Source organism: Salipiger sp. PrR003, assembly GCF_010500785.1.
Classification (GTDB): domain Bacteria; phylum Pseudomonadota; class Alphaproteobacteria; order Rhodobacterales; family Rhodobacteraceae; genus Salipiger; species Salipiger pacificus_A.
Genome location: NZ_JAAGOV010000040.1, coordinates 1 through 53,542 on the forward strand (window position 1 = coordinate 1; position 53,542 = coordinate 53,542).

A 53,542-nucleotide genomic window follows, 5' to 3' on the forward strand; every position below is an offset into this window, starting at 1 on the left:
GCTGCGATCAAGCAGGTTTTCTACCGCCCTCGAAAGCAGCGATACATCCTTTACGCAGCATCGGTCAAAGTGGGCTCAAACCGGTCATTCGCCGCACCCCGCGCGAACGGCCGCAGTCAGCTTAGCGTAGGATTCCACACTCTCCCGCAAACGACCCCTTATGAGTAGTCAGAAAGATAACCGGCAGGCCAATCTGACGCGCGGCATCCGCGTCGAGATCGCCAGCCTCGTCTACAACATCATCGAGGTCGTCGTATCCGTCACCGTGGGACTTCTGACCGGCAGCGCGGCACTGGTAAGCTGGGGTCTCGACAGCACGGTCGAAGCCACCTCAGCCGCGACGCTGATCTGGCGCTTGAAGGGGGAGAAGGACGGTGCCGGCAAGCGCACGGTCCTGCACCGCAAGAAGGTCGCGCTCTACGTGGTTGCCTGTGCCTTCTGGATCGTCGTCGCGGCGATCCTCTACGAGGCGGTCTCCGCCTTCATTTCGCAGAAGGCGCCGGGCTTCAACTGGTGGGGTATCGCGATTCTGGGTGCTTCGCTCGTGGTCAACCCGTTCCTCGCCTGGGGCAAGTATCGCTATGGCAAACGGCTCGATGCGCCCGCCCTGAAGTACGATGCCAAGGACACCATGATCTGCCAGTATCAGACAATCGTGGTGTTGGCCGGGATCGGTCTGACGCAATGGATGGGCTGGTGGTGGGCCGACCCGGTCGCGGCGCTTCTGATCGTGCCCTACGTTGCGTGGGAAGCGTTTGAGGCCACCAAGGATGCGCGGTCGGTCGAGCCGGAGGAGGCCGACGCTACTGCCGACGCCTGACGTTGCGCATGATGAACCGGGATTTAGGCATGGGCGGCAGTTCTTCGGTTTCCAGATCCAGATCCTGATCTGGCACTTCGTAGTCGATGGCGTTCACGAAGAAACTGCAAAACGCCTTCATCTGGCTGATCGCGATCCACTCGCCCGGACAACGGTGGTTCCTGTGGTGATCACCACCGCCCTGCGGAATGAAGTCGTAGGGGGTGACCTCCCGATCGTGAAACCGCTCGGGCCGGAACTCTTGCGGCGCGTCCCACGAGCGAGCGTCGGTATTTGTGCCGTAGAGGTCGAGCAGACCCCTGTACCCTTTGGAAAAGCGATATCCGCGCCACTCGAAATCACTCTTCACCCGTGCCGCGACCGCGGGAAAGAACGGATACAGACGGCGGACCTCTTGCACGAAAGGTTCGAGCTGTCCCTCGTCGTCCTTCAGCTTTTGCCGCCACTCGGGATGCCGATGCAGGGCATGCGCCGCCTGGGCGATGAACGCAGAGACGGCGACGATCGGGCGTACTACGTTCAGAAGCTCCACGGCGGCAACCTTGGAGGTCAGCAGCTCCCCATTCAGATCGCGCCACGTCGCGACGACATGGGCGGCGCTTTCCTGTCCTGTCTGAAGGCTTCCGTCGCGCAGCCGTTCAATAATCCCGGCTGTCCAACGCTCTGCGCGATGCCGCGCCAGACGCGCACCCCAGTGCTTCCAGCCGACCGCCCCGGCGTCTTGGAAGAGCGCCGTCATCTGCGCCGTCCGCGTCTCGACCTCCGCTTCGGGAAGCGGCCCGACCAGGCGCAGGCAGCTCTGGTGAGGATTTCGCGCACTTCGTCGTAGAGAACGACCTTCTCCGCCGCTTGCCAGTCCCGTGCGTAGCGGTCCAACAGGTCCCGCGTCGTGTTTTCGAGAGCTTCGATCCGCTCCGACGCCATGAGTGACATAAACATCCGCTTCCGATGACGGTGGGCCTCGCCATCGAGCCCCTGGATGCCCTTTTCGCCGAGCAGGGTTCTCTGGATACGCTTCGGCATCGAGCCTGCGCGCACGAGCCCATCCTCGGAATAGAAGACCTCCGCAGCTGCGGCACCAGTCATGCAGATCGTCTTTTGAAAGAGGATGCGGGTCTCGAACAGGTCGCCCTCAAGATCGCGGCATGTGTCCGGAATGAACTCATATGGGTTGCGCAGCAGGGCAAGCGTGCTGTCGATGCCCTTTGCGGATGGAATGCTGGACATCGATTATTTCCCCGTAACGTTTTCTTCTCGGTGGTTACGTTCGGGCTTGTTCTGCGCCGAGCGGAAGCTGTCCCAGAACAGCAGGGCCGCACCGCAGAAAATCGCCACATCCGCAAGATTGAAGGACGGCCAGTGGTATGTTCCGTAATGGAAATCCAGAAAATCCGGGACGGCCTGATAACGCAGCCGGTCGAGGACATTGCCGAGCGCGCCGCCGATGATCAGACCGAGAGCGGCAGCCGTCAGCCTGTCCGGCGCGCGCCACAACCAGATCAGCAGCCATGCCACGATCACGCCAGCAAGCGCGATGAGACCCCACCAAGGCACGATCCCGCCCAGCATACCGAAGCTGACTCCATCGTTCAGAACCCGCACGAGATTGAGAAAGGGTAGAACCTCGACGCCGCGCTCAAGCGCCGGTGTGTTCAGCGCAAGCGCCTTGGTACCCTGATCGAGGCCGAACGCCGCGATCGCGCAGAGCCCGCCCAGAACGCGGCTGTTCATGCCGCTGCCTTCAGATCGGCCCGCGCATCGCGGATGATTGCCCAAGACGAGTGCAGGAACAGTCCGGCGATGCCGAAGGCGACGATGAGGTCCGGCCAGGCGCTGCCCAGCCACGCCACGAGACCGGCGGCAACGACAACCGCCGCATTGCCGATGGCGTCGTTGCGCGAGAATAGCCAGACGGCCCGCATGTTCGCGTCGCCCTTGCGGAACCGCAGCAGCGGCAGAACGGAGATGACGTTGACGACAAGGGCGATCATGCCAAGCAGGCCCATTAGACCTGCATCCGGCGTCGTCCGTTCGAAGACTCGCACGATGGTCGTGCCGAGGACGCCAAGGCCGAGCAGGCCGAGGAAGATGCCTTGGATCAAGGCCGACCGTGCCCGCCAGGCGAGGCTCCAGCCGATGGCCAGCAGGCCAAGGAAGGTGATCGCGCCGTCGCCGATGAAATCGAGCGCATCGGCCTTCACGGCCTGCGATCCGGAAATGAAACCGCCGATCATTTCGAGGACCCCGTATCCCACGTTCAGGATCACGACGATCCAGAGGGCACGGCGGTAGGCCGGGTCCTGATGGGCGGGATTCGGCGGAATGTCTTCATCGCCCTCGATCCGGTCGAAGCCATAGCCTGTCACCGCGACTGCCTTTTCGATGTCCGGCAGGCGCACTTCGGGTGCAGTCAGTGTCATGATGTGCGTCGCGGCCGACACTTTCACATCGCCGGGCGCGACCCCGGCTGCCTGTGCCGCCCGCTCGATCTGCGCGGCATCCTTGGCGCAATCCATACCGGAAACCCGGTAACGGACGGGCGGGACATCTGCCGTCGATCCGGCATTTTCGGTGTTGGCCATGGTCGCGCTATTCCTGCTAGGATGAATCGAAGAACAACATATCAGCGAGGAGTGATATGGCGCAATTGGTCGATGACCGCAAGAGCGCAACCATCGAGCGACGGGCGAAGCTGTTCCGCGGCTTCGCGGACCCGAGCCGCCTGGCCATCCTCGGTGCACTTTGCAACGAGCCATTGGCCGTTCACGAGCTCGTCGAGCGAACCGAACTATCGCAACCCAACGTCTCCAACCATCTGAGGTGCCTGCTGGACTGCGGGCTTGTCGCCAGCGACCGCGAAGGGCGCTTCATCCGTTACCGTATCAGCAACCCGCGCATCACGGTCCTTCTGAACGATGTGGACGCACTTCTCGACGTGGTCGCAAAGGGTGTTGAGGCGTGTGACAATTATCGTGAGGCGTGAGTCAGAACGGACGGCCGGTCGACTCGGCGCAGATCGGTTGAAAAGATGTTGTCCGTGTGCAGGGTCCGACCGGAATCCTGCTGAGGTTCGACAAGCTGGCTTCGGAAGAGACACCATTCATGTATCACTGCCACATCCTCGAACACGAGGATGCGGGCATGATGGGGCAGTTTACGGTCACATAACAGGACCCCACCCGCTCGACACCGGGCGTCGTCAAGAGCTTACGTCTTCTTGCGGCGTTCTATCAGGTGCCGGTGTCGCCTTGTTGAAACGCATTACGGAGTATGTCTAGACCCGAACGGAGAACACCTCGCTAAGCTGCGGGTCCGCCGAAGCGGCCGTCCAGTCGCTCGGCAGCATTCGTCAAAAAGGGCTCGAAGCAGTCATCTGACCGCTTCGCTATAGGATGCGGGACCCTTGTCCGACACTCAACTTCAATCGGGTATCTTCTGTCAGGTGGCGAACGCTAGTGCCTCCGATGGAAGTCCACAATCGTTGTTTCAAGCTTCCGCCGCGAGGCCTCGAGGTCGTCTAGACTGCGGATGCGGATCGTCGCTTTGCTGAGCGTCACCATCATCAGCGTACCCAACCCGCTCGCGATTAAAGCGATGACTGCCCGCATCACGGGTGAGAGCAGGTGCACGAAGCCAAATGCAAACAAGATGCTGAGCACCAAGAGGGCAATCCCGATCCAACACCAAGCGACCGCTCGGGCTGCGTGTCTCCGGCGCTGGCGGTGCTGTGCGAGCCAAGTCTGAAAATCATCCATCATGCCCGCCCCTGTAACGCGGCAAGGACGGGACCGCAAACGTCACAAGGCAAACATCCCGATTGCTTCGAAGACCTCGTCCCGCGTGCGTTGAGTGACTTCCCGGGCGCGCGCCGTGCCCTCCCGAATGACATCCCGAACAAAATCAGGATCCTTCTCCAGCTCAGCTCGGCGTTCTCTGACCGGTCCAAGGAGGTCCTCAAGGATGCCCAAGAGCCGCTTCTTCAACATCCCGTCCCCCAGCCCGCCACGGCGGTAGTGGGCCTTCAAGTCATCGATGGTCGCCTTGTCCGGATCAAAGGCATCCAGGAAGGTAAAAACGACGTTGCCCTCCACCTTGCCCGGGTCCGAGACTTGTAGATGGTTTTCGTCTGTGTACATCGCATTCACCGCAGCCTTCAGCTCCCGGCGTGAAGCCGACAGAGGAATGGAGTTGCCACCTGACTTCGACATCTTGGCACGACCGTCGATACCAGGCATCCGGCCCGCTGAAGGGATGATAGCTTTGGCAACTGGCAGCACCTCGCGTCCGGCCGCGGCATTAATCTTGCGGGCGAGCTCGTTCGTCTGCTCCAGGATCGGAGCCTGGTCTTCACCAACAGGAACGACCTCTGCTTTGAAGGCGGTGATGTCGGCAGCTTGGGCAGCCGGGTAGCAGGCAAAGCCTGCGGGGATACTCCGGCCGAACCCTCTCGAGCGGATCTCATCCTTGATCGTCGGGTTACGCTCGAGGCGGGCAAGGCTCACGAAATTCAGATAGAGCATCGACAGCTCGCCCAGCGCCGGGAGGTGTGACTGCAGGCAGATGGAGGTCTTCTCGGGGTCGATGCCGACAGCGAGATAGTCGATGGCCACCTGCAGAACGCTGCGGCGCACCTTGCGAATGTCGTGGGCGTTGTCTGTCAAAGCCTGCATGTCCGCAAGCAGCAGGAACTGATTGTGGGTCTCCTGAAAGCTCAGACGGTTCCTGAGGGATCCCGCATAGTGCCCGAGATGCAATGGTCCGGTCGTCCGGTCGCCGGTGAGAATGGTTTTCTTGGTCATTTGGTGCCCTTTCTTGGCTTGGAGGGACACCGCACGGAAAGACTCTGAAAACACGAAAGCCGCCAATGCGGCGGCCCAGTTTTGGATGCATGAATTATCTGGCCGCCTGTATCAGGAAGCCAGCCACCAGAAGTTCGAAGGGGTCATCATGCGTTTCATGAGTGGGTATCTATTCTTATTTATGCACGAAATCAACACCCAACTCACGGATAAGCCGCGGGCGTACCTTCGGTCTCAGCATCTTGGTTCTCGCCGTCCTCATAAAGAGCGACTTCTTCTGAATAGGATGCCGCGCACGTCTCCCCAGTCTCAAAAGAACCAAGCACTTTTGCCAGAGATGCGAGTACCACGTCAGACGGCGGCCGCATGGCCTCAGGTAGCTCCTGCAACACCTCGTCCAGCACCTGTGCACTCACGCCAGCGATCTCGCAACCGTAGTCGCCGCCATCTCGTCCTGGGTTTTCTTCTTTCCAAGCTGCGAAATCCCTGCGTTCGAAGATTGCGGCCGCGGCGACTCCGGCGATCGGAACCGCAGTCACGAGGCGCCGCAGACGGGCTCTAGCTTTTGTCCTCGTCACTGCGCTCATCACCGCCTTCTTGCGCTTCACAGCCTCCTTGGCTCTGGTTTCTGAGACCGCTCTTGAAACCGCGAGCTTCTGATCGGCGGCTGCCTTGGCTTTCGTTCTGGCCACTGCTGCCGAGACGGCCTTGGCTTGCGCTGCCGCAGCTCCGGCGACTTGCGCTGACAGCTGGCCGACCTCCAGGCCAAGCTGGAGCGTTTTCATCGCCAGGCCCGCAGTGGCCGCCAGGAGTGCCCCGCACAGCACGAGCAGGGCGGTGGTGTTCCTCAGGAACTTCAAAATCGAACGCATTGACAACTCAAAGTCTAAAAATCAATGGCTGAAGGGTAGCCTCTGAACCCCCGGACTACCAAACAAAATCCGCCTATGGGAGACTGTGAGCGCTGACAGACCAGGCCGCTTGACCTCGATCAATGTCCGACGGCAGAGGCCCGCTTATCTCCACATGGCGGCGCTGCGCCGCGGCGTGACATGGTCGCGTGTGATTCTAAAGTAGCGGTCCGCAGGTACGAAGGACGTGCCTGCAAAAAGGGAGGTGATTTGATGTCTGTGAGTTTTGATACGGTTCGGTCTTTGCGGAAGTTGGTACGCCTCAAGCTTGGAGCAACTGAACTTGAGAGAGCATATCTGAATGCCCCGCAGACGGCGCTGGGCGACCGCTCGCCGCAGGAAATACTGGAACGCCGCGACTTCTACGAAATCATGCGACTGAGCGTTATGGTGTCCTCAATGAGCCCGCCAAATCACTCCGATACGCAGGCTGCCTGAGCCCTAACCACCTAGCATGGCGAGGCCGAGCAGAGGCAACAACGCCGCTACCCAAGCGATCCCATCGAGCCCGGCGAGGAACCCCTCCTCATCCTGCTCTTCCTCATCAGGTTCATCTTCATCGTCGTCCTCCGGATCCGGGTCTGTTACCGGTAGATCCGGGACGTCGCTTCCGTCTTGCTCTCCACTGTCGATCGCGTCCATCGCGGCCTGCATGGCCTCGGTCGGCGTGAAGTCGGTGATCTTCACCTGCATGATCTCGTAGAGGTCCAGTTCGGCCGAGATGAAACCGTCGCCAAAGACCTCCCCGGGATCGAGCGTGCGCAGAACGGCTATCGACGACTGATCCCCGGGGTTCTCACCCTCAGCTACGCCGAGCACCTGAGCTTCCAGTCCTCCGACATCCTGAAAAAGACCCGAGACGTCTACCTCCTGGCTGATTGCGTTGGAGCTGTTGGAAGCGAAGTAGAAGACCGCTTCACCCTCGCCGTAGAAGCCGTGCACATCGAGATCCGGGAACGACGCGTTGTCTGCCATGCTTCCGCCCCCCTTGAGGTCGAGGACGCTCTTGCCGGGCAGGTTCTCGGCCATCATGGAGAACATGGTCCCGGTCGGGGTAAGTCCCTCGTAGTCGAACCCCTGGCTCATGGTGTTCTTAGTCCATTGCAGCAGAGGCCAGACCTGGGCAGCATCCACCTCGTGGTCAGCGAACTCCTCCAGGATGTTGAGCAGCTCGTGGCCGTTTTTCAGGCCGTAGTCGTCATCGTCGAAGTTGCTGCTGACCCCGGACTGGTTCCATTCGCTGACGTGGATTTCCTTTTCCGAGAACCGGTCGTCCTGCATCCAGGTGTTCTCGATCGTGTCCAGCATGAAGCTGCGCTGCCAAGCCACCTCCTCGCCCTTCGAGTAGACATGGGCATTGATGGCATCCAGCGCTTCGAACTCCTCCGCGGTGTCGAAATAGGACATGATGATCTCGTTGTTGACCTCCGTCCAGTTGGGGAGCCGGTCTAAGTCCAGGTCGTAGCGCTCATTGAGAAGCTCGAGTGTCTCCTCTGGCGTGAGGTCAGAGAACTCGTCTCCCAGGCTCGAGTAGTTGAAGTTCGTTCCCATCTGCACGATGACGTCACTCTCAGCCGCCTCTGGATGATCTGCCTCCATGAGTTTGAGTTCGTCATCTATGATCTTGGCCATCTCACTTGCCACCCGGCCGTACTCCGCCGCGGACATTCGTCCGGAGCCCCAGTACTCGTTGCCGATCTCAAACCCTGAAATGTTGACGTCACCCCACGTCCCGGAGACCGCATCGTTTACGAACTGCCGCAGTCCGACCTCGTCGATCGCGGCGAAGCGGTCACCGTTTTCATCCATCTCGTCCGAGAGCTGATCGCGGGTGTTGAGAACCAGGACCGCGTTGAGCCCCTCCTCTTCCGCGAACTCCATGAACTCTGAAATCGGGATGAAGTCGCGTTCCTCGCCGCTGTCGCGATCGGCCACCAGGTCCAAATCAGGGTTTGCGAAGTCGAAGTAGGTCTCCGTAACCGATCCACCGGGGTATCTCAGGGTGTGGACGCCAAGGTCTTCGACCAGCTCATCGTAGTTGACGGCCTCATCGAGCGTGTCCCTATGGGCGAGGATATTGCCGCCAAAGAGGTCTTCTGAGACCACCTTGCCAGATCCGGCGACGTTCAATGCGGGCATGTGAAACCTGTCGATCTATTCATCAACAGGGTGCCTGATCTCGGTTAAACAGGGATTTCCTGAGAGGAAGGGTTCGACGCCACGCAAAAAGAAAGGCCGCCCGAAGGCGACCTCTTGGATTATGCTGTGCGTATCCCGCTGAGTTCAGCCGCCGCTGAAGCCAGGTGAGAATTGCATTGCCTCCCCACCATCAATGCCGGCCGACGTTTGCATGATCTTGATGACCCCCGGGATGGCGACCATGCACGCTCCCAAGCCAACCCGCCAGAGGCCTTCACTGTACTTGACCTGCTGACCTTGAGTGTCCGAAGCCGCCTTGAGACGTGCGAGCCCCATGCCCACGAAGAAGAGCCCGCCCGCGAAACTGATTGCAAGTGCGGCTTCACCGACGCTCCTCGCCTGTGTGGAGAATCCATCGAACATAGCCCCAACCGAACCCTCGGGGGACCCTTCCTGCGCCGCCGCCTGCCCTGCGTAGAAAGAAGCCATTGCGCCAGTCATCAGCGCCAGCGGGGCATCCTTGATCTTCGAAATCATGCTCTTCATTGCTCAATCTCCTGTATCAAATCTGGCGTCCTGCCAGCGAGCTATGCCCCCAAAATTTGATGCGCTTACTTAAATGGCTTTAATGAATAGACGTTTTCGCGCTTTTTCATCCTCGTTAGGATTTCGAGGGTAATCCTTACACGACCCAAGTGTACGGACGCGCCATGATTGCAAGAACAAATCTCCCAGCTCTCCTCGCCACCGGCCTCGCCATGTCCACAACTGCTGCCTTTGCGGAGCCGGCACCCAAAGGCGCCTACGTCTTCACGGTGACCCAGGCCGTGATGGAGCGCTGCGTGGGAGATGCCGACATCGTCTATGGCTTGCTGAATTCGGCCATTGAAAGGCATACAGCGCTGGCGCGTCGTGACATCCACCGCATCGTCAATACCTGCTCCCTCCGCCACCGGTTGGCTCGCCGCGCTGGGCTTTCCTTCGTGTCCCTCGAGGCGCTCGAGCGAGACCACTGCGACTCTGAAAACTGCCGGTCCCAAAATGAGAAGCCACTCGCCACCGAAACCTATGTCGTCTCCGCTGCCTTCACGGCTGACTACGCGGACCTCCTGCAGAAGAGGCTCTCCGAGAGCTGCTCGAGCTCCCCGGATGTCGGATGCGTGTCTGATGCCCTCTCTGCCACCGGCGCCGTGGTCGCGACGATGCTCCCAGACTGGCTCGAGACCGACAGTGACGGCCGTGTGGTGAGCATCGAACAGGTGGATGTCGCCCGCTACGGCACGGTACCCGAGATGCCGGATAAGGATGACGGGACTACGAGCCCCGCTGATCTGGTGAACCTGGACTCTGAAATCTCGACCATCTTGAGCCTCAAGGATCTGCTGGCGGCTGAGAACCCGGACGGGCAGCCCGATGGGAACTTGCTGATGTCGGCCTCGGAAATCCTGAAAACTGAAGGCTATGAGATCAGTGATGCAGGGCTGAAGATTTCAGAGAGTATCGAGGGTGTCGAAGTGTCTGGGGTGAACGGTCTCCTGCGCTTTTCAATACCGGCAGATCACGACACCTGCGTGAGCCTTCTGTCGAGCGCCGACAAGCTGAACGCCGAAGAGATCACCATCGGCAAGGACCTGTGGAAACAGGGCTTGGCTCCAGACGATGTCTGCCCTGCCACCGAAACCAATGTGAGGATCGTATTTTGATGCCGCTCAAGACGTTCGACCTGTCCCTGCTCGTGCAGGTGCCTTCCGTTCTCGAATGCCCAGAGGAAAGCCGAAGAGACGCCGCTCGGTTCGACATCCTCGATCGTATCTTTGAAGCCGTGGGCAGCTCCTCGTTCGTAACCATCTCCATGAAGGACCGCTTCAGGATCGAGGTTGAGATGGAAGCGATTTCAGAGAGTCTGGCAATCCGCACAGTACTCGTAGAGGTCTTCCACGCCCTGCCCGGCGCCAACCTCTACGAGATCACGTCGAAGCCGGTCACTGAGCCCCTGTACGAAAGGCGGTAGTTCCCGAGAAATTTTTAAAATTTTGGGGGGGGCTCAATGTTGTCATGGCCCGCACCTCATGATGAATAGGAGGCGATCCCTCCAATCGCACAGCCGCTGGCAGGAATTTTATCCTTGATAAGCCATTCAAAAAGGATAAAGTGGTATTGAACAAAACAGAGTGAGTACCTCATGTCGACCAACCCCGAAGCCACCGCGCCCGCACCCGTCGAGACCGGCACCGCGAACTTCACCGCCGCCAAGATCATCTATGCCCTCTATTTCGTCGGCTTCTTCTTCCCGATCACCGCGCTGGGCGGCGTGATCTATGCGTTCATCGCCAAGGGCGATAGCCCCGAACTCGACACGCACATGTCCTTCGCCATTCGCACCTTCATGTGGGGCCTGCTCATCACGTTCATCGGCGCCATCCTGGCCTTCTTCCTGATCGGCTGGTTCGTGCTGCTCGGCTGGGCCATCTGGACGATCGCGCGCTGCGTCAGCGGCCTGAAACTGGCCATGGACGGCAAACCGATCACCGAGGTCGGCTCGATGGGCTTTGTCGCCCGCTGATCGCCACCCCACTGTCGAACATAGAGCCCGGCGCCCAGCGCTGGGCTTTTTCGTATGGGCATCGGCGGATTTTCGTGCATGCGCCTCACGAGCGCGACCGAAAGTGCCACAGGCGGCTGAGTGTGCTAAGCTGACCATGAGCGCGGCAAGATCAGTCAGGTTGAGCTCAGCGGGAGAGGAGGGCCCGACGAGAGACCTGCCGATTTCACTCGATACTCCTTGCTTCAAGACGCCGCGCTCACCCTTGCGGCGTTCTTCAGGCCTTCCGCCGGCGTTTACCCCTTCGAAGCTTCGTACGGCTAGGTTTCACCCCGAAAGGAAGAAACCGATGCCTCTGCGCCATGTCACACGACGGATTCTGATTTCTGGAGTTACAGCAGCCGTAGTTGCCTTGTCGGCGACATCCTCGGCCGCTGCGCCCAAGAGCTTGGCTTGGATTTCGGTCGACGCCAAGACGGGCGCGATCCTGGCACAGCATGATGCCCGGCAACCAAGACACCCTGCGTCCCTGACAAAGATGATGACCATCTACATGGCCCTGGACGCCATTGAGAGAGGTCGCTGGACGATGGACACCCCGTTGAAGGTCTCGGCAAATGCCGCGGCCAAGCCGGCTTCCAAGCTCTATGTGAAAGCTGGCTCCACGATCAGCGTTCGGGACGCCATCCATGCAATGGCGATCAAGTCTGCCAATGACGTAGCCACCGTCGTCGCCGAGAATTTTTCAGGATCGGAGGAAGCCTTCGGAGAGACGATGACGCAGGCTGCCCACCAGCTCGGTATGCGGGATACCACCTTCGTCAATGCATCTGGCCTCCACGATGAGCGTCAGGTCACCACGGCCTATGACATGTACCGGCTTGGACTTGCCCTGCAGGACCGCTTCCCCGAGGAGTACAAGATCTTCGGCAAGAGCGGCTTCAACTACCGCGGTCACTGGATCGGAGGGCACAATCCCTTTCTCGGCATGTGGCAGGGAGTGGATGGCATCAAGACCGGCTACACCAATGCATCAGGCTTCAATCTCGTGACCAACCTCGAGAAGTCCGGCCGTCACATCATCGCGGTGGTAGTCGGGGCCTCCACCTCGAGCCAGCGCAACGACAAGATGGCCAGTCTGATGACCAGGACCTTTCCGCAGGCCACCAGCGGCGTGCGCACCATGGCCGAGCTCGATCGCAAAGTCTGGGTGGAACCGATCCGGGTGGGTTGGACAACTGATATGAGGCCACAGGCCCGCCAACTGGAGCCGCGAGGAAACGACATCACTCCTCCCGAGAAGCCGATGCTGTTTGCACAGCTTCCCGAGAACTTCTTCGCCAAGGATCCCGCAGTTCTCCAGCGAATGATCAACGATATTGCCAGCCTGCAGGGCAACGAGGTCCCCGCCACCGACGACATCCCGCAACGCCCCTCGAGCGCGACCTCTCTTGCAAGCGCCCGCCTTCAAAAGACCCCGACGCTCTCCACAAAAGGGCACTCTGAAAATTGGGACCTCTTCTCCTCCGGGGTCAATGAAGCGCCCGCTAACAATAGCCTGACGGTACATGCAGGCCGCAACCGCGTTGCCGACTGCCTCCAGCAGCAGGACTGCTATATGGCCGGCGCCGAGATCGACGGGTCAGGCAACATCAGGGTCGGCAGCCCCTCCATCTACAGCGCCATGATGACCTCCAGCAGTGAGTGAGGTGACACCTCAAGGCGAACCATCGGAAACCTTCCTTGCACTTCCCTGACCATTTCGAGTGGAACAGAAGGGGATGAATTTTCGATGGCGAAGCAATTTGACAAGCTGACCAAGCGCCTTCTGCTCAAGAAGCCGAACGAGCAGAAGGTATTCGATGACAGGCTCTTGGCGGAGGGAAGTCACATGCCCGAAGACAAGGGTCACTTCGTTGAATTGGGCAGCCTGCTCTATGCCATGACCGGCATCGAGGTCTCGGAAGACGCCGCCAAGAAACACAGTATGGAGCGGTCTGTAGCCTTTCTCGGCTCATCTGGAAAAACGTACATCCTCCAGGGCAACCATATCATCGACGAAGTCACCTTCACCAAAAACGGAGAGGTTGCCCTCAAGCGCGATGACACCATAGCGCCGAACCGGGATGCGTTTCACACGAACATCGATGGCTTCGTCACAACCAGCAATATCAGGGCAGCGACAGGCACATTGAGGAAGATCAGACATGAGAATGTGGTGATCGCCTGCGAAGCCACTCACCGCTTGTCGTCCATGCTTCACGCATCAGCCACGGAGGTGCGCCAGGCGACCGAGGATCGGCCTGTTGAGGCCCCATTGGTTTCGATGACGCTACACTCCGGCCAGGAGAAGGCTCTCATCATCGAGAACCCAGGCTCTCCGGCTCCCTACATGTTCAGCAACGGTCCAACGCTGAAGCCGCTCATCGTCGATGCTATTCAAAGCATAAAGAAGTCCCCGATCTTCCAGGCTCTGGTTGGCGGCGTTTCGTTGGCGGCAATCACGATCGGTTCGCTTGCCATGACCGGCTCTTCCCTCCTGGACTACAATCCGTCGGTCGAGGGGCCCCCGATCACGCAAGTCATGTACGACGAGGATACCGGTCACATCGACATCGCTCAAATTCAGGGAAACGAGGTGACCGTGCTCCGCAACCTGAACGGGGGCCGCAGCTTTGAGGAGATGCAAGGCTCCATCAACGACGAGTTCTTCGCAAGCATCGCCTCCAATGCAGCGGCCAACTCCACTGAGTTCACTGGAGCCCACGTCGAGAAAGCCATGCTCGACACCGAAGAGTTGCGTCACAACTGGTCTCAGAAGTTCGGCGAAAGCGCCACCGTCATGATGAAGATGTTCCGGAATGACGACGTCGTAACCATTGAAAGCGACGGCGCCACCATCAAGACCGCTTTCAATCATGTCAATCAGGACTCGTCGCTGACTGGCGAGCCCACGAGCTACATGGCGTCAGCATATATTGGCGACTATGGCGCCAGTGAGAGGTCGATGGATGTCTTCCTGGATACCTATGACGCACGTGATCGCCAATTTAAGGAGATAGTCTTTGATTTTTCCGAATCCATCGCCCCAGCCATCTCGGCAGCCGGCGCTCCGAGCGCGATCACTTCCAATGTGACCTCTGTCAGCAATGATCTGGTCGACCAAGAAGTTCAGGAGCTGAATGCATCTCAGGCAGATCGAAGTCCCCACACATTTTCAGTGGAGGAAGGCTATGACGAGATCGCGAAGCTTCTGGGCCCGGACTTGAGCGTAGAGTACGGCGCCGAATTGGAGACCAGTCAAGGCATGGAGCTGGCGCAGCAATTTGCAGCCATGAGCTTCGATGACGACACGGATGGCAAGATGGTCACGATGGGCGGCGAGCAGCTGGAAGTCGCTATGGATCAGACCACGCAGATAGTCGAGATGAAGGGCGACCGCGTTGCAATCGACCCTAGCAGCATGAGCATCCATCCTGACAACCGAGTTGCTATCCAATTCGATGAGAGCATGGTGACCGACAACAGCAGCACGCCGGGCATGTCCAGGTGAGCTGACCTGCAGGGAGCCCGCGTGCTCCCTGCCGCCTCAGTCTTTGGTGTCTGGTATGGCGCCGGCCGCGATTGCGGCTTCCTGAACTCGTTCCCGGATTTCTTTCCCAGCCTTGAAGAACGGCACGGCCTTGGCCTCCACTACCACAGGTTCGCCCGAACGCGGATTCCTCCCCTCTCGAGCCTCTCGCTGTTTGACCGAGAAGGAGCCGAAGCCCCGGAGTTCCACACGGCCACCTCGGACCATGGTTTCGATGATTTCCTCGAAGATCGTATCAACAACCCGCTCGGCGTCCCTGTGGTAAAGGTGAGGGTTTTCATCTGCAATCTTTGCAATGAGCTCTGACTTGATCATCTGGCCTCACCCGGGATTTCGTTTGACGTACAAGGTACTGCGAGAAAGGCCCTGAGTCCAAGGCGATTTTAGGGCGCGGCGATACGGCGCGGATGAGTGCCAGTTGTCGGGCTTTGAGCCGACCGTGTCAGCTCAGCCTGCCAGATCGTCGTAGGAGTGCACCGAGAGGTAGGCGGCTGGCACCTCTTCGGTGAGCCAGACGCCGTTCTCGGCTCTGAAAAATTCAAACCCGATGTCGGACATCTTTTCAGAGTCGATCCTGAGTACCACAGCTTTCCCGTGACGTCTTCCTACCTGCAGCGCGGTTTCGACATCGACATTCAAGTGAACGTAGTTGCGCCGCCGCTTTTCGAGGCCACGCGCGAAAATCCCGTTCAGGTTCTCTGTTGCCGTGCCATGCAGGAGAACTCGTGGCGGCCGCACAGGTGTCAGGCCAAGGTCAACCGGGAACGAGTGTCCTTGAGCTGCGCGGATCTTGATGCCTTGCCTGGTAAAGCGGGACTTCTGGTCAGACTCGATGATCTCTGCAAGCTCACGCCGGGTGAACGGCACGCCCACACCTCGAAAACCATTCAGAAGATCACTTTCCAGCGCCCAGCCCCCGGGGTCGAGCTCGACCCGGATCAACTGCGGTTCATGGCGAAGCACTCGAGCCAACATGCGCGATTTCCGTGCTAAGTCTGTCATTTCTCAGTCCATCTATCCTACTGCGTTACTCGCCAACTTCCTGCAAGGAGTCAATCCTATCCATGCTATCCTTATTACTTGCGCCGGAATTCTACATATGTCATGAATAGAGTTAACAAGCGGAGTACCCAATGCACCCCAAGTCACCTGTCGCATCGATTACAGTGGATGGCGACGCCATCTGCCACGCCCGCAAGGACATCATTCAGATGTGCACCAACTTCGAGATCACCTCGCTGTTAAGCGCGGCGAAAAACGAAGAATACGATGGCCTCCTCCACTTGGTGGAAGATCATGGCTCCCTTGGCCTGAGCCGCTGGGACAACGTCAAGCTCGCAGAGCACTGGGCAGACATTCGAGACGAGTATTACCTGCTGCTCGACGCCGGAAAGCTGGTTTTCGATCACCAAGACCCTGAAGTGGTTCCCGCGAGCCCCTGGCCCGAACACATTCTGAAAATTCAGGGCCTCAACGATGCCGAGATCGAGATCGATCGCAATGGCCTCATCGAGCGGCTAGCCATCACCGCCGTCGCCGAAGCGATCAACTCTTGGGATGACCACGAGGACACGGACTTCATCAGCTACACCAAGCTCGAGGGCTGCACCGGCTTCAACAACATGTCCGATGAGGAGCTCATCGCCGAGTGGGATGACTGCCGAAACTCCTTCTATCTGAAGGCCAGTACCGGGAACCTGAAATCAGACATTCCCAACACCGATCCTGAAAAGGACGCCATCCAGGTTTTTCCATGGCTGCCTTTGGCGGGCCAGCCGTGAGTGAACGCAACGCCCATGGCGACATTGAGCCGGATGATCTCTTCGGCGGGATGACGGTAGGCGAGTTCAACATGCTCGCCTCCAAATTCTTCGAGCGCTCCTTGAAGATTGGCCTCGAACGCTTGGACGCCCCACTCGAACCCACCGACTACTGCCCGGGCTGCGGAGAGAGGGCGCCCCTACGTCCGGACCTCTGCACCGAATGCCTGGCCGTGAATACCTGAAGGAGACGAGATGCCCCGCAAGAAGCCCAACCCCCGCGCCCGCAAGGAACGACTGCGCCTCAAGGAGAAAGCTGCCAACAAAGGCAAGCGTTCCCACCAGCGGCGCCCAAGCCCGGCCTTCGCTGCCGAACAGTCGATGTCTCCCGGCCTCGCGATGGCCGCACTTGGCATCTCCGCGCTGAGCTCGATGGAACGATCCACCTAAGGCAGCACCGGCTGGTCCCTTAGACCTCCGCCCTCAGACCTCAGCACTGCGCCCAGCGCGCCCGTTACCATGGTAACGCCACGCCCAGAAAGGATGCCTCCATGGCCTGGAACGAGACGACAAACTTCCGACACGCCGGTTTTCGGGGGCTCGCCACCTTCCGCGTGTCCGGCAACCTCGGCTGCACACTTTTGGTGAAGCCCTGGTTCTTGATGGTCGGCCTCGGCTTCGAGCGATGGAAAGGCGGTGGCGGCATCTATGTGGGGCCTTTTGCCATCGGCTTCGGGCCCATCGAACAGAACGAAGAGGCCTCTTCATAAGAGGCTGAGCGAAAACTCTGGCCGCGGATCGTCGCTGATATCCCGCGACAATGGCCACTCAACTCCAGTTACAAAGGTAAGGTAAGACCATATGCCCATCGATCGGAACGTCGTTTTTTCAGCCGCTGATGCCCTGGTTGCTCGTGGCGAAACTGTCAGCGTGACAGCTGTCCGAAAAGAAATTGGTGGCGGAACCCCAAAAGGTTCTCCCAACACGGTGTGTCCGCTCTTGAGAGCGTGGCGCGAGGCGCAAGTACAGATTGAGGCCATCCCTCCAGAGATCGAGCAAGCAGCCCTGCAGGCTATCGGCTCGATCTGGCACGTGGCTCGTACTACCGCTCAGCGGCAGTACGAGGGGGAACGCATCAAGTGGTCCGAGGATCTCGAGGTCACCACGAAGGACCGCGATGATGCTTTCAATGAGATCGACCGTCTGGAGACCCAGATTTCCGAGTTGCGTGCAGCTCTGGAAAAGGCACAACCCGGGCAATCTGCTGACAACGTGATCGCAGCGTCCGACACTTCCAAGGAAGTGGAGCGTCTGAGCGCTGAAAACGAACGGCTGCGTACTTCCCTGCACTCCGCAATCAGGCGGCCCATTGGGGTCGTTCCGACCGACGCAGATGAATTTTACGACCCTCGGCACCCAGCATTGGCACGTTCTCATTCGGACACGGACGGCGCCCAGTGACCCCCGACGCCACAAATGCCAGCCCAACTATGACAATGCTGGGTGCCTTCAAAGAATTGAAGGCCCTCCGCGTCAGTCTTTTCGACGAAGGCATGGGCGAGTTCGCGACGCTGATTGGCACATTTTCCCTTGCCGAGATTGACGCCGGGCAATGGCAATGCTGTCTGCAGGCAAGCACTGGTGAGACGATCACCTGGGTAGCACCCGATGAGCGCGCTGCAGACCTCAGCGTACGGTCCTTCTACCTGTCGATCTTACGTCACGAAGGCTCGACCTTCGAAGATGGCATCGTGAAAATTCAGGATCGCGAGGGGACAGACATTTACGCGTTCCGCTATCAGATCGTGCGGATGCTGATGGTCCACTCGCTTGCCGAGCGCATCGCCGCAATCGAGCGCCGCGAAGAGGAGCCCGAGCTCATCAAGTGCATGTCTATGTCATGCGCTGAGCTTGGCGAATGCTGGAAAGAGCACGGACAGGCTGTATGGCAAAATGTCGACCACGGCGCCTACAGACATAGCTTCGTCGAGCCCATCATCCTTACACGCCCCCCAGCGCCCTCTCCGGCGCCCTGACGCAGTTCAATTCATATTTGTGGATAGATCATCACAGGTGACACCACACCAATCATTTCAAAAAAGGAAGATAGACACCATGAAAAGAGACAATATTGGCAGCGCAGTGAAGCTGAATCTTCAGGACAACAAGGCAAACGGAGGCACCGCCAAAGACGCGCCCAATAGCCTCGATCTCGATCTCGTCATCAAGGACGACGCGATCGAGGTTCACACGGAAGACGGTCGCTCGGTGTGGATCGAGCTCCAGAACGGCACGGTGCGTGTCCACAGCTACAATCAGTCGAACGACGCCCCTCTGAACCTCGAGATCCCGCTTGAGGGCGAGATCCAGATCGACCGGCACGACTACGACATCCACGCTGAACTCGCCGCAGCGCCCAAACTGTAAGACTGAACGGCCCCCACAGAACATCGAGAAGAGAGAGAACGATGGATAAGACCGCGATCGCGCGCCGGCAGATGCTTCTGTGGGGGGCCAATGAATTCAAGGCGGACGGCTCACGCTACATCCACCTTGGGATGGCACTGCAGCTCCTGGAGGACCTCCTTTTTGGCAAGCGCGGCGATGGCAAACGCGCTCGCCTCCTGTTCGATAGCCTCGTAGAGAAAGGTGCTTTTATCCACGATGACGAAGCATGGGCCCTGGGTCCGAACTACGACACCCTCCTCTCCGCGGTATCCCCGGTTCGCCGCACCCTCGCGCCTGAAGAACTCGACCACTGGGTCGGAAAGTTTTCCTTCCAGCGCATCGACTTTCGCGGTGACCTAGGCGCCTCGCCGGAGATGGCCGCGGGCCTGAGTGAACTGATGTGCCGGCAGGTCGAGGGCACGCTTTCCAAGGTTGAAGGCGTGGAACCTGGCCGCATTCGCGCTGTGGAGCGCTGGAACAATTTCGTTGAAACCGGCCTGCTCTCAAGGGAGCTCATCCCGATCGTGAGGGGCGCTGTTGAGTCAGCGTCTGCGTCCTTCAAGTTCAAAGAGCTCACCCACGACGAGCTCCCAGCAATCACCACGCATATGAATACCTGCATTGCCACCGGACAGATGGCGGGTGAGAAGCTTCACAAAATCACCACCGACTATGCCAGCTACTGGGACTTTAAGACCGGTGAGCAACTGGATGCGGACTTCGAGGGGTGGGACCTCAAATTCTACACCACCCGGTCAGAAGACAACTATGAGCGCCGGCCACTCGAGCTCTATAAGCGCTTCCCTGAGGTTGTGCACATGGAGATTGGAGCGGGATCGCCAATCTATCTTCTTTCGGCCTCCGACATCGAGACCTTCAGCAAAGCGCTCCATGCAGCACATGTCAAAGACATGGACCTTCCCGTCAGGTTCAATGCGGACGTTGGCGCGCTCGAGTGGGCGATCCAGACATATGAGCAGACAGGGGTGATGGGGATCTCGTTCGGTGACCACTTCCCGAAGCCTGTGCGCGAGAAAGCAACCGGCCGCGTCATGCTGCTCGATTATGGCGAGGTCGTCAGCGCCAAAGAGTGTCGCGAGCTGGAAGCTAAGGGCGATGAAGACCTACTCCGCGGCTACCTTCTAGCCGATGACCCCAGGTTTGAAATATTAGGTGGAGCCGGGCTCGAGCACCTCACGCTGGCCACCGAGGACCATCTTCTATCTCTGGCCTGCGCCAAGGGTGACATCACCAAGGAGGCCGCCCTAGCAATCCTGGAAGAGGCCACACAAGGTAATTACGCCAGGGCCCACCGCTTCGAGGCGCTTCCTGAACGCGTCCACCTCTACATCCCCCACGGCCGCAGCATCGAGCAGTTCGATGCCGCCTGCCAGAGAAGTGGCCTGAAAGAGGACCTCCCCTACTGCGGCCGGTCACTGATCCTCTCCCCTGAACCAATCACCTTCAGCGAGGACACCTCGTTCTCGACGTTGATGTGACCGCGCCCGAACTCGAGATTCCGTCCGCCCCCGCGCCATGACATCTCGAAGACTCTGAAAAATAGTCTCTGAAATCACCTAGCACCCAAAGAAAGGAACCCATGTCCTATATCGCCAAAGTCATCCTCAGGGATGAAAAATCTTCTGCCGGCATCCCCTCTGAAGTGGGCGCTGAGTTGCATCTCCTGGACTCCGGCCTCGAGCTCAAGCTTGACGACGGTCGACAAGTTCTGCTCGAACTCGCGCAAGGCGCCTTGTACGCGCTCATCGCCAACAAAGCTTCCGCAGAGTTCTTCACCGTGAACATCCCGCGAGAAGAAGAGATCAGCATCGACCGCAGCGGGTACGACGAGCACAAGGTGCGATCCGCCCCATGATTTTTCAGAGTCTTCTGAAGCCTCTTCGTCGGCATCACCAGACAGGCATGGTTGGTCAGCACATCCTCGTGCGGCCAACGGACCTGTGCTTCAGCGGCGCCAAGACAGCTCTTCTGGACGCCGTTGCCAGGAAGCATGATGCCGACGACCCCTGGGAGCTCATCGATCTCCGAGGCGAGCGGTATCAGTCTTCGGCGCTCAACTCTCTCAGCGCTCGCGAGAAGCGATCCCCACGCTCCTTCCACAAGCTTGTTCTGATGAGCGCCGACCTTTCGTTCCAGACTCTGTTCGATACCACGCGTGCAGCCCAGAGCGGTGTCACCATCGCAATGACGGCCCGGCGCCCAGCGCGCTACCGGTTGGCGCTGGGGATTCAATTCGAAAGCGCCACCAAGCGGTTCGAGTACCGAGCGATGCGTACCTGGTCTGGTGTCTTTCGACTGGAGAAACGACATCCCGAGGTGAGCCAGGTTCCGACACCCGCGGAGCTACGGGCGCATTATGCCAAGGGAGGACACATCCATGACATCTGAAGTGAAGATCGGGCAGCCAGAGATCCAGCGAAGGGCGTACTGCGTCGAGATTGAAGTCTCCGACATGCTGGCGATTACCAACGCCGAACACGAAAACCTTTTCGACTATCACGACCAGCTCGTCTTCAGACTCGAAGGCGATGGCACCGCCAAAGATGCCGAGGTCAAATACGTCCACGGCGTCGAGTACAACGGTCACTTCGGCTCAGCGATCTTCTACTCTGTCGACGACGAGGACGATACGCCGGAACTCCACGATCAGGTCCGTGAGATCATCCGAGACCAGATCGAGAAGGCTCGAGAGTTGACCGCCGCGCCTGCTGCCCCCTCACCTTGACGCCGGCGGACACCGAGCCCATCGTTTGGTCACCGCAAGCCGCCGCCAAGAAAGTTCACCAGTATGAAATATATCGTTCTCCCTCTCCTCTTCGCGCTTGGCGCCTGCGCTTCTACCCAGGAGAAGTGCATCGACAGGGCTGGAGAGCGCTTGAATGCCATCCAGGAACGCATAGAGACCGCGGAAGGCAACATTGCCCGCGGCTATGCGATCCACGTCTCGGAGGAGCCCAGAGCCTCTGTGGGCTTCTGTACTGGCAACGGATATGGGTATGGCCGCGGTTACCACGGCAACATTGGCATCTCGACCTGCATCGGGACGGACAACGGCCCCCGCGAGCAAGCAGTGGCGATCGACGTCAGCGAAGAGCGCTCCAAGCTTGAGCAACTCAGGGAAGCTTTCGCCCGGGAGCAGGTGTCCTACCAAAAGCAGGTCAACCAGTGCCGAGCTGCCTTCCCTGAGTAATACTCCATCCAAGCGTCGCGACAACTAGGGTCAGGACCCATTGATTTGGTTGGGTGCGCGTGATTCACCCTTCGAAAACGAGCGGTGAACATGTCTGATCTTTTCTGGTTGAGCGATGCGCAGATGGCGCGTCTGGAGCCTTACTTCCCCAAGTCGCACGGCAAGCCCAGGGTTGATGACCGGCGTGTCCTGAGCGGGATTATCTTCATCAATCGCAATGGCTTGCGGTGGCGAGATGCGCCGAGGGAATACGGCCCGCACAAGACGCTCTACAATCGCTGGAAGCGTTGGAGCGACAGGGGTGTCTTCGCCCGGATCATGGCGGGGTTGGCGGCCGAGCACGGTGAGGAGACGACCGTGATGATCGACGCAACTCATCTGAAGGCCCATCGTACGGCGTCCAGCCTGGGCGTCAAAAAGGGGGGCGTGGGCGTTTGATTGGCCGAACCAAAGGCGGCATGAATACGAAGCTGCACGCGATCTGCGATAGCCAAGGCCGACCCATCGACCTGTTCCTGACTGCCGGACCCGTCAGCGACTACATCGGGGCGCGTGCCCTGGTCAGCGGGTTGCCCAACGTGAAGTGGCTGCTCGGAGATCGTGGCTATGATGCCGATTGGTTCAGAGAAGCCTTACAGGACAAGAAGATACGTCCTTGCATCCCGGGCCGGAAGAAACGGAAGACGCCCGTCCGGTATGACAAGCGCAGATACAAACGTCGCAACCGGATCGAGATCATGTTCGGCAGGCTCAAGGACTGGAGGAGGGTTGCGACCCGTTATGACCGCTGCCCGCAAACCTTCTTCTCAGCAATCGCACTCGCTGCGACCGTAATCTTCTGGCTTTGAGAGAGAACGAGTCCTGACCCTAGGCGTTGACTACGCCGGTGCGCCTTCCATTCTCTGAGGTATCCGGATTGCTTGAGGAGATTGATCACATTCCGTCGAAATGCAGAGTTGTCTTTACCGTGTCCATTGCGATGTTTGCCCTCATGGCTGCGGGTTGTGTAGGCAATGCGAAACCACCCGCGCTTTCGGGTGTGTCCTGGGTGGCCACGCAGGTCGACGGCAAGGCTCTAAAAGTAGATCAGCCCCCGACGATCCAGTTTCAGGATGACGGCCGCTTCTCGATGTTCGCCGGCTGCAACACCCATAACGGCCAGGCCGAGATCACCGACACCATGTTCATGCTCGATGGCCCCATGGCCAGCACCCGGAAACTATGCTTCGAGGATTGGCGTACGCAACTGGAACAGGCCATGGTCGACGCGCTGGGCGAGGCGGAGGGCTATGTGTTGAATGGCCCCAAGCTCACGCTGACCAACGCAAGCGGCGTGCCCCTGGCCTCCTTCACCGCATCCGAATAGTGAGTCACCCCCAGCAAAAGGCACGCCCAGCGCGGACGTGCCCTCCTACGATATCGGGTTAACGTGCCTTAGGCTGCCTTAGAAGCCGGCTTCCGGGCTGCTGCCCCACGCGCGGTCTTCGTAACGGTCTCCTCGGCCTTCTCAGCAGCGCCAGCCGACACTGCGCCCATCTTCCCGCCAGCGTCCTGTGCGACTTCGAAAAGTGCCGACGCTGTGCTCTGCGCGAGCTGCATCTGCGCCTGCATGAAGCCGGTGAATGCCTCTCCATATGCCGACGGCTCACGGACCTCGGCCAGTGCTCGCATGTTGCCCAGCGTTTCCTTGGTTGAGGCGGTCAGCACATCCGCAGACTTCCCCGCGGCATCAAGGGTGACTTGACTGAGGTTGGCACTGTAATCGGCGGCCGTTGCCATCCCGCCCTTTGCGAGGTCCGGATTACAGATGTTGGGGATCGAGCTGAACATTTTTGCGAATTCGTTCTGAACCGTCATGAGGTCCTCCTATGGGGTTCCGCGTGGTCCCAACATACATGGATGCTGCACTGCAGCATTTCAACCTCCTTCTGGCTCCATTCTGCGTTGCTGCGGTAGCGTTGACCTATGGGATCGTCGAAGGCGACACAATTTTTCGACTTCTCAAGTCGTGCTCGCCACCTCAATATCGGTTCTGTCGACAGGGGGGTCAGCAATGGGTTCTCTAGAAGATTGCGTTCTATGGAGAGAACCGGAAGCCACGGTTACCAAGCCTATGGCCGATCAATTTGGCCTGCGCAAGACTTTCGCGAAACAAAGTCATTGGTGGCGGTACCTGCTGGAATGCCGGTGCTGCGGTCAACTCTATGGCTTTGAGTTCTACGAAGAAGTCGATTGGGAAGGCGGACAAGACCCGCAATACTCGACATGGGTGCCACTAAGCTCAGACGCCGAGATCGAGGCTCTGAAAGCGTCTGCTCCGGGACAGCTAGCGGAATTTGTTCCCAGGCTATGCAAGGACTGGCCGAAAGGCCAGGAGAAGCCCAAGCTCTACTGGATCAAGGGGTAGCGCAATGAAGCATCAAGACCGGGGTTGGCTCGAATGCGGAACAACTGCTCTTGTGGTCATCCTCTCTCTTAGTGCCCCCGCCTTTTGCCAATCAGGCGATGGCACGCACCTGGACGCGCCTTTCCAAGTGATCGTCAAGCCTACGATGTTCGAGGGCTACAGCGCAGGAGAGAAGATCAAGCCGGATCAAAGAGAAGCTTTCACAGCGTTGTTCTCCTCGATGATGGAGGGCGAGCCACCTCGATACTTGTCCTGTCAGTATGTAAACTCTCGGGGCGAACAAGTGGGCTGGTATGGATTCTGGAAGGATTCCCCTCCTGAGAATATCGAAGATATGCTGAAAATGGTGGAGCCGAAGCATCCACTACAGACCATCAGCCTTAGCGCTCTCTCAGCATGTCCACAGACCATGTCCGAAGCCGCGGCGATCTCCGGGAGTGAAGGGATCGTAGCTGCTCAGGTTGGGACTACCGGAGAGAAAACTCCGGCGGCACCGGATACTGAGCTTGCAGAGGAGGTGGCAAAAGGTCTCTCCCTACTCCTAGGGAAAGCGATTGAGAACGCCGTGTCACCACCTTCAATGCCCGAACAGGACGGTGCGCCGGCTTGCGGGAGGGAATTCCAGATCAGCCCTTCGCGCAGACCCTGTGGCAATCGATGGCAGCCAAGCGGGAGCTGGCCCGCTGAACTCTGGTGCTATACCGATTTCAGCTTCCAAGTTGGGGGCAATCCCGGCGCCACGTTCTGTACGAACGGCAGGGGCGACGGTTGGCAGATGACAGGCATTCTTAACAGGTGCGCTGGCGTCGAAGGTTGGTGTAATCAGTAACCTCTACTGGTCTCCGCATTTGTGTTCCCGCGTGAAGCCCGCGAACGCTTGGCCATATGCCGCCGGCTCACGCACCTTTGCCAACTCGCCGATATAGCCCAGCGTTTCCTTCGTCGAGGAAGTTATCACGTCTGTCGGCTTCGATGCCCCAGCGCAGCATCTCAGCCAACGCCGACAAACTTCCCTTTTGGACAGTATCCAGATACCATGGCTTTCCAATTAGCCGATTTTCACAAGCTGCCTCTTACGACTATTGTTCGACACAAATTTGCATTGAATCTTGGACATGACACCCCCCTCCTTCGCAGACACCTACGAGAACTTCGTGCAGAGCGATGCGTTTGCAACCTGGGCTTCAGACCCCTGCGTTGCGCGATCCTTGCTGAGCAAACTCCACGGGATGGCCTTGTACGCAGGTGACTATCTGACCCTCAATGTGTTCGAAGGCTACAGCGAGGAGGACCTCGATCAGTGGGCACAGAGTATCGGTCGCGCATTGGGGCGAGAGGGGGGCGATCCATGGAGCGGCGCCTCGTCTGATGAGGAGAAATTTCGAAACATCATCGCGGCTCTAAGATACATCGACGAATACCTCAGGTCCCAACCACAACTCCTTTCAGATGACGATCTTGAAGAATTCACCTGTTCAGACGGGGCTTATGTTGTCCCGTGTCGGAATCCCAAGGACTTCTTCAAGATCGGGCGTAGCTTCCGGCGACGAGGCATGAAATACCATCGGATCATCCCTGGAGAGATCGAGCTCCTTAAAATCCGGCTCCATATCAGTGATGACTTTTGCGACCTAACCGCGGACCGCGGGGACCGGCGCCTCGTCGGAGCGGCAATTTTTCCGAAGGTCCAACTAGAGTGCACCGATACCGTTACCACGGACGGCAAACTGCGGTTCATAGCTGATGACATCTCGAGCCCAGACCAAGATTACGGACACATCATCGACAGCCACCACTCTGAAGCCGTCAAACACAAGTGTGACACGCTAATCTGGCCGGAGCTCACAATGCCACCCAGTCAGGTCACTCGACTAAAACGCGCCCTTGCTGGCGACCCTCTGATCGGTGAACGGCCACCTGTCGTTGTTACCGGAACATGGCACGAGCAGGTCGATGGCAAGTTCAGGAACCGCGGACATGTCTTGGACGGGCGAGGCCGAGAGCAGCTTCACTTTGACAAGGTGCTCGCATACATGCAGCGGGACAATGGTCGAAGTGAAGACATCGCCTCAGCGCAAGACGTTCCGCTTCTTTGGTGCGACGGAGAGCTGATCGCTTTCTTCACATGTCTCGACTTTTGCCATGTAGAGCGCATCAAGTTCCTAACTCAATGCGACTTTTCTCTGGCGCTCGTGCCATCAATGGGCGGACTATCGACGGTCGCCTCCCACAAAGCGCAGGCCGCCCATTTGGCCAGCTTGAGGAAGACTCCGGTCGTCGTCGTACAGCAGATCTCTTTTGACGAGACGCAGCCAGACGCGCCGGGAAATGGCTACATCGTACTCGATCCGCCTCAGGCACTTTCCGCCTTCATAGATGGCGCTCGCGTCGAAAGCCAATTTACTACCTTTTACATCCCCGCCTCACCTGCTATGGAACCATAAATCGTTGTAAATCGTTGAGACGCCGCCTACCATCATTGTGACGAAAGAGGCCGGAACATGAGTGAACTTGAAGCCCTCGCCAATGGCGAAATGGATGCAACCGAGGCCCGCCCCCTTCTGGCAGAGCTCCTGTCGGCCGACGACACTCGCATGCCACGCAAGATCTACAATGCCTTGGTCCGCTTGGCGTATACGATGCTTGCTGAACGACGCTTCGGAGATGAGCTTCGATCTTGGCATCGGCTAATCAAAGACATCTCGGCAAGGCTTAGCTTGACAGCGTCTGATGGGGAGAACGCGCCCATCCACTCCGACATCTCGATTCGCCTAGAGGGCCTCGCCGACGTGGTGAAGGTCGCCGCGACTCGCGATGATGAGATTGCACAAGACGTTACGCGACTGATGACCCGAGCTCACGTGCCAGAAATCCTGACTGCACTGCAGCGAGCGCACCCCACCCCCTTGGAGAGAAGTGTTCTAGCCGGTCAACTAGAGATCAAGACGGCAAATCTTTCTCGCGTACTCGGGATGCTCAGCTCCGGAGGGCTTGTGGCGCGAAAGCCAGCTGGACGCTCAATCATTGTCTCCCTGACGTTGCTTGGCGAAAAGCTCGCCCCTAAGACAAGCGGGCCCCTCACGCCCGTCGCCGAAGCCATCCAATGCGCCGCGGTTCCGGCGCCTCTGCGCGCGGGGCCTGAACCTGTCACTATTGGCAACTTCGGCGGGAGCATGCCACCGCATGGCGCTTGGCCCGTCACGTTACCAGCGTCTCCGGCCGCCGCGGCGAGAGTCGCCAAGGTCCAATCACCAGGGGCTGAACTAAAATCTGACAACTTCGCGCCCAAGTATGAACTCCAGTCCCCTCTTTTTGCGCAGGGTAGCCCCACATTCCCCGGGCGGAGCAAGTAAATGGCTGACCAGAGTAGACCTGTTCTCAATGTCAGCGGATCCATCGCAGAAAGCCTGACGACAGCAACCCGCGTCGATCTTGCCCTGACGACGACCTTCGCTAGAAATTCAGATAATCAAGATGTGTTGCTGCCCCTGCTCGACTGTCGGCTCATAGGTAAACGCGCTCTATCGGACGCTGAACCCGCAGCGTTCTTCTCTGGTATCCTCTCCTTGGACAACGGAGCCTACATCACTGCGATGCTGGTGGACGAACTCGCGCGTTCACTCGATCACCTCGCTGCTCTGACAGAAGGCCCCGCAGTGAAGCATGAACTCGATACGGCGCAAATTCGTGAGTGGCTTCGGAATGCGACGACAAGGCTGCAACATGCGGAGAGTCTGCTGGATAGCATCGATGCCGCCAGTTCCGGCTGAACGCCACCTTCTGACGCGATCTTTCCCGAAATCTCTTTCAACACCAGTAGCGAGACCGATACCAACCGGCACTTGCGCCGACCCACCAAACAACCACATGAATGAGGCACCAAATTTCAGGATCCTCATGCCTCGTAATCGCTACTACTCTGGCCCCGTCAGCGCACACTTCGATGGGGAGAGGTTCCAATCTCCCGGTCATCATACTGACCGCTCTTTCAAGGACCTTCTGAAATGGCACCGGAGTGGGCAGCGGGCAAAGTGGCCGACGCATGTCTCAATCACGCCGGCCGTCCCTGTAGAGCGCAGCCAGGCGCCGCGGATCACGATGATCGGCCACGCTTCTGTCTTGATCCAGGTTGCCGGCCTGAACATCCTAACGGACCCTGTCTGGTCTAATCGTGCTAGCCCCTTCAGCTTCGTTGGCCCCAAACGGGTCACCGCACCCGGGATCGACTTCGAAAAGCTGCCTCCGATCGATGTCGTGCTGGTCAGCCATAACCACTATGACCACCTGGACGTCGCCACCCTGAAGCGACTGCAGGCGCGCCACAGCCCGCAGATGGTGATGCCACTGGGGACAAACGTCACCGTGGGGCGTGCGGTGCGAGGCGCCAAGATCATGACCGGGGACTGGCACGACCAATTCGAGATCGGCAACGGTGTCAGCGTCGTCCTCACGCCCGCAAACCATTGGTCCGCCCGAGGCCTTGGCGATCGCCGCATGGCCCTATGGAGCGGCTTCTGGATCAAGACCCCTCGAGAAAGCATCTGGTTTGCCGGGGACACCGGCTACGGGGACGGCGCCATTTTTCAGAGTCTTCGTGCCCGATACGGCGCGCCAGACATCGCCCTCATCCCGATCGGGGCCTACGAGCCGCGATGGTTCATGGCACCGCAGCATGTTGCTCCCGAGGAATCCGTGCAGATCTTCAACGATATCGGAGCTGGCCAGGCACTTGGCTTTCATTGGGGGACGTTCCAGCTCACCGATGAGCCCCGGGATGAGCCCTCCGAACTGCTTGCGCAAAGCCTAGAGGCTGCAGGCATTCCCCAGCACCGCTTCTGGGCATTTGGACCGGGAGAAGTCTATTTGCCGTTCTGAATCGTGGCCGTCACATGCCCACCCTCGGACGTATATCCGTCGGCTGCTGGAAGGTCTCGATTTTCAGAGTTTTCGGGTCCATCACCCCGATGTGGAACGCTTTCCATTCACCGTGGTCGTAGTTCTCTGAAATCTCATCCCAGAACTCCCCAGTGTCGAGTTCGGCATCTCCGTCGTAGGCGAACGTGTTGGCCACGTAGAGCACCATGCTATGGCGGTCGGAGAAGGCACGCATGACCTCCTCATCGTTGCTGTCCGAGGTATTGACCACATAGACCTCCGCCCGATCCTCTCGAGCGGCTGCCGCTTCAGCCTCAGTGAGCCGGGGCTGCTCAAGCAAGTCCCGAATGTCTGCCATCGTATCGGCCATGTGTGGACCGAACTGGGCCAGCTTCGGGTTATCCCAATCTCCTTGCATGCGGGCCTCAATGGCCTGAAGGATATCCTCTGCGGTGTGAACTTTGGTCATTTAAATTCTCCTGATCTTGCGAGGAGATGTGCCAACGGTGGCAAGGCGCCAGCCATGACTTCCCCCACGGAACCCATGCAAGAAATCTGAAATTTACCCCGAGGTGTCATTTTACTGAGCACTAGGAAAGCTCAAGAATATGAAGAATGACGACCACAACATCCTGTTCTACGGAGACCCGCACGGCAACTACGACCCTCTGATCACCGCCTGCCATGAAGAGCGACCCGACACGGTGCTCATTGTCGGTGACATGACCGGCCCCAAAGATGGCCCCGACCGCATCGTGCCCATTCGGGAAGCGATTGCACCGCTTCTGCGTGACGGCATCGAGGTCATCTGGACCCACGGGAACCACGACACCGACTCCGAAGAAATCTTCGATGCCACCTTCGGCAGCTACCCCGAAGGCCACCTTCACGGCGATGTCCGCACACTCGCCGGCTCAGACCTCCGCATTGGTGCGCTGGGCGGGGTCTTCCGCGGAACGATCTGGTTTCCGGAGATGAACTACGAGGATGCGGCCCGCTTCGACAGCCCGGAGCACTTCTTGTCTGAGACGACCTCCCGTTGGCGGGGGGATCTGCCGCTGCGCCATTGGAGCTCGATCTTCCCATCAGACGCCGAACGCATCCGCAAGCTGGGTGCAGACATCTTGCTGACCCATGAGGCGCCTTCAAGCATGACGAAGCACGGATTCATGGCACTCGACCAGCTTGCCGACGACATGGGGGCCCAGATGATCGTACATGGACACCACCACACCACCTTCCGCGGACAGCTGATGAACGGTCTCCATGTTTGCGGCCTGGCGAAGGCTGAGCCCTTCCGGATTAAATTGCCTCGGAAGGAGATTTGCCCGGGCGCCACACGGGACAGCGATGACACCCGGGCGACCGATCACTCTGGGGAAATGGCCGGCCTCAGCACACGAGGATACGCGCACTATGCGTCCCTATGAGCACAAGTGACGCCACACGACAGTGGGTAGACTTGCACCAAAACTGAAACGTGGCTTTCCTGTGACATGTTTGTTGGAGGGGGCCACCTTGGAATGTCTGTTCTACCTCGTCACAACTGCATGGCTCTGCGCTGCTTTTTCACCCGCATATGCCCAAGCGGTCCCGCGCTATGATGCGATTGGATATTGCGATCTTGTCGCAGAAACGGTCGGGGGCAGCTACGTCATGAAGAATGGCTGCCTCGAGCAGGAACAAACCGTCTACAACGGCCTGAAGGCGCGCTGGGCGTCCATTCCGGGGCGGGCCGGCAGCTATTGCGATGAGGTCGCCCACAGTATCGGCGGAAGCTACGTGATCCTGGAAGGGTGCATTCAACAGGAAGTCGGCGCATCCGGCAGTACGCCAAGCTTCAAATACTGACAGATTGCTCCATGATCACCTGGATGGCTGCATCTTGCACCGCATCCAGTGATTTTTCAGGCTGTTCCAGCTATCGCGATCTAGCCTGATCTCACCGATCGTATCCCAATCGGAATTCAGCTGATCCGCCCAATAGCTTGCGGACTTGTCGATGGAGCCTCCGACGTGGCCCGCGAGATGCGCTCGATTGAGTGTCTTGAGGACCGCAGGGCGCCCTCCATCAAACATGACAGGCTCCGCCAGTCTTAGGTCATCGTCACCGACCACTTTGCAGAGCATGAGTCCAACCGTTTCCGGAAGGATGTCTTTGTCGAAAGGAAGTGTCATTGAGATCCTTCTGGTTTCTATCGGTCTCTGAAGACCACAAGCGGCACGTGCAGGAAACCGGCAGTGAACAGCATGCTTGAGAGAACTGGGGCGCCGTACATCGTCTTCATGACAAACGCTGAATAGGCATATAGGAAGCCTTTGATCGCCGAGAAGAACCATGGCGGATAGTAGAAATGGCTCCCGATCCGCCGCCGCGATGTGCGGTTCCCCTTCACGACCCAATAGCAGACTAGCGACATCACGCATGCACTCAGGAGGCCATCCCGGCTCCACTCCAAGAGGTCGCTAAGGATGATTAGCGACATAGATCCAACGAACAGGGCCTCAATGATTTCGAAGATGGCAACCCGATACCGAAAGTCCATTAGGCTGCGACCTGCTCTTCAAGACAGGCATGCCGGCTATATTCGAGATAACTGACGCCACCCACGAGAAGAAAGCAGAATTCTGAGAAGAACCCGAGCGCAAACAGGTAGCCGGCGCCGACGATCACCGCGATGCCCAGCAGCGCCCTGACGTTGTGATCACCCCTGAAATAGTCTTCGCCCTCCCTCCAGCGACCGGCAACCATAAGGACGATGAACGTCGCCCATCCCGCATAGTGGATATTCAAGAGGTCGAACGTGTCCATGAAAACGTCACGCAAGACGCTGACCACCATGAACGTTGTGAAGCTGACGTCTCCCCAGTTGAGTGCGCTCCGACGTTTCTTGTCCAGTTGGGAGGCTTCCACTTTCGTCATTCGTCGTATCGTCCTTTCAAGATCAGTTGGAGGTCTCGCCGGCATTGCCGAGGGTTGCGCAGCAGAAAAGGCAGAAAGCAGCCGACATGGCGAAGAAGCCCACGACCGGATCATTCTCAGCGAACGCCCAGCCACTGACGACTGTCAGGATGACTGTTGGCGCCCAGACATTCTGCGCCATGATCTCGACGTACCTATCCCCAGCCCGAGTTCTGAGCAGCCAAACCGCAACGGCGAACGCCGCTCCGATACCACCAAATTTCGCCAGCGCCGCATAGTCGCCCGAGCTTACGTGCTGCATGAGACCTGCGGCGAGGCCGAGGAACATGCTGACTTCGTACATGCACACGGCGATCCGGCGAAACTCGTTCATGGGTGACCTCATCTATTCTTTTTAAATAATAACCAGATCAGCCAAGGAGTGTCAACATTTTATCCTTCCGGAAGAACGCTGCAGCACATGTCCTTCTAAGGTCTGTAGGGCGCGAGCGTCCGAACTAGATCATCCGCGGCATCTTCCTTTGCTTCCGGCGTCGGCGCGGCCCGTACGTGCGTGAGAAGATAGCATCCGCTGACCCCTTCGAGCCAGATAACGACCGAGTGCCCGGACAGGATCTGCGCTTTGCTGCGGGTAACCGTTTCCACTGGCGTATCCTGGCCGTCGAGCTTGACCATGACGGGTGTACCCACTGGATGCTCAGAATTCCACTCATCGCAGGTGCGCTGCATCTCCTGCTGCATCTTCTCTGCCTGGATACGCCGTGCGCGTTTGGTGATTGCCATTCGTTCAGACTCCTTTTTCGTTGCCGTCGCGAGCTAAGTAGTGGCTACCCATGCTTCTTTCGATCGATGACCACAGGAAGGTTCAGAAGAGCGCTCAGGAGGGCTGCAGAAGCGGCCAAAGGTGCCTCAAACCTGACCTGGACGTATAGAGCCCACCAAAGGGTGCAGACGAAGCGCATGATCGCGAAGCCCCTCGCCCTGTCTCCCGCGTAAAAGGAGTCACCGTCTCGTTTGGTGGTTCTCATCCATCCGACAACCAAGATGCCGACGACAAAGAGGTAGAATACCGCGTTTCCGTAGCCCTCTCCGGTCCCTTCGCCAATGCGGTGCACTGCAAGCAACGCGAAGGAGCCGACGAGCAGGATCTGCGTGCAATCCAACAGCGCTTTTCGAACTTCAAGACGCATGTCGCTCACCATCTTTCTTCCAGCTTGGAATAGTAGAGGCCACAGATCGCAAACTGCTTGACATGGCCTCAACTAACTTACTGGTTCTCCTGACCCTTTTTGAAGGTGAAGTTCGGCACATCCATGTCGAGCAGTCGATCGGTCGCGTTGGCGATCGCATCCGCATCGAGCACCACCATCGCACCTGTCACGTAGTCAAAGAAAAAGTCCGGGCAGTCGCCGCCGCTGTAGTAGACGCCGTCCAGCGCCATGGCCTTGGTCGGGACCGCGTACTCACCAGTCCACTCGCCGAGGTCGGCACTGACCTTCTTGATCTCCTCGGGCGGCGTCATGAAGGTACAGACGCTCTGGGGGTAGCTCGAAGAGGTGTAGAAGCCGAGGATTTCACCCGTGCCGCGCGAGCGCTCGTAGACATACCAGACCTTTCCCGGCTCGTCGGTGCGGCGCATGAATTCGGCCAAGTTCTTGCGCGCTTGGAAGTTGGTTGTGTGGGGAACCGGTACGGCGGCGGTGGCGCGTGCCTTCACGTCCAACTGTGCCGCAACGTTGGCCTGCTCGGCCTGCTTGGCCGCGGAGGGGATCGGCGGGGACGACATGGCCCAGGCGGTACTGCCGAAGATGGCGAGGAGGGTAAGAGCGGAGAGAAACTTTTTCATGAAATTCAGCCTTTGCAGTTTGTGAGGTTCGTGCCGGTGAAGGGAGTGCGGTCAATGCTCGGCGGCAGCCCGGCATCCTTGAAGCGCGCAGATGTGTAGGCCTGGGCGGATTTGGCATTGTACTCGTTCACCAACTGAGCCCTGGCAGCGTGCTGCGCGGTGATGGCGGTTGCCTTCTGCTGATCGTTCATCGAGGTATTTGCCTCGAGCGCGAGGATCTGGTCTTCCTTCGTTTGCACACTCTGGCAAAGGGCGAAGAACTCTTCGTAGCGTTGAATGCGCGAGGGAGCGCTCTCGATCTCGACTTCAGCGTCAGATTTTCCCCGGATCGGGGCTGTCGCGCCGCGATACCAGAGACCGAAGAGGTCGAGCCCGACAGTGAGGCCGATCACAGCCGCCAGGGCAACGATGCCGACGGCGACTTTGGCGAGGGTGGACATGACTATTCCTTTCTGAATCCTTGCAAGATCAAGGCACGAAGCCCATCTTTCCTTGCTTGAATACGGCCCCCACCAGCAAAGGTCAACATTCTATTCTTTATTTTTAAGAACAGTCCTCACATGCCCCATTCCGTCACCTAGCCAGCCGAGGCCAGTAGCGCCCACGATTGCGAGAACCATCATGCCAGCAAGCAGGGGAAGCCCCTGAAGAAGAGCGAACACAAAGATACCCGTGAAGAGAGCCGCCTCCACATATCGATACACCGCATCCACGCCGACATCAGCCTTAGGATCATCGGCAAGCACGACCTCATGGTACCAGGCCACACCGACCCAGAGAATCAACAGGGCCATAATCAGGGAAAGCGGCCATGCGCCGATGTTCACGAGGAAGATGCCAGCCATCGTCAGCGCGTGAATACCCCCTGCGTCATGCAGTGTTCTGAAAAGCTTGTACTTGTTCATGAATCGTCGTCCTCTTTGAAAATCGGCCAAGCCTTCTGGAAGGCCTCGGTATCGTCTTCCCAGTCGGTTCCCGAAGAGGTGCAGACAAGGCAGACCCCGCGGGCATGCCGATTGTGCTTCATCGTGGCAGCCTTGCGCAGCTGCTCGGCGATCGCAGGCCAATGGTTGACCTCGCCTTCCTTCTGGCATTCCTGACCAAATTGATCGCAAGCCTCTGCCGCGTCCTTGAGGTTTTTCAGAGGAATGTAGGAAAGCTCCCGGGTCATCATAAGTGCGAGCATCTCATGGCCCTGCAGGCGCCCTTCGTCGAAGAGGTCCCAGAGCTTCTCGGAACGCTTCCCACCCAGGGGATCACGGTCCCCGAGATACTTTTCAGAGAGATGGTCCCAGCAGGCCGGCCCCGACCCCCAACCATTATCGAACTCGGCCAGATGGGTCAGAGATTTTCCGTTGACGATATAGAGATCGCTCGTGCTCATTTCGGGCGGCCCCCATCCGCCGGGCGGGCGCCAATGCGGTCAATGAAGCCCGGACGCAGCTCATCCAGGTACGCGACGATATGAGCGATCTCATTCTCCTCGACACGAGCGGTAAAGGAAAGGTCTTGGCGGATCAGGCTCACGAGGTTCGCATCATCGTAGAGCGGATCAGCCTCATCACACTCGGATTCCTCCACGGCCTCCGTGAAATCCCATCCCGCAGCGAAAGAGAGTTCGATGTTCTCTTCCTCTTCCCACGCAAGCCAACTACGCAGGTCAAACTGCCCCAGAAACTCGCCTTGCTCTCCGACCAGGGATGCTAGAACCGGCAAGCCACCAATATCCTCTGGGCGCACCCAGACACTGTGCTCGTCGGCCTCGTAAAAGGCGAACTTCAGGTTGGCGATCTCTTCGGAATTCAGAGTATCTGCCAGATCGATATCCTCGGGGTCGACCTCAACCCAGCTCCGGTCCGCCTTGCGCACCACATTCGGCTTCGTGGTTGACCGAAGAATCCAGCGGTCTTCACGCTCACTGGCAACCGGCTGGCGCCCGAAGGTCTGGTGCAGCAGGCTCGGATCCGCTTCCAGGCGATCGGCCATGGCACGCAGGGCGGCGGAGGCCTTCTCAGCAGTGAAGCCAACACCGCCCTCGTCCATCATGCCTTCGATCGGCAGCAGCATGGGATAGTGAAGTTTGAAGCTCATTTGGTGGTCCTTGAATTGAGAATGGGGCGATCAGCTTTCAGAGTGCGCATCCATCCCCCGCTTGAGGATGGATGCTTCTGCCAGATCAGGTGGCTCTGTCCGCCCTGACGACCTTGGTCTCGATTTCGCTGATGGCCTTGGGAAAGCCCTTGGCCTTGTAGACGAACGAGAAGTCGAGCACGTCACGTTTACCTACATTGTTCGGCTCGCTCACAATGCCCCGTTCTACGAGCGCCTCCATGATCTTGCCAGCGTACTCGCGCGAGCACTTCAGCCTCAGCTGCAGAAACGAGGTGGACGCCCTGTTGTGAAGTGCCACGATCTCGGCCGCTGCTTCGATATCATGCAGCATGGGCTCAGTCGGCTTCGCACTCGCGACCTGAGGGAGACTCAGCGTCACGTCACTGGTCCCGTCTCCGTTGTCCACGACAGTCTGCACCACCTCCTGAGTGGCGGCAGCTTCAGTTTTGACGACTTCATGCGCCCAGCCCTGCTTGTAGTCGCAGAAGGGGCAGATCCAGCCGTTCACAGTCGGGATGAGGGCACCGAGATCACCGTAGGCACTGCCGTGCTTTCCATCGCCGCGGTTGGCGCATGTGTAGGGGTGATACTTCCCGTCCATCTGGCGTTTTCCGAGCTTCACCACATCCTCCGGAGAGAAAACCTGAACCGGAGCGGTTTCGGGCGATTGGGCCGAAGGAAAGATGGCCTCCATGTCATCGAACATCGGACCCAGAACGTTCTTCATCATCCGCGTGCGGTTGCGCACAGAGAGCTGCGACCAGGGCACGACGTCACCATCGTCGTCGATTTCCTCGTCCCAATCTTCGGCGGCAATCTCAGAGGCCGCATCTGCGACGATACGCATTGCAACGGCGAGCGGAGCAGACTTGCCTTCCCGAAGAAGCGTGGTCTCGTCCACCGCCTTGATGACGCCAGCCAGCAGGTTCGAGCAAGCCGCGCGGTAGTCCTTTTCGGTGCCTTCTTCAGCAGCACCCGTGATATTTCCCAGGTGCATGTGCCCGGCCTCGACAAGCATCTCTCCCAGGCCCTCGATCAAATCATCTGCCGGCCCCAGAAGCTCAGACCACCTCTCAGCCTCCGCACGCGCGTCAGACAGTTCCGCTTGCAGTTGCCGGATGATCGCGTGGCCCTCATCCAGGGCGCCAAGTACCGTGCCCGTGGTCAACCCAGGTGAGGACTTGCCGTGAGGCGCGATCGAGGGCTCATCGTCCCACGCGGCATGAAAGCGGAAAACTTGAACGTCAAACGAGTCGACGCGATCCTTGATGTCGAGAGGCATGAAGCTATCCTTTTGCTTGCCTGAATGATGACATGAAAAAGAATAGCATTCAACAGGATAATTCTTTAGTGAATGGTCGCCACTCGATCATCCAACCGCCGGAAGCGATCGGCGAAGGTTTCTTTCCTTTTATCCTCCAGCAGCGGCACCGCAGTCGGCAATTCTTCAGGTTCCACCTTCGGCTGAGCAGGTGCCTGCGCGCGTGCGGGAACCCACACGAAAAGCATTGCGAAAACGGCACACCAACCGCCCAGCGCGAACAAGGCGACATGGCCGATGAACTCGTCCGGTCTGCCTAGGTAGACGCCCAAAGTGAAAGGCATCAGGAGACCGCCGAAACCCAGCGTTTTGACAACCCGCGCCCAGCGCTCGAATTCGAACAGCATCTTCATGGCGACGGCACTCCCGGGACGTAGTCACAGAAGTAGTCGCACCGGGAACCTTCATCGGCTGGGCGATGATTGGCCTCTTTGGCCAGATAGAGGAGTTTGCCGTCCTCGACAGGGTCCTCGCAATCCAACGGAGCCTCGTAGATCGCCAAGTCCTCTACCCATGTAGGCCACTCTGGATCGCATTCGGCCTCGGCTTTTGCGATCAGCTCCCGCATCTCAATCAGCGCAGCGCTCAAGCTGGCTTTCGGGCGCACTTGGTCCCCGTCGTCAATGTAAATTGCCATTGGAAATCCTACTCTCTGAAAATTAGGCGGCTTGTGCAAAATCAGGAACCTTTTCGAGCCACTCCGAGAGCTCTTTGCCCTCCATGACCCGCTCGGCCTCCAGGCGGTCTGTCATATCCAGAAGAAGCTCTTCATTGTCTTCAAGCACCATCTGAGCGAGCTTTTCGGCCGAGTTGAGACGCTTGGCCACCAGACCTCTGTTCTTTTCAGAGTTCAGCCACTCGTGATCCGGGCCATTCGTCCAGATCATACTGCTCCCCCCGAGTCCCAGCCTGGCCTCGATACTCACAGCGATCTTGGTTGCCCGCGCGAGGTCTGATTTTGCGGAGCCCCCCGCGCCACCCGTGCGAGTTCCGGTAACCAGTTTTTCTGCTTCCCGACCCGCTAGAAGGACGGCCATTTCGTCTTCATAGTCCTCGACCAGCCCCTCCAGAGGCGGCCCCTCGATATAGGCAGCACCACCCCCGCTCTGCCGAGTCACTAGACGTTCCGCATCTCCGCGCCCGAGGGCCTTGGCGACAATGGCATGACCGACCTCATGGGCCGAAACCCGTCGTAGGATATCCTGACGTCTTGAGCGGTGCGGCGACAGCTCTTTGCGCACGTCTTCCCAATTCAGGTCGCGCCCTGAATGGCGAGCTTCCGACCTTGCCTTTCGGACTGCACCATTGATCCGCGCGGGCGTCTCCCCCAGCGCATAGGTCACCAGCGGCTCCACGTCGAAATCGGTTGGAAGGCAGTTTTTTAGGATTTGTCGGCAAGCGGCCGACCCTGGCAGCATGACCTCCACCTTGTGATCAAGACGACCTTCGCGCAAAATCGCGGGATCGATGCTCTGAATGTTGTTGCACGCGCCCACGATCAGGACGCCCTCCAGGTCGTCACCATTCAGGTGTTGCAGGAAGGCGTTGATGACGGCCGTCCAATAGGACTTGTGGCGCTCTTCGCTCTCTCGTGAGGTAAAGCTGTCCATCTCGTCGATGAAGATGATGGAGGGAGCTGACGACTTCGCCTTGGCGAAGGTCTCGTTCATGGCACTCAGCGTGTCTCCAAGATGACCATGTTTCTGCCACGCCGAGTACCCCGCCTCGATCAGGGTGGCTTGCGGCACTGACCCGGCAAGGGCCCGCGCCATCCATGTTTTCCCGGTGCCCGGCTCACCATGGAGCAAGATCGACCGCACCATGTCACTCCAAGCAAGATCGCCATCGATGTAGGCCTGAAAATCCGCTGCCAAGCGACGAAGTTCGACCTCCGCCTTCCCCTGACCCTGAATGTCCTCGAGGGTGATCGAGTGCTTCGGCGATCGCTTCTTCACAGCCTTTTTCAAGGCATCGACGCAGCGATCCATATCCCTCTCCCGGAAGATGCTGAGCACGTCCGCAATCGTGACGCGCGCAATATCCTGATCTGGCAATGAGGACACGCTCGCGAGAGCCTCTGGATACTCGACCTCGTAGAAGTGAGCGGCCAGGACTGCGAAGATGTGGCGATCAAGGTCTCCCAAGTCATAGGCGGCCTCCGCGTCAGCGCCGAAGGATTCCACCAGAAAAGAGCTATCTGGGACAATGACGATGAGAGGCCAGTCACGGCTCTTCGCCCATGTCTTTCGAACATTGGCCGCGAGTTCCTCCATCACATAAGCGCGTGAATTGATCTGCTCCTTCACCCGTTCAAGAACCGGTGCGACAAGAAAGTTGCCGTCCTCTGGAGTTTTATGTTTCTTGGTGAGGTGATCGAGCGCATCGGCGAGGGAGTACACCTTGCAGCCAAGCAGGTCATAGATACCCTCCCTCAGTGCTTGGACGGCATACTCCTGCAAGATCCCGGGGCATCCCGTTACCCAACTCAGGGCGCCGGGGCTCATTGCCCTGTGCACACCTTCCCGGCCCCCAAGGGCACGAACCATAAATGCGCATAGAATACTGGCGGCAGTAGATGGATAGGCAACCTCCTCATCCGGAGATTTGGCGTCTCTGCTTTCGCCGACATCACTCGCAGCCAACTCCGCCAACCTCGGAGAGGCATGCAAACCCATCCTGATCTCCCTGGTCTCCCTCGCGATGTCACCTGATGTGCTTGAGGGTTCCCCGATGAATTCAAGGGCGCTTCCACAGAAGTCGACCCAATCAGGGGATTCCGTACTGGAGCATTTCGAGAGGTTTTCTTGGGGTGCATGTTTTGTCATTGGTTCAGGCTCCGGTCTGTTTTCTTGAGCATCGCGATCCTCCGGTGCACCGCCGCCTCCGGGACACCGAAGGTCTCAGCCAAGGCAACGATGTCCCCGCTCAACTGGGACAATTTGAGGCGGAAGGCCGGCTCCGGCATCAACAAGGCCGCGGCGAAGTCGTTGGCCTCGTTGTCCATCTGGTTGTCAGAAATGACATCGGGCGAGATCGTCTCGGGACCGAAGGCCGCTTCTCCGGCCACGACAGACTCTGAAATCTGCGGGAAATCTGCCGGAAGCGGATCCTGGCGCGCGATACCGCGCCCACCCACTCCATAGCAGATGGGACACCGCTGGAACCTGATGGGGTCAACACCGGCAAAGCGATGCCCAGTCCCCCTACAAGCCCAGCAGATTTCCCGACGGGAGATGACAGACGGGTATTCGATCCGGCTCACGGCGTCATCCCTGTGACAGGTTGCGACTGCTGCCGACGGGACTTCACCTCGAGGTCTTCGAAGCCAAGGCTGTCGCGCAGGAGATCGACCATCTCGAGCGCACGCTTCAGCTTCCGATCTAGCGTGGTTCGATCCTGCGGAACGTCATCCTCATCGAGCACGACAATGCCACCGGTCTTGGACATGACCACCTCCCAGCCTGGAGGGAGTTCACCTTCGAGAGTATCGACCGTCATGTTTTTGGCCAGAGAGACAAATTGCGTCACCTGTTCGGAAAGCTCTTCATGGGGCGACTTCAGCTCCGAACCTTTCCCAGCCATCGCATTCAACGCCCGGCGGGCGGTGGTGTAACTGCTTTCATAGGGGACGCGGAACGCGATCGCCTGAGCGAGATAGTCCAGCCCCCGCGGGTGAGCCATGATGACACCGGCCGCTTCCTCGAGATGCGCATCCGTCACCTTTTTCCTGCAGGGTTCGACTGTCACTGCACTCGACACCCTGTCTTCCATCGAGCGGATCGTCTCCGCATTGAGGCCGAAGAACTTGTTCAGATCGGCTGCAAGCTCAATGAGGTCTACCCAGTCCTGATCCTGAACCAGCTCGGCCGGCATGACGCGCTGGTTGTCGCCATCATAGACGCGCAGGAACTCGAGATTGCACACGCAGCATCGCCATCCGCTCGGGAGCTTGCGCGAAACCAGCTTGCTCAGTGCCGACTGATCTCCGTCGCCCAGGACGACATCGGTGAGCCGCGCAAGCTCGTCCTTGAAGCTCTCTTCCTCAGGCTCTTCGGGGGCTGCCACTGGCTCTTGAGGCGCTGCCTCAACCATTGTCCGAAGGGTCTCATAGCTTTCCGAGGCATCGCACATGTCCGACAGCAGGCTGTTGTCGTTGGTGCGCCAGTCCCGGTCTGCCTGGATGCGGACGGTGATCTCCTGCAGCTTGTCTGCAGCGGACAGAAGCTCTGCGTTGATCTCCATCGGAACGAGCTGCACCAGCGCGCCAACGATCTTTTCGAAGTGATCCTGAGCGGCCTCCATCAGGGGCTCCGGCGTCTTTGAAAGAGGAACATGGAGGTCCCAGCTTGGGCAATAGAGGTCTTCCTCTTCCTCGAAGCGGATGATGTACGAGGAGCTGAGCTCGGGAACCTGGCAAATCAGAGAGCGCTCATCACCAACGATCGGTGTCCATTCGAGCTTCTTTGCCTTGGCGCCAGTGTGTCGCAGAATATCGATGGTATCAGCGGCAATGAGTTCGGTTTCGCGCCCACCGACACCGCGGCGAAGGAAGCTTGCGGTGTTTCGTGATCCCGTCAGGAGATCCAGTTTTTCTTCAGCTGTGAGATTGCTCTGCATGGTCGTCTATTCCCCGTTGTTCGATAGCGGCCGGCTGCGCGTCCGCTCCGGCCATGAATGGTGCGTGCCGTCCTGTCAGGAAGGCATGATTTCTTGTCAGGTCAGGCCTTGGCGATTTCAGAGGGCATCCCGGAGGTGTTCTCGATCTTGTCGATCTCCTGCGACATCTTCTCCGCAAGATGCAGCCGGAAGGCATCCACCTCTTCGCTGAGATCTCCAACAGGCCCTTTGCTGCCACCATTCACCTCAGCCTCGAAGCCTTCGATGAAGTCCGCCATGGTTCGCATTACTGCAATCTCATGCGCGCGAAGGAGGTGGCCGAGAGCGGTGATATCCGAAAGAGCAACCTCGCCGACCCCCGGGATCAGCACGGCGGTGCCATCACCATTGAGAGGCACACAATCCAGAAGCAACTTCTTGTATGTGCTCTCACGCTCTATGAGTTCCCGGATAGCGAGACCGATACCTTTCCAGCCTACGTAGGGTGGCTCGCCGGTGAAGGGAGTTCGAAGAACCGCCAACTCTTCGACGTGAGTAGCCGCTTCTGCCTCGAGGCGGCGCACCTTGTCGCGTTCGGCCGCCAGTGCCTTGATCAGATCGACAGCGATTTCCATCTCGATGGTGCTGTCAGGCTTGTCGAGACCGGCGATGACCTTCTCGATTGCCATCGGATTGGTGCGGATGCTGCCATCCGTGTTGTAGATCACGCCCAGGGGCTGTTTCTCAGAGGTCATCGCCATCTCTCTCGGGTTTCCTCTATTCTTATTAGAGCCACCAGGTGGCGTCAACTGTTCTTAAACCCTAGCGAACAAGGAAAGGATACTAAAAGCCCCCTCCAACATCTCCCCCACCGCTGAAGTCTCCCCCGCCGGAGAGCCCCCCCGAACTGTCGAAGCCTCCCCCACCGGCATCTCCGCCGGAATGCCTGAAGGGGTTTTTCAGAGAAGAACCCGTCGTCTCAGATGCGTGCGTCGGCCCATCTGAGAAAAGTGCGGTTGCCATGAGCATGTCGTTGGCTGATCCGCTAGTGGTTCCCGCATTCGACGCACGGGCGCGGGACCGAACGGGGCGGCTCATGTCGACAGCCCATTCCTGTGTGCCCATGACCTCTTGCCTCTCGCTTGGGATATAGTCCTCCTTTGAGGCCTGCACGCCCCGTCTTGTCTGAAGCAGCGTGAACACAGCTACCCCGACGGCCACGGCTCCACCAAAGGGAACAGACTGCGTGCTGACATAGGCCGCAAGCCCTGCGGCTGCGGACAGGGTCAGTCCAATAGACCTCTTGGTTCGTGCTTCCTTGTGGTCTCTCTCCAGGTTCGCTGCAACGCGCGCGACCAACAGGGCGTGGTAGATGGCGCCATTGCCTGCGGGGATGATGCCAACGGCCACGGGACCTTCGATCGCCCCACCCTTGGTGCCAAAGTCGTAGAGAAGGTCGCCTCGCACGAGAACGATGGAATTCGAGGGTACTTCCATCTTCTCACCGTCTCCCAGGACCTTGGTTCTCACGCGGCGCCAGTCAATCTCTTTGACTTCGAGGCTGCAAAGACGGGCAAGGGCTATGCCGCCCTCGACTCTGAATTTCTTCGGCCCACAATTTGTGATCCCCATAGGGTGCATCCTTTCAGTTGTCCCTTCTCAGGTAGCCGAAGGAGGTTTCAGCCGTGGAAACATCCTCGAGCGGCTTAGAACTCGCTGCTTGTCGCACTGTCGAAAGTCGCTGAATGGTGGTCCCCCGATAGATCGCCAGCCGAGGCTCCGCCTCCTGGAAAGTGCTGCTCCACATCCCAATCCCCACCGATACCGCTCTCGAATGTAAAGGCCGGGCCAACATCAGAAGAATACTCAGGAGATTCCATCGCGAGGCAAAGCCAATAGGTCGGTAACGCATCACCATCTCTATGCGGGACCAGCGGGACTGCCTTGTCGTACACTTCTGACCCAGGTTTGCGACGCCGTTGAACCGGGACATCTACTGCCCGAACTCGGGCCGTCCAGTCGTCCAACCTTTCGCTTGGTCGGTATGGTGGCATGTCCATGCGGCTTGCTTTCTTCGACAGCACGTAGAGGAGAACCTGCAAGGCCACGATCACCATTACGCCCTGCCAGCCGCCCTCACCCCCAAGGATGAGAAGAAGCCCACTGAGAACGAGCACTGGTCCGGCGGTCAACGCCCAGCGCTTAATTTGCGACTTTCTATGCCGCTGCTCGATCTTTCTGATTTCTAACGTCAGGCGGTGATGCAAGCCGCCGAACCCTGTGTTGCGCACAATGCCAATGACCGCCGGACCGACCACCTTACCACTATCGTAGGCAAAGTCGTAGAGATGGCATCCTTGGACGAGAACAGAGCTGTAAGGCAGCACCTCATAGACCTCTCCCTCCTTGAGATGGCGAACCCGTTCCTTGGGGATGCTGGCCTGTAAAGCGGCTGCTTCGAGCGCGTTCAATCGCGCATAGCCATACGCGCGATCGATCCTGGCCTTCAGCACAGTTTCATCAGCCATGACCGATCTCTCTGCCAATTCCGTCGCTGTCAGATTCTGAATTTTCAGGTTCCGCACCTCTTTTGGCTTCGGCATTCTGGACTAAGCTAGCGTCAGTTCTCTGGGAGAGAGCCATCGAGAGCAGGCGTCGCTCCCCCGGAGAGTTCCCAGCGGGCACCGCGGCGGTTCTGGTTTCCCCGGTGTCTCCAGATTTCGGGCGCTTGGCCACAACATGTAGCATCTGCAAACCGTCAACTTTCTCTCGGGCGCTGGGCTCGTAGCCTTGCCTGACACGTTCACTCATCACACCAGCAAGGAGAACCACCGCTACAGCCACCACCGCCGCGGCGCCACCCCCGTATTCTGGAGATTTCGTTAGTAACATGCTGATCGAGCCAGTTAAGAAAGCCAAAGAAAGCCCCAGGGCTTGCCGCGAGCGCACCTCTCTCTCACCGCGCAGGATCTTAACCAAGATGCGGCTCTGCATCAGTGCATGGAATTGTGCACCTCCATAGGCAGCCACAAGCGCGACCCCGGCCGGCCCAGTGATTGATCCGCCCTTCGGACCGAAATCGTAGAGCATGTTGCCGCGGACCAGCGCGACCCCATAGGGAGGCACCTTCATCGTTGCACGCTCCGGAAGAGCCTCGCAGACGGCTACCTTGTAGTCGATCAGCCTCAGTTCACGCTCATTGAGTTCTGCGACTCCAGCGGCCCCCTCGATGTCTGCAACCATGTCCTCATACACGAAGTTCATCATTTAGCCTTCCTCTCTTCGGTCGATTTCGGCGTTAGTGCCGCAGTCGCAAAGAGCAGGTCGGCACCATAGCTTTCGTTGGCCGGCAGTCGCCTGCCCTCCCGAAATACTCGGACGTCCACGTGCTCATCTCCCGAGACCGGTCGCCGTTCGCTAGGCTCAGGCGGAAACGCGCTCTCCGGCAGTTGAACGGAGACCATTGCGCGGGACACCGCAGCCCCACAGGCTAACGCGATAGCGGCCTGCATCCATGAACCGGATGCAGAGTAGACAGCGATACCTGCAACCGCGGCGCAGCACAAAACAATGTGATACTTCGTCCACAAGTCTCGAATCTGGACAGACCATCCGTCTACAATTGGGTTCGCAAGGCGCTTATGAAAGTCGTGACCACTGTGTTCCGTGAGGACGGCAGCTGCAACGGGCCCCTCGATGACCCCTCCGTCGTCTCCGAAGTCATATAGGAGGTCACCCTTCACGAGCACTGCACTGTTGGGTGGCGCCGTCATCGTCTCTCCTTCTGAGACAATGCGCGCCTTCACATCGCGCCAATCCATCAACTCCAAGGCCGACTTGGGGAGTGTAACCACACCGACTGCCCCCTTCACAGTGATAGTCGTGGCTTCGCTTGCTTCGGTCATAGGCTCGGTCATTGGCACCAACTTTCCTTCATATAATCCATGCAGAGGTATCACAGGCCAGTTTACCCAATCTCAACGCGCCCCGCAGGCTACAAGAATAGAATGTTGACATGTGATATCACAAGGATAAAATGGAGGCGAACCTCAAAGGATACCCGCGATGCTTCCGGCAAAGCCGACGACCTCCGCCCAGCGCGACCCCGACAGCAACATGCTGACCGTCGATCCCGGATCGTGGTGGCGCTTCGTCGGTGAAGCTGAGGAGTTCAAGCGATTCTCCATCCCGGACCACGGCCTTGTTCTGATGGTTAACGAGGCCCGTGTCGTCGACGGTGAGTTGCACACTGTCGTGGTGAGCTACCACCCCCTGTGGGGAAACGGTTCCACCCGGTTTCTTGTCGATGACTTCCTGTCCAAGTTCACTCCGGAACCCGATGGGGCAGCGGTGCGTGCGCAGGAGCTTCAGCAGGTCATGGAAGAGATCGGCGTCGTCACTGGCCGCCTGAACTCTGAGCCGCCGGCCGAGCAGCTCCGAACTCTGATTTCTGAGCAGAAGGAAAAATCAGAGAAAGCACAGTCTGAAAACCCTCAAGAGCCGGCGGCGCTGGGCGCTAACGTTCCGGCCGCACTCCTGCCCTCGCAGGATATTGCCGCGGCTCAAGCCAGGCTCGAGGGACAGATTGCGGAGATGAATGCGCGCACCACGTGGATTGAGGTGCAGACCAAAGAGATGAGGAGCCTCATGGAAACGGCGGGGCGCTTCCAGATGGAGAAGGCCAACCAGACACTCGCCCAGATCTCCGACGTCACGAAGAAGTCTCAGGACCTTCTCAAGCAAGTGCACTCCATGCGGCTGTTCCTCGGAGAGGACATCTCCGTCACCGAATTGGTTTCCGGCGCTTCCGCTGACAAAAGTGAGCCCCTGACCTTCCTTCAGCGCATGCTATTCCTCGACGAGGAAATCATGATCCAGTCCGTGCAGGATGGCGGCTTCGACTATCGGGACATGCAGGACCTTGGCTCAATCCTGCAAGCGAACCCAGCTCTTGTCGACCGGATGCTGCCGTACCAGCGCTCCGTCGCCATCACACGTATTCGTCGGCACACCGACCTTCCCAACACGAGTGCGAAGTTCACGATCCAGGAAGTTATGGCGCTGCTCGCGGAGCAAAATGCGAATGAGCGCATCCAGGTGCTGATCCGTGACGGAGAGCGTGTGGTCATGATCCAGGCCGACGAGACAACCTCGAAGGCCGAGCGCCTCTTCCCGTCCCGTCAGGAGATCGAGAAGATCTTCACCGGCGGTTTCTCGTCTTCCCGCCAGATCACGCCGGGCGATCTGAATTACACGGATGCTCGGGCCAAACACGATGATCGCGCCCTCTTCTACAAGCGCTTCCTGATCATGTTCTGGGGGCTGCATGAGCGTGAGGGGCTCTTTGGTGACTTCATGCCCAAAGGCCAGAACTGGCTCGCGGAAGATGTTCACGCCGGGCACTTCCGCTTCATCCATGATGAGGAAAACGTCCTCTCCGACGGCTGGCCGTCCGTGAATGAGTTCATCGAGCAAAAGAACCAGGGGCTGACTGTCGGCTCGCGGATCGCTGTTCAATGGGATGACGAACTGCTTAGCCAAGACAACGCACCGGGGATGTATACGGGCCTCAATGGCTACCGAGTGGACCCGCGCCGCGTTGCTCGACCGAAGTCGCGAGCCGATGTCTGCGTCACCTTCCGAAAGGGGGTTGGCCTGGCCGTGCACTGCAAGGGAATGCGTCAAGCGGCTGAGTATGATGCGCCCGAAACCGAGAAGACCTTCACCGTGAAGCTCACAAAGGTCCGCGAGTTCGCACGCCAGGAAGACGGCGAGGTGCACGAGTACGTCGACCACTGGGGGTTCTCTTCCACGCTTTGCCTTGACGATGTCTCGCTTGAAGAGCTCGATCACTACATCGCAAGCCGGATGAACCGCCGCTTCTATCGCAGCTACTTCTTGATGTTCACCGAAGCCCGCAAAGTGCTGCTCGCGGAGCGCGATCGGCTTGCCGCGGCCTTGGACGATCTCGAGCAAACGACCGGTCAACCGCGCGAGCTGGTGGAGAAAGCCATGCGGCTGTGGCGGACCTCGAAGAAATGGGCCCTGCCCGAGAAGCCCGCCCACATCAATGCCATCCGCCGGATCATCATCGCGCTTGGCGGCGGACTTGATCTGCCCGACGGAGAAAACCTTCTGAAAATTGATGTGCTCGGTAATGGCGACGTCATGGTGACCGAGGATGTTCCCGACGGGACCGTCCCGGCCATTCCCGGAATTCCGCAGCCCTACGTGCGCGAGAAGCGGTACGCAGTCACTCAGACTGGAAAGCTCTCGACTCTGAAATCTGAGACAGTGAAGGTTGCTGGCGAGCTATTCCCTGAAAAGGCGGTGACCATCGCTACACCTGCTCAGGCTCAGCACGATCGAAAGGTCCAGGCTGGACGGCGGCTGGCCTATAATGGCCTGCGGACGAAGGAGGCTCTGGAAGGCCTACAAGAGATCTTCACCCAGGAGCATGGCGACCGCATCACGGCTTTCATCGGACAACTGCTGAAGCCCAGTGAAGAGTTCTTGTCGACGATGCTGCATGCTGCCCTCCGGAAGAATATCGATGAGAAGCAGGAATTCGTGCAGGAATTTTGCCTGGCGATGCCTCTCGGTCTGGCCTCCTATCGAAAAGAGAAACGGGACTACTCCGCCGGGATCATCGTGGCTTCGATCAACGTGGTCGAGATGGCATACTGCTCCGGGCTCAAACTGGAGGCCTCCAATTGGGTCCGTCGGCTCTACAAGCGGCCTGCTGATCACCTCAAGAGGCTTGAAAAACTGGGAAGGGCAACCCCTGCACTGTCCCTCGTCGGAAAACGTTCCCTTCCTGGCCTTCTGTCCACGTCCTTGCACATGCCCGGTCAAAGTCTGGCGATCCCACGCGGTGATGGCCTGGACCAAAAAGATTTCCGCACCTGGGTCGCGGCCGAATGCCATCCTGGCATCAGCATCTTCAACATGTCCGAAGACAAGGGGGCCCAGCGCACCAAGGAAATCATGGGCCTGTACAAGGACGTGGGCATCCAAACCATCGACGAGGGGGAGAAAGCTATCCAATACGTGGTGAATTCGCGATTGCAGTCTTGAACGATGCCCGATCAATGTTTATCCTTATAACATGAACAGAGAGAGACCAATGTCCCAACACACCCTGTCCGCCACCCATACCAATGAGCAGGATCGCTCCTTTGACCGCGGGCTCAAGAACTTCATGTCCCTTGTCTATCTCCAGATGGGCGTCGGCATGTTCGTGACTGCCGTCGTGGCCATGGTCGTCGGCCTCAACCCGGGGCTTCTGGCGCTCTTTCAGGACACTGGTCCGGAAGGTGGCATCACCGTGCTCGGTATCGTCATTGCGTTGGTGCCGTTTGGCATGATCTTCCTGATGTCGTTCGGGTTCGAGAAGCTGTCGCCCACCGCGATGGGCGTTCTATTCCAGGCCTTCTGTGGTCTGATGGGCATCTCGACTGCGGGCATCTTCGCCGTCTACACCGGCGGATCGATCGCCAGCGTCTTCCTGACCACCATGATCATGTTCCTCGGGATTTCGCTTTGGGGATATACCACCAAGCGTGACCTCAGTGGTCTGGGGACCTTCTTCCTGATGGGGCTGATCGGCTTGATTGCCGCGATGGTCATCAACATCTTCCTGGCCAGCCCTGCAGTCAACTTTGCCATCTCCATCGTGGGTGTGCTCCTGTTTGCCGGCCTGACTGCCTACGACACCCAACAAACGAAATCGCTGTACACCCGCCATGCCAGCCGTGGAGACCTGCTGAAGGCGAGCACTATGGCGGCGATGAACCTCTACTTGGACCTCCTGAACCTCTTCATGTTTATGCTGTCCATTTTCGGAAATAAGAAATAATCCGATACGAACAAAAAATCAGGAAGCCCGCAGCCCCCTCGCTGCGGGCTTTTTCTTTGAGGGGCTCTCCTCGCAGGCCCCTTATCCTTGCACTATCGATCCCATCGATATATTTGAGCCTTGTACTACAAAGGCATTCTCATGAGTATTCACCCGCCCGAATTCGGCTATCTCCTCAAGAAACGTGGTCTCTACTACAACCCGGGCGCGGCCGGCTACACAGGCTCAGTCGCAGGCGCCGGTCGCTTCTCACACTGCGAGGCTCAGAGCCACGCAAAAGATGCCGGGGTATCCTACGTTCATGAATCCGAACTCACCGAGCCATATGCAGATGTGTGGGGCGCCGAGGATATTCAGATCTACGAGCGCGGCTTGAAAGAGTGGGAAACTCTGCGTCATGCGATCGCCCATACCAAAGGGATCAGCGGCGATGACTACCTCGCGGTGATGGCGGAAGACTATACGGAAGACCTGGACCGCATCCTCGATGAGAACGAGGTCCACAACGCCGCTTTTGCCAACGCTCTCGAGCACTACGCTCGTGCGAAGAACGAGGACCATCTGCGCGCTCATGCAAGAACCCTTAGGGCGACGGTATCCCTCGATCACGACGATGCCACCCAAGATCGCGTTCGGAGGGCCGCCTCAGAGGCCTTCGATCAGACGCACTGCCCGCAGATTGCTTTGTGTGCGTCTGCTTGACCCATGTTCAGAGATCCTGAAATTAAAGCCATCGCTGCGCTTCTGGAGAAAGAGGCGCAGCTGGAGCATTCCGCAGCCCTCCGAGACCTTCTGACTTCGCTCGACGAGAAGACGGTCAACGCTGATCGTCGCTTTGGGGAGCTTCGAGAGGCAAGTGTGAGCCTCCAGAATTGGTTCGAAGACAATCTCTCGGAGAAGGAATGGGATAAGGTCCCGGTGGACGTCTGGAACCGTGTGACCATGAGCGCGGGTCTTACCGAAGATCTTCCGGAGACTCTGAAAATCAGCGTTGAGGAAGCGGCCGCGGTCCTACTCTCAAGCGACGACGCCCTCCTCGAACTCGCCGTGGAAACAGTACACAACAACGCTCCCGTGAACGGGACGCGACCGGGTGTCATGCCCTCCCTTCGAGAAGCCCTTCGACACCTGGCAAAGCTGCCGGCTCCCGCCGCTGAGGACGATGCGCCGTCAATTGGACCCCGGTAACCGCGAAACTCTATTCTTATATTGACACCACACCTAAGACGAAGGATTATCCGGAAAAACCAAGGATAGCCTTATGTTTCGCAGCCTGCGCAAGGGACCGGTGACCAACTCGTCGTCCACCCACTCCCTGATCATGCATTCTAGCGAAGAATTCGCAACGATGCACGACGCCCAGTACCTCGACACCTGGGGCGACCCTCAGCAAAACTATGTACTGCGCAGCCCCGAGCAAAAGATGCGATGGTTGGCTGGAGCGGACCGCTGGCGCCTTCAGGCAGTGACGGCAACCGAGGCTCGCAAGGTCGAGGCAATGATGCGCGATTGCGGCCTTGAACACGACCTCCAGCACTATCTGGATGAGGCCTCGGACATCAGGCTTCTGTCGTCTTCAACGATCTCGGGTATGGGGCTTCAGGACATCGATCTTCACCTTGTTCTGGGCATCATCCTCGATCCAAACTTCGTCATCTATGGCTACTACGACAACAACCCCTGCTTTGCCGCCGTGGCCAAGGACTCAGGCGTATTTACTCTGACGTCTGTCTTCCGGGCGCGCCAGGATGGTGAGGCTGTGATCCTCTATGACCAGAGAACTGGCAACAAGCTGCGCTGGTCGCGCCAACCCTACGAGAAGAGCTCCACACCTGAGCTGGTCGACGTGAAGGTGACGGACTTCTGCGGGTTTGGCTGCGAATTTTGCTACATGGGCAGCACCAAGAAGGGCAAGCACGCTCCCATTCGACGGATCGAAAAGGTATTCCGTGAACTTGCCGGCATGGGTGTGTTCGAACTTGCGATCGGCGGCGGCGAGCCCGCGCATCACCCAAGGTTCGCGGACATCATTGCGCTGGCCACGAAACACGGGATCAACTTCAATTTCACCGCCTATGGCATCGACTGGATCAAGAAGCCGGAGGTTATCGCCGCCCTCAAGGAGCGCTCCAGCAAGAGGCTGATGACTGGTGTCGGCATCTCCGTCCACAAGGAGGACGACCTCACCAAGATCCTGCGGGCTCAGGAAGAGCTGAAGGATGTAGGCCTAAACTCATATTCTCTGAAACTGATGGCTCAGACGGTCGTCGGCGCAACACCTTATTCGGTGAGCCGCGGTCTGCTGGAGGCATGCATCGGATGTGACATCCCTCTGCTTCTTCTTGGATTCAAAACGACCGGACGCGGAGCCGACTTCGTGCGCAGCCCGGAGAAGCTCGACGAAATCCGAGACCTTCTCGAGCGCGCCAAGGAAGGGGCCACCACGCCTGATGAGTATGGTTCCAAGCCCCAATTCACCCTCTCGGTCGACACCTGCTTCGTCGACGCATACAGCGACCTTCTGGAAGAGTTCGGTATTCCTGAGCAGCTCTGGGCCTCTCCGGAGGGCGCCTTCTCGATGTATGTTGACGCCGTCGAAGACATGGTCGCTCCCTCGAGCTATTGCGATGCGTCCCTGCGCCAACCGCGTGGCGACATCGCCGCACAATTCAGAGAGTTCACTCCGATCGTGCGGTCTCTCCCAGTTCGCGGTGAGGAGCCTAAGGATGTCCCCCTCTACGAAGGCGATGAAGCCCGCATGAAGGGGACTGCGGCCGACGGCTCCGAATGGGACATCTCGGTCGAAACCGTGCTCGAGCACATGGTGGCGGGCGAAGACCCGAAGTTCCCCTTCAAGCGGCCGATCACCCGGCAACGTCTCGAAGACTATCTCGGTGACCACTCTCTGGAAATCGATGGCTGGGAATTGGTTAGAATCCTGCCCCCCAGCCCTGCCGGCATCATCTTCAACAACGAGGAACTCTGAAAATGGAAGTGAAGAGCATCAAACACGTTTGCGCCTATGACCGCGACCACGGCAGTGCCCTGGTCGTGAATGGTCTGGTTGTCGCAACCTGTAACTACGACGAGCACGGGTCCGCTGGCACCGAACTCCTCGGAAAGGTCATGGACGGGATCGCAAAGATCTCGAATATCTACCCGATCGAAGAGGAAGTATCTGACGAGGAGTTTCTCAAGCTCACGGGGATCACCTGATGGCCTGGCTTCTCTATCCCTTGGCCTTGGTCGGCTCCATCGTTGTCGGTGGGGTCCTCTGGCTGCTTCTATCCGAGCTTGTTCGCGCGGCCCTGCAAACTGGCCGCTTGTGCGCGGTTCAGCACCGCTGGGCTGATGTCGATATCACCCTAAAGATGCGATGGCG

General features: G+C 58.6%; 71 protein-coding genes and 1 pseudogene (1 of these 72 cut by a window edge). 38 read left to right on the forward strand and 34 right to left on the reverse strand.

Annotation, left to right across the window (positions count from 1 at the left end):
• Positions 1-160: 160 nt before the first annotated feature.
• Positions 161-820, forward strand: coding sequence for a cation diffusion facilitator family transporter (locus tag G0D83_RS13070; RefSeq protein ID WP_082379096.1), 660 nt, complete (start codon positions 161-163; stop codon positions 818-820).
• Here G0D83_RS13070 and G0D83_RS32200 read toward each other — a convergent pair.
• From G0D83_RS32200 to G0D83_RS13085, 4 genes are read right to left on the reverse strand one after another with little or no spacing between them, the layout of a single operon-like run.
• On the reverse strand, positions 804-1,559 hold the full coding sequence (locus G0D83_RS32200; RefSeq protein ID WP_235958075.1) for a cytochrome P450: 756 nt from the start codon (positions 1,557-1,559) through the stop codon (positions 804-806). The two genes, G0D83_RS13070 and G0D83_RS32200, sit on opposite strands and share 17 nt — an antisense overlap.
• Positions 1,556-2,047 (reverse strand): hypothetical protein, encoded by a 492-nt coding sequence (locus tag G0D83_RS32205; protein WP_235958077.1) that lies wholly within the window; start codon positions 2,045-2,047, stop codon positions 1,556-1,558. The genes G0D83_RS32200 and G0D83_RS32205 overlap by 4 nt, the downstream gene beginning before the upstream one ends.
• Before the next feature lie 3 nt (positions 2,048-2,050).
• On the reverse strand, positions 2,051-2,551 hold the full coding sequence (gene lspA, locus G0D83_RS13080; protein ID WP_009807499.1) for a signal peptidase II: 501 nt from the start codon (positions 2,549-2,551) through the stop codon (positions 2,051-2,053).
• A complete protein-coding gene (locus tag G0D83_RS13085; RefSeq protein ID WP_036708216.1) occupies positions 2,548-3,402 on the reverse strand; it encodes a cation transporter in 855 nt (284 codons plus the stop codon). The genes lspA and G0D83_RS13085 overlap by 4 nt, the downstream gene beginning before the upstream one ends.
• A gap of 56 nt (positions 3,403-3,458) precedes the next feature.
• Between G0D83_RS13085 and G0D83_RS13090 the strand changes: the two genes are divergently transcribed.
• Both G0D83_RS13090 and G0D83_RS13095 read left to right on the forward strand, forming a co-directional pair.
• Positions 3,459-3,803 (forward strand): helix-turn-helix transcriptional regulator, encoded by a 345-nt coding sequence (locus tag G0D83_RS13090; protein WP_054522777.1) that lies wholly within the window; start codon positions 3,459-3,461, stop codon positions 3,801-3,803.
• A 53-nt stretch (positions 3,804-3,856) separates the two neighbouring features.
• Positions 3,857-3,988: pseudogene (locus G0D83_RS13095) on the forward strand (multicopper oxidase domain-containing protein); the annotation flags it as partial.
• A gap of 284 nt (positions 3,989-4,272) precedes the next feature.
• Here the strand turns inward: G0D83_RS13095 and G0D83_RS13100 are convergent.
• The 3 genes from G0D83_RS13100 to G0D83_RS13110 form a co-directional block, all read right to left on the reverse strand.
• Positions 4,273-4,578, reverse strand: coding sequence for a DUF3093 family protein (locus G0D83_RS13100; RefSeq protein ID WP_164194640.1), 306 nt, complete (start codon positions 4,576-4,578; stop codon positions 4,273-4,275).
• A gap of 39 nt (positions 4,579-4,617) precedes the next feature.
• Positions 4,618-5,619: a tryptophan--tRNA ligase gene (trpS, locus tag G0D83_RS13105; RefSeq protein WP_164194644.1), complete on the reverse strand. Its 1,002-nt coding sequence runs from the start codon at positions 5,617-5,619 to the stop codon at positions 4,618-4,620.
• A 203-nt stretch (positions 5,620-5,822) separates the two neighbouring features.
• Positions 5,823-6,491, reverse strand: a complete 669-nt coding sequence (locus G0D83_RS13110) for a hypothetical protein (protein ID WP_164194647.1) — start codon at positions 6,489-6,491, stop codon at positions 5,823-5,825.
• A 252-nt stretch (positions 6,492-6,743) separates the two neighbouring features.
• On the opposite strand from G0D83_RS13110, the gene G0D83_RS13115 reads away from it, so the two are divergent.
• A complete protein-coding gene (locus G0D83_RS13115) occupies positions 6,744-6,968 on the forward strand; it encodes a hypothetical protein (RefSeq protein ID WP_164194651.1) in 225 nt (74 codons plus the stop codon).
• Between the two features lie 3 nt (positions 6,969-6,971).
• On the opposite strand, the gene G0D83_RS13120 is transcribed toward G0D83_RS13115, so the two are convergent.
• Positions 6,972-8,669, reverse strand: coding sequence for a hypothetical protein (locus tag G0D83_RS13120; protein WP_164194654.1), 1,698 nt, complete (start codon positions 8,667-8,669; stop codon positions 6,972-6,974).
• Between the two features lie 144 nt (positions 8,670-8,813).
• Entirely contained in the window at positions 8,814-9,215 is a 402-nt protein-coding gene (locus G0D83_RS13125; RefSeq protein WP_164194657.1) for a DUF6750 family protein, read from the reverse strand.
• A gap of 149 nt (positions 9,216-9,364) precedes the next feature.
• Here G0D83_RS13125 and G0D83_RS13130 point away from each other — a divergent pair, with 149 nt between their 5' ends.
• From G0D83_RS13130 to G0D83_RS13150, 5 genes are all read left to right on the forward strand, one after another.
• Positions 9,365-10,372, forward strand: coding sequence for a hypothetical protein (locus tag G0D83_RS13130; RefSeq protein ID WP_164194661.1), 1,008 nt, complete (start codon positions 9,365-9,367; stop codon positions 10,370-10,372).
• Positions 10,372-10,680 (forward strand): hypothetical protein, encoded by a 309-nt coding sequence (locus tag G0D83_RS13135; RefSeq protein WP_164194664.1) that lies wholly within the window; start codon positions 10,372-10,374, stop codon positions 10,678-10,680. The genes G0D83_RS13130 and G0D83_RS13135 overlap by 1 nt, the downstream gene beginning before the upstream one ends.
• Before the next feature lie 171 nt (positions 10,681-10,851).
• Positions 10,852-11,232, forward strand: coding sequence for a hypothetical protein (locus G0D83_RS13140; RefSeq protein WP_203595602.1), 381 nt, complete (start codon positions 10,852-10,854; stop codon positions 11,230-11,232).
• 328 nt (positions 11,233-11,560) lie between these two features.
• Positions 11,561-12,919 carry a D-alanyl-D-alanine carboxypeptidase family protein gene (locus G0D83_RS13145; RefSeq protein ID WP_164194667.1) on the forward strand — a complete coding sequence of 453 codons (1,359 nt, stop codon included), beginning with the start codon at positions 11,561-11,563 and terminating at the stop codon, positions 12,917-12,919.
• Between the two features lie 84 nt (positions 12,920-13,003).
• A complete protein-coding gene (locus G0D83_RS13150; protein ID WP_164194670.1) occupies positions 13,004-14,764 on the forward strand; it encodes a hypothetical protein in 1,761 nt (586 codons plus the stop codon).
• Positions 14,765-14,800: 36 nt separating this feature from the next.
• Here the strand turns inward: G0D83_RS13150 and G0D83_RS13155 are convergent, their stop codons facing one another.
• Together G0D83_RS13155 and G0D83_RS13160 are read right to left on the reverse strand one after the other, a co-directional pair.
• Positions 14,801-15,118, reverse strand: a complete 318-nt coding sequence (locus tag G0D83_RS13155) for an integration host factor subunit beta (protein ID WP_164194674.1) — start codon at positions 15,116-15,118, stop codon at positions 14,801-14,803.
• Between the two features lie 132 nt (positions 15,119-15,250).
• On the reverse strand, positions 15,251-15,805 hold the full coding sequence (locus G0D83_RS13160; protein WP_164194679.1) for an RNA 2'-phosphotransferase: 555 nt from the start codon (positions 15,803-15,805) through the stop codon (positions 15,251-15,253).
• A gap of 131 nt (positions 15,806-15,936) precedes the next feature.
• Here G0D83_RS13160 and G0D83_RS13165 point away from each other — a divergent pair, with 131 nt between their 5' ends.
• From G0D83_RS13165 to G0D83_RS13230, 14 genes are all read left to right on the forward strand, one after another.
• Positions 15,937-16,584 (forward strand): hypothetical protein, encoded by a 648-nt coding sequence (locus G0D83_RS13165; RefSeq protein ID WP_164194683.1) that lies wholly within the window; start codon positions 15,937-15,939, stop codon positions 16,582-16,584.
• Positions 16,581-16,808 (forward strand): hypothetical protein, encoded by a 228-nt coding sequence (locus G0D83_RS13170; protein ID WP_164194686.1) that lies wholly within the window; start codon positions 16,581-16,583, stop codon positions 16,806-16,808. The genes G0D83_RS13165 and G0D83_RS13170 overlap by 4 nt, the downstream gene beginning before the upstream one ends.
• Positions 16,809-16,818: 10 nt before the next feature.
• Positions 16,819-17,013 carry a hypothetical protein gene (locus G0D83_RS13175; RefSeq protein ID WP_164194690.1) on the forward strand — a complete coding sequence of 65 codons (195 nt, stop codon included), beginning with the start codon at positions 16,819-16,821 and terminating at the stop codon, positions 17,011-17,013.
• Between the two features lie 101 nt (positions 17,014-17,114).
• Entirely contained in the window at positions 17,115-17,333 is a 219-nt protein-coding gene (locus G0D83_RS13180) for a hypothetical protein (protein ID WP_164194693.1), read from the forward strand.
• 91 nt (positions 17,334-17,424) lie between these two features.
• On the forward strand, positions 17,425-18,024 hold the full coding sequence (locus G0D83_RS13185; RefSeq protein ID WP_164194697.1) for a DNA-binding protein: 600 nt from the start codon (positions 17,425-17,427) through the stop codon (positions 18,022-18,024).
• On the forward strand, positions 18,021-18,599 hold the full coding sequence (locus G0D83_RS13190; RefSeq protein ID WP_164194700.1) for a hypothetical protein: 579 nt from the start codon (positions 18,021-18,023) through the stop codon (positions 18,597-18,599). The genes G0D83_RS13185 and G0D83_RS13190 overlap by 4 nt, the downstream gene beginning before the upstream one ends.
• A gap of 79 nt (positions 18,600-18,678) precedes the next feature.
• Positions 18,679-18,990 carry a hypothetical protein gene (locus tag G0D83_RS13195; protein ID WP_164194705.1) on the forward strand — a complete coding sequence of 104 codons (312 nt, stop codon included), beginning with the start codon at positions 18,679-18,681 and terminating at the stop codon, positions 18,988-18,990.
• Positions 18,991-19,031: 41 nt separating this feature from the next.
• Positions 19,032-20,510, forward strand: a complete 1,479-nt coding sequence (locus tag G0D83_RS13200; protein ID WP_164194708.1) for a hypothetical protein — start codon at positions 19,032-19,034, stop codon at positions 20,508-20,510.
• Between the two features lie 101 nt (positions 20,511-20,611).
• Positions 20,612-20,887 carry a hypothetical protein gene (locus G0D83_RS13205; RefSeq protein ID WP_164194711.1) on the forward strand — a complete coding sequence of 92 codons (276 nt, stop codon included), beginning with the start codon at positions 20,612-20,614 and terminating at the stop codon, positions 20,885-20,887.
• Positions 20,884-21,420 (forward strand): hypothetical protein, encoded by a 537-nt coding sequence (locus G0D83_RS13210; protein WP_164194714.1) that lies wholly within the window; start codon positions 20,884-20,886, stop codon positions 21,418-21,420. Before G0D83_RS13205 ends, G0D83_RS13210 begins: the two co-directional genes overlap by 4 nt.
• On the forward strand, positions 21,410-21,757 hold the full coding sequence (locus tag G0D83_RS13215) for a hypothetical protein (RefSeq protein WP_164194717.1): 348 nt from the start codon (positions 21,410-21,412) through the stop codon (positions 21,755-21,757). The genes G0D83_RS13210 and G0D83_RS13215 overlap by 11 nt, the downstream gene beginning before the upstream one ends.
• 63 nt (positions 21,758-21,820) lie before the next feature.
• Positions 21,821-22,222: a hypothetical protein gene (locus tag G0D83_RS13220; protein ID WP_164194720.1), complete on the forward strand. Its 402-nt coding sequence runs from the start codon at positions 21,821-21,823 to the stop codon at positions 22,220-22,222.
• 90 nt (positions 22,223-22,312) lie between these two features.
• Positions 22,313-23,070, forward strand: a protein-coding gene (locus tag G0D83_RS13225) for an IS5 family transposase (protein ID WP_157374241.1) whose coding sequence is annotated in 2 segments (ribosomal slippage) — positions 22,313-22,634 and positions 22,634-23,070 — 759 coding nt in all. Because the reading frame shifts where the segments join, the coding sequence is not laid out codon by codon here.
• 68 nt (positions 23,071-23,138) lie between these two features.
• Positions 23,139-23,588 (forward strand): META domain-containing protein, encoded by a 450-nt coding sequence (locus G0D83_RS13230; protein WP_164194723.1) that lies wholly within the window; start codon positions 23,139-23,141, stop codon positions 23,586-23,588.
• A gap of 68 nt (positions 23,589-23,656) precedes the next feature.
• Here the strand turns inward: G0D83_RS13230 and G0D83_RS13235 are convergent, their stop codons facing one another.
• The gene (locus G0D83_RS13235; protein WP_164194726.1) at positions 23,657-24,079 is read right to left on the reverse strand and encodes a hypothetical protein; all 423 of its coding nucleotides are present in this window, start codon (positions 24,077-24,079) and stop codon (positions 23,657-23,659) included.
• Positions 24,080-24,275: 196 nt separating this feature from the next.
• Here G0D83_RS13235 and G0D83_RS13240 point away from each other — a divergent pair, with 196 nt between their 5' ends.
• The 6 genes from G0D83_RS13240 (at position 24,276) to G0D83_RS13265 (ending at position 29,504) form a co-directional block, all read left to right on the forward strand.
• Positions 24,276-24,629, forward strand: a complete 354-nt coding sequence (locus tag G0D83_RS13240) for a hypothetical protein (RefSeq protein WP_164194729.1) — start codon at positions 24,276-24,278, stop codon at positions 24,627-24,629.
• A gap of 4 nt (positions 24,630-24,633) precedes the next feature.
• Complete coding sequence (locus G0D83_RS13245) at positions 24,634-25,458, forward strand: hypothetical protein (RefSeq protein WP_164194734.1); 825 nt, start codon at positions 24,634-24,636, stop codon at positions 25,456-25,458.
• Positions 25,459-25,744: 286 nt separating this feature from the next.
• Positions 25,745-27,073 carry a hypothetical protein gene (locus G0D83_RS13250; RefSeq protein ID WP_164194737.1) on the forward strand — a complete coding sequence of 443 codons (1,329 nt, stop codon included), beginning with the start codon at positions 25,745-25,747 and terminating at the stop codon, positions 27,071-27,073.
• Positions 27,074-27,130: 57 nt separating this feature from the next.
• On the forward strand, positions 27,131-27,982 hold the full coding sequence (locus tag G0D83_RS13255) for a hypothetical protein (RefSeq protein ID WP_164194740.1): 852 nt from the start codon (positions 27,131-27,133) through the stop codon (positions 27,980-27,982).
• Positions 27,983-28,399: a hypothetical protein gene (locus G0D83_RS13260; RefSeq protein WP_164194743.1), complete on the forward strand. Its 417-nt coding sequence runs from the start codon at positions 27,983-27,985 to the stop codon at positions 28,397-28,399.
• Positions 28,400-28,727: 328 nt separating this feature from the next.
• Positions 28,728-29,504, forward strand: coding sequence for an MBL fold metallo-hydrolase (locus tag G0D83_RS13265; protein ID WP_235958079.1), 777 nt, complete (start codon positions 28,728-28,730; stop codon positions 29,502-29,504).
• A gap of 10 nt (positions 29,505-29,514) precedes the next feature.
• On the opposite strand, the gene G0D83_RS13270 is transcribed toward G0D83_RS13265, so the two are convergent.
• Positions 29,515-29,973, reverse strand: coding sequence for a hypothetical protein (locus tag G0D83_RS13270; RefSeq protein ID WP_164194746.1), 459 nt, complete (start codon positions 29,971-29,973; stop codon positions 29,515-29,517).
• Between the two features lie 139 nt (positions 29,974-30,112).
• Here G0D83_RS13270 and G0D83_RS13275 point away from each other — a divergent pair, with 139 nt between their 5' ends.
• Positions 30,113-30,934, forward strand: a complete 822-nt coding sequence (locus G0D83_RS13275) for a metallophosphoesterase (protein WP_164194749.1) — start codon at positions 30,113-30,115, stop codon at positions 30,932-30,934.
• A gap of 88 nt (positions 30,935-31,022) precedes the next feature.
• Positions 31,023-31,355, forward strand: coding sequence for a hypothetical protein (locus G0D83_RS13280; protein ID WP_203595603.1), 333 nt, complete (start codon positions 31,023-31,025; stop codon positions 31,353-31,355).
• Positions 31,356-31,370: 15 nt separating this feature from the next.
• Here G0D83_RS13280 and G0D83_RS13285 read toward each other — a convergent pair whose 3' ends face one another.
• From G0D83_RS13285 to G0D83_RS13385, 21 genes are all read right to left on the reverse strand, one after another.
• Positions 31,371-31,682 (reverse strand): hypothetical protein, encoded by a 312-nt coding sequence (locus G0D83_RS13285; protein WP_164194752.1) that lies wholly within the window; start codon positions 31,680-31,682, stop codon positions 31,371-31,373.
• 367 nt (positions 31,683-32,049) lie between these two features.
• Entirely contained in the window at positions 32,050-32,427 is a 378-nt protein-coding gene (locus G0D83_RS13290; protein WP_164194756.1) for a hypothetical protein, read from the reverse strand.
• Positions 32,428-32,449: 22 nt separating this feature from the next.
• On the reverse strand, positions 32,450-32,800 hold the full coding sequence (locus G0D83_RS13295) for a hypothetical protein (protein WP_164194759.1): 351 nt from the start codon (positions 32,798-32,800) through the stop codon (positions 32,450-32,452).
• A gap of 95 nt (positions 32,801-32,895) precedes the next feature.
• Positions 32,896-33,210, reverse strand: coding sequence for a hypothetical protein (locus tag G0D83_RS31895; protein ID WP_203595604.1), 315 nt, complete (start codon positions 33,208-33,210; stop codon positions 32,896-32,898).
• A gap of 44 nt (positions 33,211-33,254) precedes the next feature.
• Positions 33,255-33,629: a hypothetical protein gene (locus G0D83_RS13305; RefSeq protein WP_164194763.1), complete on the reverse strand. Its 375-nt coding sequence runs from the start codon at positions 33,627-33,629 to the stop codon at positions 33,255-33,257.
• Between the two features lie 65 nt (positions 33,630-33,694).
• Positions 33,695-34,273 carry a hypothetical protein gene (locus G0D83_RS13310; protein ID WP_164194766.1) on the reverse strand — a complete coding sequence of 193 codons (579 nt, stop codon included), beginning with the start codon at positions 34,271-34,273 and terminating at the stop codon, positions 33,695-33,697.
• A gap of 5 nt (positions 34,274-34,278) precedes the next feature.
• Complete coding sequence (locus G0D83_RS13315; RefSeq protein ID WP_164194769.1) at positions 34,279-34,713, reverse strand: hypothetical protein; 435 nt, start codon at positions 34,711-34,713, stop codon at positions 34,279-34,281.
• 90 nt (positions 34,714-34,803) lie between these two features.
• On the reverse strand, positions 34,804-35,178 hold the full coding sequence (locus G0D83_RS13320; protein WP_164194772.1) for a hypothetical protein: 375 nt from the start codon (positions 35,176-35,178) through the stop codon (positions 34,804-34,806).
• Complete coding sequence (locus G0D83_RS13325; RefSeq protein WP_164194775.1) at positions 35,175-35,657, reverse strand: hypothetical protein; 483 nt, start codon at positions 35,655-35,657, stop codon at positions 35,175-35,177. Before G0D83_RS13325 ends, G0D83_RS13320 begins: the two co-directional genes overlap by 4 nt.
• Positions 35,654-36,364, reverse strand: coding sequence for a hypothetical protein (locus G0D83_RS13330; RefSeq protein WP_164194778.1), 711 nt, complete (start codon positions 36,362-36,364; stop codon positions 35,654-35,656). The genes G0D83_RS13325 and G0D83_RS13330 overlap by 4 nt, the downstream gene beginning before the upstream one ends.
• An 85-nt stretch (positions 36,365-36,449) precedes the next feature.
• A complete protein-coding gene (locus tag G0D83_RS13335) occupies positions 36,450-37,667 on the reverse strand; it encodes a DNA translocase FtsK (protein WP_164194781.1) in 1,218 nt (405 codons plus the stop codon).
• A gap of 65 nt (positions 37,668-37,732) precedes the next feature.
• Complete coding sequence (locus G0D83_RS13340; protein WP_164194784.1) at positions 37,733-38,059, reverse strand: hypothetical protein; 327 nt, start codon at positions 38,057-38,059, stop codon at positions 37,733-37,735.
• On the reverse strand, positions 38,056-38,343 hold the full coding sequence (locus G0D83_RS13345) for a hypothetical protein (protein WP_164194786.1): 288 nt from the start codon (positions 38,341-38,343) through the stop codon (positions 38,056-38,058). Before G0D83_RS13345 ends, G0D83_RS13340 begins: the two co-directional genes overlap by 4 nt.
• A gap of 22 nt (positions 38,344-38,365) precedes the next feature.
• Positions 38,366-40,165, reverse strand: coding sequence for an AAA family ATPase (locus tag G0D83_RS13350; protein ID WP_164194789.1), 1,800 nt, complete (start codon positions 40,163-40,165; stop codon positions 38,366-38,368).
• Between the two features lie 362 nt (positions 40,166-40,527).
• Entirely contained in the window at positions 40,528-40,968 is a 441-nt protein-coding gene (locus G0D83_RS32760; RefSeq protein WP_164194793.1) for an ImmA/IrrE family metallo-endopeptidase, read from the reverse strand.
• Entirely contained in the window at positions 40,965-42,323 is a 1,359-nt protein-coding gene (locus G0D83_RS13360) for a hypothetical protein (protein WP_164194796.1), read from the reverse strand. The genes G0D83_RS32760 and G0D83_RS13360 overlap by 4 nt, the downstream gene beginning before the upstream one ends.
• A 101-nt stretch (positions 42,324-42,424) precedes the next feature.
• A complete protein-coding gene (locus G0D83_RS13365; protein WP_164194799.1) occupies positions 42,425-43,063 on the reverse strand; it encodes a hypothetical protein in 639 nt (212 codons plus the stop codon).
• A gap of 82 nt (positions 43,064-43,145) precedes the next feature.
• On the reverse strand, positions 43,146-43,934 hold the full coding sequence (locus G0D83_RS13370; protein ID WP_164194802.1) for a hypothetical protein: 789 nt from the start codon (positions 43,932-43,934) through the stop codon (positions 43,146-43,148).
• A gap of 74 nt (positions 43,935-44,008) precedes the next feature.
• Complete coding sequence (locus tag G0D83_RS13375) at positions 44,009-44,830, reverse strand: hypothetical protein (RefSeq protein ID WP_164194805.1); 822 nt, start codon at positions 44,828-44,830, stop codon at positions 44,009-44,011.
• The gene (locus G0D83_RS13380) at positions 44,823-45,569 is read right to left on the reverse strand and encodes a hypothetical protein (RefSeq protein ID WP_164194808.1); all 747 of its coding nucleotides are present in this window, start codon (positions 45,567-45,569) and stop codon (positions 44,823-44,825) included. Before G0D83_RS13380 ends, G0D83_RS13375 begins: the two co-directional genes overlap by 8 nt.
• The gene (locus tag G0D83_RS13385) at positions 45,566-46,219 is read right to left on the reverse strand and encodes a hypothetical protein (protein ID WP_164194811.1); all 654 of its coding nucleotides are present in this window, start codon (positions 46,217-46,219) and stop codon (positions 45,566-45,568) included. Before G0D83_RS13385 ends, G0D83_RS13380 begins: the two co-directional genes overlap by 4 nt.
• A 148-nt stretch (positions 46,220-46,367) precedes the next feature.
• Between G0D83_RS13385 and G0D83_RS13390 the strand changes: the two genes are divergently transcribed.
• From G0D83_RS13390 to G0D83_RS13420, 7 genes are all read left to right on the forward strand, one after another.
• The gene (locus tag G0D83_RS13390; protein WP_164194815.1) at positions 46,368-49,379 is read left to right on the forward strand and encodes a hypothetical protein; all 3,012 of its coding nucleotides are present in this window, start codon (positions 46,368-46,370) and stop codon (positions 49,377-49,379) included.
• A 49-nt stretch (positions 49,380-49,428) separates the two neighbouring features.
• Positions 49,429-50,160: a Bax inhibitor-1/YccA family protein gene (locus tag G0D83_RS13395; RefSeq protein ID WP_164194818.1), complete on the forward strand. Its 732-nt coding sequence runs from the start codon at positions 49,429-49,431 to the stop codon at positions 50,158-50,160.
• Between the two features lie 141 nt (positions 50,161-50,301).
• Positions 50,302-50,862: a hypothetical protein gene (locus G0D83_RS13400; RefSeq protein ID WP_164194821.1), complete on the forward strand. Its 561-nt coding sequence runs from the start codon at positions 50,302-50,304 to the stop codon at positions 50,860-50,862.
• A 3-nt stretch (positions 50,863-50,865) separates the two neighbouring features.
• The gene (locus G0D83_RS13405) at positions 50,866-51,348 is read left to right on the forward strand and encodes a hypothetical protein (protein WP_164194824.1); all 483 of its coding nucleotides are present in this window, start codon (positions 50,866-50,868) and stop codon (positions 51,346-51,348) included.
• A gap of 73 nt (positions 51,349-51,421) precedes the next feature.
• Complete coding sequence (locus G0D83_RS13410; protein ID WP_164194827.1) at positions 51,422-53,146, forward strand: radical SAM protein; 1,725 nt, start codon at positions 51,422-51,424, stop codon at positions 53,144-53,146.
• Positions 53,147-53,148: 2 nt separating this feature from the next.
• Positions 53,149-53,376 (forward strand): hypothetical protein, encoded by a 228-nt coding sequence (locus G0D83_RS13415; RefSeq protein WP_164194831.1) that lies wholly within the window; start codon positions 53,149-53,151, stop codon positions 53,374-53,376.
• A protein-coding gene (locus tag G0D83_RS13420; RefSeq protein WP_164194835.1) for a hypothetical protein crosses the window boundary here: on the forward strand, positions 53,376-53,542 show its beginning. Its footprint extends 178 nt past the window's final position; only the first 167 of its 345 coding nucleotides appear in the window; it begins with the start codon at positions 53,376-53,378; its stop codon lies off the right edge, out of view. Before G0D83_RS13415 ends, G0D83_RS13420 begins: the two co-directional genes overlap by 1 nt.

Bases quoted from the DNA above. Each gene is read 5' to 3' on its own strand.
- G0D83_RS13180 (WP_164194693.1), top strand. From the start codon at position 17,115: ATGGCCTGGAACGAGACGACAAACTTCCGACACGCCGGTTTTCGGGGG.
- G0D83_RS13250 (WP_164194737.1), top strand. From the start codon at position 25,745: ATGACACCCCCCTCCTTCGCAGACACCTACGAGAACTTCGTGCAGAGC.
- G0D83_RS13240 (WP_164194729.1), top strand. From the start codon at position 24,276: ATGGGTTCTCTAGAAGATTGCGTTCTATGGAGAGAACCGGAAGCCACG.
- G0D83_RS13145 (WP_164194667.1), top strand. From the start codon at position 11,561: ATGCCTCTGCGCCATGTCACACGACGGATTCTGATTTCTGGAGTTACA.
- G0D83_RS13155 (WP_164194674.1), bottom strand. From the start codon at position 15,118: ATGATCAAGTCAGAGCTCATTGCAAAGATTGCAGATGAAAACCCTCAC.
- G0D83_RS13365 (WP_164194799.1), bottom strand. From the start codon at position 43,063: ATGGCGATGACCTCTGAGAAACAGCCCCTGGGCGTGATCTACAACACG.
- G0D83_RS13220 (WP_164194720.1), top strand. From the start codon at position 21,821: ATGAAATATATCGTTCTCCCTCTCCTCTTCGCGCTTGGCGCCTGCGCT.
- G0D83_RS13310 (WP_164194766.1), bottom strand. From the start codon at position 34,273: ATGAAAAAGTTTCTCTCCGCTCTTACCCTCCTCGCCATCTTCGGCAGT.
- G0D83_RS31895 (WP_203595604.1), bottom strand. From the start codon at position 33,210: ATGGCAATCACCAAACGCGCACGGCGTATCCAGGCAGAGAAGATGCAG.
- G0D83_RS13100 (WP_164194640.1), bottom strand. From the start codon at position 4,578: ATGATGGATGATTTTCAGACTTGGCTCGCACAGCACCGCCAGCGCCGG.
- lspA (WP_009807499.1), bottom strand. From the start codon at position 2,551: ATGAACAGCCGCGTTCTGGGCGGGCTCTGCGCGATCGCGGCGTTCGGC.
- G0D83_RS13335 (WP_164194781.1), bottom strand. From the start codon at position 37,667: ATGCCTCTCGACATCAAGGATCGCGTCGACTCGTTTGACGTTCAAGTT.
- G0D83_RS13375 (WP_164194805.1), bottom strand. From the start codon at position 44,830: ATGGCTGATGAAACTGTGCTGAAGGCCAGGATCGATCGCGCGTATGGC.
- G0D83_RS13385 (WP_164194811.1), bottom strand. From the start codon at position 46,219: ATGACCGAGCCTATGACCGAAGCAAGCGAAGCCACGACTATCACTGTG.
- G0D83_RS13290 (WP_164194756.1), bottom strand. From the start codon at position 32,427: ATGACGAAAGTGGAAGCCTCCCAACTGGACAAGAAACGTCGGAGCGCA.
- G0D83_RS13295 (WP_164194759.1), bottom strand. From the start codon at position 32,800: ATGAACGAGTTTCGCCGGATCGCCGTGTGCATGTACGAAGTCAGCATG.
- G0D83_RS13265 (WP_235958079.1), top strand. From the start codon at position 28,728: ATGATCGGCCACGCTTCTGTCTTGATCCAGGTTGCCGGCCTGAACATC.
- G0D83_RS13200 (WP_164194708.1), top strand. From the start codon at position 19,032: ATGGATAAGACCGCGATCGCGCGCCGGCAGATGCTTCTGTGGGGGGCC.
- G0D83_RS13110 (WP_164194647.1), bottom strand. From the start codon at position 6,491: ATGCGTTCGATTTTGAAGTTCCTGAGGAACACCACCGCCCTGCTCGTG.
- G0D83_RS13325 (WP_164194775.1), bottom strand. From the start codon at position 35,657: ATGAGCACGAGCGATCTCTATATCGTCAACGGAAAATCTCTGACCCAT.
- G0D83_RS13175 (WP_164194690.1), top strand. From the start codon at position 16,819: ATGCCCCGCAAGAAGCCCAACCCCCGCGCCCGCAAGGAACGACTGCGC.
- G0D83_RS13390 (WP_164194815.1), top strand. From the start codon at position 46,368: ATGCTTCCGGCAAAGCCGACGACCTCCGCCCAGCGCGACCCCGACAGC.
- G0D83_RS13150 (WP_164194670.1), top strand. From the start codon at position 13,004: ATGGCGAAGCAATTTGACAAGCTGACCAAGCGCCTTCTGCTCAAGAAG.
- G0D83_RS13185 (WP_164194697.1), top strand. From the start codon at position 17,425: ATGCCCATCGATCGGAACGTCGTTTTTTCAGCCGCTGATGCCCTGGTT.
- G0D83_RS13135 (WP_164194664.1), top strand. From the start codon at position 10,372: ATGCCGCTCAAGACGTTCGACCTGTCCCTGCTCGTGCAGGTGCCTTCC.
- G0D83_RS13305 (WP_164194763.1), bottom strand. From the start codon at position 33,629: ATGGTGAGCGACATGCGTCTTGAAGTTCGAAAAGCGCTGTTGGATTGC.
- G0D83_RS13410 (WP_164194827.1), top strand. From the start codon at position 51,422: ATGTTTCGCAGCCTGCGCAAGGGACCGGTGACCAACTCGTCGTCCACC.
- G0D83_RS13315 (WP_164194769.1), bottom strand. From the start codon at position 34,713: ATGTCCACCCTCGCCAAAGTCGCCGTCGGCATCGTTGCCCTGGCGGCT.
- G0D83_RS13160 (WP_164194679.1), bottom strand. From the start codon at position 15,805: ATGACAGACTTAGCACGGAAATCGCGCATGTTGGCTCGAGTGCTTCGC.
- G0D83_RS13195 (WP_164194705.1), top strand. From the start codon at position 18,679: ATGAAAAGAGACAATATTGGCAGCGCAGTGAAGCTGAATCTTCAGGAC.
- G0D83_RS13415 (WP_164194831.1), top strand. From the start codon at position 53,149: ATGGAAGTGAAGAGCATCAAACACGTTTGCGCCTATGACCGCGACCAC.
- G0D83_RS13245 (WP_164194734.1), top strand. From the start codon at position 24,634: ATGAAGCATCAAGACCGGGGTTGGCTCGAATGCGGAACAACTGCTCTT.
- G0D83_RS13090 (WP_054522777.1), top strand. From the start codon at position 3,459: ATGGCGCAATTGGTCGATGACCGCAAGAGCGCAACCATCGAGCGACGG.
- G0D83_RS13285 (WP_164194752.1), bottom strand. From the start codon at position 31,682: ATGACACTTCCTTTCGACAAAGACATCCTTCCGGAAACGGTTGGACTC.
- G0D83_RS13260 (WP_164194743.1), top strand. From the start codon at position 27,983: ATGGCTGACCAGAGTAGACCTGTTCTCAATGTCAGCGGATCCATCGCA.
- G0D83_RS32205 (WP_235958077.1), bottom strand. From the start codon at position 2,047: ATGTCCAGCATTCCATCCGCAAAGGGCATCGACAGCACGCTTGCCCTG.
- G0D83_RS13165 (WP_164194683.1), top strand. From the start codon at position 15,937: ATGCACCCCAAGTCACCTGTCGCATCGATTACAGTGGATGGCGACGCC.
- G0D83_RS13405 (WP_164194824.1), top strand. From the start codon at position 50,866: ATGTTCAGAGATCCTGAAATTAAAGCCATCGCTGCGCTTCTGGAGAAA.
- G0D83_RS13395 (WP_164194818.1), top strand. From the start codon at position 49,429: ATGTCCCAACACACCCTGTCCGCCACCCATACCAATGAGCAGGATCGC.
- G0D83_RS32200 (WP_235958075.1), bottom strand. From the start codon at position 1,559: ATGACGGCGCTCTTCCAAGACGCCGGGGCGGTCGGCTGGAAGCACTGG.
- G0D83_RS13255 (WP_164194740.1), top strand. From the start codon at position 27,131: ATGAGTGAACTTGAAGCCCTCGCCAATGGCGAAATGGATGCAACCGAG.
- G0D83_RS13370 (WP_164194802.1), bottom strand. From the start codon at position 43,934: ATGGGGATCACAAATTGTGGGCCGAAGAAATTCAGAGTCGAGGGCGGC.
- G0D83_RS13070 (WP_082379096.1), top strand. From the start codon at position 161: ATGAGTAGTCAGAAAGATAACCGGCAGGCCAATCTGACGCGCGGCATC.
- G0D83_RS13275 (WP_164194749.1), top strand. From the start codon at position 30,113: ATGAAGAATGACGACCACAACATCCTGTTCTACGGAGACCCGCACGGC.
- G0D83_RS13125 (WP_164194657.1), bottom strand. From the start codon at position 9,215: ATGAAGAGCATGATTTCGAAGATCAAGGATGCCCCGCTGGCGCTGATG.
- G0D83_RS13360 (WP_164194796.1), bottom strand. From the start codon at position 42,323: ATGCAGAGCAATCTCACAGCTGAAGAAAAACTGGATCTCCTGACGGGA.
- G0D83_RS13380 (WP_164194808.1), bottom strand. From the start codon at position 45,569: ATGATGAACTTCGTGTATGAGGACATGGTTGCAGACATCGAGGGGGCC.
- G0D83_RS13330 (WP_164194778.1), bottom strand. From the start codon at position 36,364: ATGAGCTTCAAACTTCACTATCCCATGCTGCTGCCGATCGAAGGCATG.
- G0D83_RS13400 (WP_164194821.1), top strand. From the start codon at position 50,302: ATGAGTATTCACCCGCCCGAATTCGGCTATCTCCTCAAGAAACGTGGT.
- G0D83_RS13215 (WP_164194717.1), top strand. From the start codon at position 21,410: ATGACATCTGAAGTGAAGATCGGGCAGCCAGAGATCCAGCGAAGGGCG.
- G0D83_RS13140 (WP_203595602.1), top strand. From the start codon at position 10,852: ATGTCGACCAACCCCGAAGCCACCGCGCCCGCACCCGTCGAGACCGGC.
- G0D83_RS13210 (WP_164194714.1), top strand. From the start codon at position 20,884: ATGATTTTTCAGAGTCTTCTGAAGCCTCTTCGTCGGCATCACCAGACA.
- G0D83_RS13115 (WP_164194651.1), top strand. From the start codon at position 6,744: ATGTCTGTGAGTTTTGATACGGTTCGGTCTTTGCGGAAGTTGGTACGC.
- G0D83_RS13345 (WP_164194786.1), bottom strand. From the start codon at position 38,343: ATGGCAATTTACATTGACGACGGGGACCAAGTGCGCCCGAAAGCCAGC.
- G0D83_RS13205 (WP_164194711.1), top strand. From the start codon at position 20,612: ATGTCCTATATCGCCAAAGTCATCCTCAGGGATGAAAAATCTTCTGCC.
- G0D83_RS13120 (WP_164194654.1), bottom strand. From the start codon at position 8,669: ATGCCCGCATTGAACGTCGCCGGATCTGGCAAGGTGGTCTCAGAAGAC.
- trpS (WP_164194644.1), bottom strand. From the start codon at position 5,619: ATGACCAAGAAAACCATTCTCACCGGCGACCGGACGACCGGACCATTG.
- G0D83_RS13340 (WP_164194784.1), bottom strand. From the start codon at position 38,059: ATGAAGATGCTGTTCGAATTCGAGCGCTGGGCGCGGGTTGTCAAAACG.
- G0D83_RS13320 (WP_164194772.1), bottom strand. From the start codon at position 35,178: ATGAACAAGTACAAGCTTTTCAGAACACTGCATGACGCAGGGGGTATT.
- G0D83_RS13085 (WP_036708216.1), bottom strand. From the start codon at position 3,402: ATGGCCAACACCGAAAATGCCGGATCGACGGCAGATGTCCCGCCCGTC.
- G0D83_RS13235 (WP_164194726.1), bottom strand. From the start codon at position 24,079: ATGACGGTTCAGAACGAATTCGCAAAAATGTTCAGCTCGATCCCCAAC.
- G0D83_RS13270 (WP_164194746.1), bottom strand. From the start codon at position 29,973: ATGACCAAAGTTCACACCGCAGAGGATATCCTTCAGGCCATTGAGGCC.